We start from the raw sequence: 55079 nt of genomic DNA on the forward strand, positions 1-55079 counted from the left end.
GAGTGGTCCACGTCGACTACAGCACGCAGCAGCGGACTCCGAAGACCAGTGCCGGCTGGCTCGGGCAGGTGGCCCGCGACAACGCCGTACCCCGGCGGTGACTGGCAACGGGCAGCCCGCCTGAGATGATGGGGCCGCGCCAGGGCACAACGAGGAGTGGGACACGTGACGTCATCCAGGACCAAGGCGGAGTCGCCCAAGGTCCATCCCAAGTCCCGGGGCGCGGCCCGGCGGGCGATGCGGCGCGGGCCGACGATCGACGACGTCGCCGAGCTGGCCGGTGTCTCCCGGGGCACCGTCTCCCGGGTGCTGAACGGCGGGCACTACGTCAGCGCCGCGTCGCTGGCGGCCGTCGAGCAGGCGATGGAGCAGACCGGCTACACGGTGAACCAGAGCGCCCGCAGCCTGGTCACCAAGCGGTCCAACGCGATCGGGTTCGTGCTGTCGGAGCCGCAGGAGCGCCTGTTCGAGGACCCGAACTTCAGCGTGCTGCTGCGCTCCTGCACGCAGGCGCTGGCCGAGCAGGACGTGAACCTGGTGCTGATGCTGGAGACCAGCGACGCCGAGCGCAACCGCATCCTGCGCTACGTCCGCGGCGAGCACGTCGACGGCGTGCTGCTGATCTCCACGCACTCCGGCGACCCGCTGCTCACCGAGCTGGCCCGGGCCGGCGTACCGGCTGTGGTGTGTGGCCGGCCGCTGGTGAGTGGGGACGTGCTGCCGTACGTCGCTGCTGACGACCGCGAGGGCGCCCGGCAGATGACGCGGTACCTGGTGGAGCGGGGGCACCAGCGGATCGGGATGATCAGCGCACCGCAGATCGCCGGCGGGCAGGAGCGGCTGCAGGGCTACCAGGACGTGCTCGGGCGGAAGGCGCTGAAGCGGCTGGTGGTGTCGGTGGAGGACTACAGCCACGAGGCCGGCGTACGGGCTATGCATGAGCTGCTGGCGAAGAGCCCTGATGTGGACGCCGTGTTCGCCGCGTCGGACCTGCTGGCGTCGGGTGCGCTGGTCGAGCTGCGGCGTGCGGGGAAGCGCGTCCCGGAGGACGTGGCCGTCGGCGGGTTCGACGACTCGCGGATCGCGCGCGAGTCCGACCCGCCGCTGACCACGATCCGCCAGCCGCTCGAGCTGGTCGCGCACGACCTGGTCGACGTCCTGCTCCGCCAGATCCGCGGCGAAGCCGGCGAGACGCGCATCCTCCCGACCGAGCTCGTGGTCCGCGAGTCCGCCTAGCGGATGAACTGGTCGACGTAGTCGGCGCCGAGCCCGTTCGCAGCGTAGTGGTCGCGGCAGAGCTGGATCTTGGTGAAGGTGTCCTCGTAGCCGGTCTGGTTGCCGTCGTCGTCGACGTAGATCATCGCGCCGGAGATGTTGAAGAACGTGATCATCTCGCCGGTGTCCTCGGGGACGCGCAGGGTGTGGATCTCGCCCGGTGGCTCGTAGACGAACGAGCCGGTCTCGGCGACCCACTCGTGCTCGTCGTACTGCCACTTGCCCTTGATCACGTAGCCGAACACGGCGCTCGGGTGCCGGTGCCGGGAGACGATGCCGGCCCGGGTGACCTTGAGCAGGTTGCACCACTGGCCGGTGATCGTGTTCAGCATCAGCGGGCGGAACCACACGTCCGGCGCCTGCGGCACCCAGAGGCGGTCGTCGTCGGGCACCGCCTGGACGGCGATCTCCAGCGGGACGCTGGGGGAGATGGGGATCTGGGTCATCTGCTCTCCTTCAGGCGGATGGTCAGGTTCAGGCACTCAAATAGCCGCCGTCGACAGGGAGCACGGCCCCGGTGACGAACCCTGCGTCAGGTCCGGTGAGGAACGCGATCGCTCCGGCCACCTCCTCCGGCGTACCCCAGCGAGCCATCGGCGTCCGGCCGAGGATGCGGTCGGAGGCTTCGGGGTCCGCCTGCAGCGCTGCGGTCAGATCAGTGGCGATCCAGCCGGGCGCGACGGCGTTCACGCGAATGCCCTCGGTCGCCCACGCGACTGCGAGCGACCGGGTCAGCTGCACGATCCCGCCCTTGCTCGCGCTGTACGCCGGGACGAGCGGCCCGCCGAAGTAGCTCAGCATCGAGGCGACGTTGACGACGCAGCCCTTCGTACCGGCCAACGCGTCGTGCGCGGCCTCGGCGGCGCGCATCGCGCCGGTGAGGTTGATCGCGAGCACCTCGGCGAACACCTCGGGCCGGTGCTCGTCGCCGCGGCGGATGATCCCGGCGGCGTTGATCAGCACGTCCAGTGCGTCGTACTGCTTGATGAGGTCCTCGAGGTCGGTGGGCGAGCGCAGGTCGAGCGCGCGGAGCTCCGCCACCTGACGAAGCTCCGCCGGAGCCGCTTCCGGATCCAGGCCGGCGGCGACCACTTCCGCCCCATCTCGAGCCAGCCGCAGAGCGGCGGCGGCACCGATGCCGCTGGTTCCGCCGATCACCACCGCACGTCGCGCTGACATGCGTCCGATCCTGTGCGCTCGCAGGCCGCTGGGCCATGGATTCCCGCAGAGCGGATCGGGGTGATCCGGCTTGTTCGGCACAAAGGCGAAGCGGGGAAGCCGGGGGAGGGTCCGGCTTCCCCGCTTCGGGGGGAGGGGTGAGATCAGATTTGGGGGGAGGGCGATCAGTCGAAGCTGTGGTCGATCCGGTGGTGGTAGCGCTGACCGGCCTTGCCGCCGATCACCGCGGCCAGCAGCGTCACGACCAGCACCGCAGCGCCGAAGATCATCCCGCCGGTGGTCAGATCCGCCTCCGCGATCGGGACCGACGGCAGGTCGACCCGCCCGAGCATGTCGTACTGCGAACCGGCCAGCGCGCCGATCCCGGCGACGATCAGCGTGACGATGACGCCGATGCCCCAGACGCCGAAGCCCTGCCGGGCGCCGTCGAAACGAGCCAGCCGGCCGGCGACGTACCCGCCGTTGTAGTACGCGACCGCGAGCACGACGACCAGCAGCGCCCCGGACACGATCCCGATCGTGCCGGCCTGCTCGTCGAGCATCGAGCGGTCGATGGTGACCGCGTAGTCGACCGCCGCCGCGACCGCGCTGACGATGCCGGTCAGCAGCACGATCAGGCCGACCGCGATCAGCCAGCCGAAGAACGCCGAGCCACCCTTGAAACCCCGGTACGCCGGGTCGACCTCGGCAGCCGTGGAGGTCTTCACGTTCGACCGGTGCAGCGGCTTGCGCTCGTCGACCGGTCCTTCCTCGACCACCGGCTGGGTCGCGGTCCGGTCGGGCGTGAACCGCTGCTCGGGCGGACCGACGCGGCTGTCGGTGTCGTCACGGTAGTGCTGGACCATGGCAGTTCTCCTCACAAGGACGGCCCCGTCTCGCACCTCCCGTACCCTCCGTACGCCGGTGCATGCGCTGCGTCCGATTGCCGATCGCGGCTAGACCAGTTCGCGGTCGATCTTGTCGTGGAACCGCCGCCCGGCGCGCCCGCCGAGGATCGCGAAGATCAGCGTGCAGAGCAGCACCGCGCCCGCGGTCGCCAGCGCGCCGTACAGCAGCAGGTCGGAGTCGAGCGTCCCGATCCGCAGCGGCAGGTCGGAGCGGTCGAGGCGGTCGACGGCGTCGTACCAGACGTTCAGCGCGGCGCCGATCCCGGCGATCAGCACGACGACCAGCACGGTGATCAGCCAGACCCCGAAGCCCTGCCGCTTCCCGTCGAACCGCGCGAGCCGGCCGGCGACGTACCCGCCGGTGAAGTAGGCCAGGGTCAGCACGACGAGCACCCCGACCGCGCCGACCAGCGCGACCTCGGTCGGGTGCTCGCGCGCGTCGACCAGCGTGTAGTCGAGGAAGTAGCCGGCCAGACCGCCGAGCCCGGCGACGACCAGGCTCAGGAAGACCGTCATCGCCAACGCGATCAGCCAGCCGAAGAACGCCGCGCCCGCCTTGAACCCCCGGTACGCCGGCCGCTCGGTCTCAGCGGCCTCCGGCTCGGTCTCCGGCTGGTCGGGGACCAGCCGGACGCTCGTCATCGCCCGGTGCGCCGCCGCCCGCGCCTCCTCGTAGCGCTGCGTGCTGGTGTCCGTCAACGGACCGGGGTCTTCGTACGGCTGAACCACGACAATCTCCTCCAGGGGGCGCCTCGTGAGAGGGGCCTACCCCGGAGTGGTCACGCTCATTCCCCCGGTTCGGGAGAATTAACGGGGGCTTTCGGGTCGGCCGGGTAGCGACGCGGAGTGAAGACAAGTGGTCCACCCGGACGCTGCACGGATCGCGTCTGGGACGAACCGATCAGCAGCAGGCAGCGCATGTCGACGGTCGCCGGGTCGAGCTCACCGAGCGTGGTGATCGCGACGGACTCCTCCGCGCCGCCGACGTCGCGGCCGACGACGACCGGCGTACCGGGATCGCGGTGCTCCAGCAGCAGGTCGCGGGTCGCGGCGACCTGCCAGGTGCGCGACTTGGACGCCGGGTTGTAGATCGCGATCGCCAGGTCCGCCGCCGCGGCAGCGGTCAGGCGGGCCGCGATCACGTCCCACGGCTTGAGGCGGTCCGACAGCGACAGCACGCAGTAGTCGTGGCCGAGCGGCGCGCCCGCGCGGCTCGCGACGGCCTGGGCGGCGGTCATGCCGGGCAGGATGTGGACGGCGAGGTCGGCGTACTCGGGTTCGGCCGCGACCTCGGTGACCGCGCTGGCCATCGCGAACACGCCCGGGTCACCGGAGGACACGACCACGACCCGGGAGCCCTTGCGGGCCAGATCGAGGGCGAACGCCGCGCGCTCGGACTCGACCTTGTTGTCGGAGCCGTGCTTGCGCTGCCGCGCGCGGTCGGGCAGGCGGTCGACGTACGGGCCGTAGCCGATCACGTCGTCGGCGTTCGCGAGCGCGGCGCGGACCTCGGGCGTCATCCACTCGGGCCCGGCCGGGCCGAGCCCAACCACCGTCACGGAGCCTTCGACCTGCTTGCGTTCTTCCGGCTCGGTGAAGGTGTTGTTGATCGGGCTCGGCAGCAACGCCAGCGAGAAGTACGGCACCTCACTCGGGTCCACGTCCGCCAGCTTCGCTGTCCGCTGCTGATCGGTCGTCGCCCGCTCGACGTACCAGGCCTCGTCCGCGCGCCCGGCCAGCTCGAACGCCTCCCGCACGTTCCCGAACGTCCGCCCGAGCTTCATCACCGCCGCCGCGTCGGTCTCGCGCAGCTTCTCGGCGAGCACGTCCGGCGGCAGCGTCCCCGGCAGCACGGTCAGGATCTCGTCCCGCTCGCACAACGGCCGGCCCAGTACGGCGGCCGCCCCGCTCACCGACGTCACCCCCGGCACGACCTCGCACTCGTACCGATCGGTCAGCCGCTTGTGCATGTGCATGTAGGACCCGTAGAACAGCGGGTCGCCCTCGGCCAGTACGACGACGTCGCGCCCGGCGTCGAGGTGCGCGGCCAGCCGCTCCGCGGACTCGGTGTAGAAGTCGTCCATCGCGCCCTGGTAGCCGCCCGGGTGGTCGGTCGTCTCCGTGGTCAGCGGGTAGACCAGGTGCTCCTCGACCTGCCCGTCGCGCAGGTACGGCGCCGCGACCGAGCGGGCGATGCTCCGCCCGTGCCGCGCGCTGTGGAACGCGATCACGTCGGCTGCGCCGATCAGCCGCGCCGCCTTCACCGTCACCAGTTCGGGGTCGCCCGGGCCGAGCCCGACACCCCACAGCCGTCCGGTCACTCTTCCTCGCTCGCGATCGCGTTGATGGCGGCGGCGGTGATCGCACTGCCGCCCCGGCGTCCCCGGACGACCAGGTACTCCAGGCCCAGGTCGTTGGCCGCCAGGGCGTCCTTGGACTCGGCCGCGCCGATGAAGCCGACGGGGATGCCGAGGACGGCGGCCGGTTTCGGGGCACCGTCGCGGATCAGCTCGAGCAGCCGGAAGAGCGCTGTCGGAGCGTTGCCCACGGCAACTACCGATCCTTCGAGCCGGTCAACCCAAAGGTCCAGCGCAGCCGCACTCCGCGTAGTCCCTGAACTCTTCGCCAGCTCCACCACCGACGGATCGCTCAGCGTGCAGACCACCTCGTTGTCCTTCGGCAGCCGGCGCCGCGTCACACCTGCTGCGACCATCGCCGCGTCGCAGAAGATCGGCGCGCCTTGCCGGAGTGCTTCTCTGGCGGCCTTGACCACGCCGGTGGACCAGCCGATGTCCTTGACCAGGTCGGTCATCCCGCAGGCGTGAATCATCCGGACCGCGACCTGCGCGACGTCCGGCGGCAGGTCGCCGAGCGCGGCCTCGCTCCGGATCGTCGCGAACGACCGCCGGTAGATCTCGGCGCCGTCGGTCTCGTACTCGTACTGGCTCACCGCATCCTCATCACACTCTGCTCGGCGCTGACGGTCCGTGAACCGTCCACCGAGTACCCGTCGGCCACCGCGAGCACGTCCACGAACTCTCCCGCGGGCTGCCCACACCGCCGCTCACAACCGGACCAGTGCACCTGGCGTCTGCCCTTTCGCATCAGGGGGGTGATGCGCCGGGCGTCAGCTCGTACGTCGGCCAGCGCCTTCGCGCAGCCCGGCTTGCCGGCACAGGCGGTCACCCTGTTCCAGGGGGAGTCGCCGTCGATCACCAGTCCGCTCTGCTGCAGCTTCTCGGCGTCTCCGCCCAGCACGACAACAGACCTCCACGGTGTCGCCCGCAGCTGGTCGGCCTCAGCCAGCACAGCAGCCTGGTCTTGGGCGAGACTGCCCAGTGGGACGCTGGCGACCAGCAGGTCGGACCGGTAGGCCCCGGCCTGCACCGGCCGCCCGGCCGGCAGCAGCCCGCCCGGCGGCTCGTCGGCGACAGCGGGCTCTCCAGCTGGGCTGCTGTAGCCCAGCCGGCTCAGCACCCTCTCCACGCCGTCCGCCAGCTCGCTCAACCGCCACTCGCCGTCCCGCTCCTCCAGGAACGCCTCAGCAGCCCCCAGCAGCACACCGACAGCCTCTGCTCCAGTCAGCCGCACACCGGTGTCCGCCCCAGCCAGCAGCAACGCCAACTGCTCCCCAACCACCCGCACCCCGGCGTCAGCCTCGATCGCCGCCAGATCCCCGCGCCCGTCGTCCAGCGCGAACAGGAACCGCCCCGGCAACCCAGCCAACCGCGGCGACGCACACAGTGCACGATCCAGCTCAGCCACCAGCGGCTGTACGTCGTACGACCCGTCGAGCCCGCTCAGCGGCGACGCAAGGATGTTCCGCACCCGCTCGTGGCTGATCGACGGCAGTAACCCAGCGTCGTACAGCCGATCCGACAGCTCCTCCGGCGCCCGCAGCGCCCGGATCTGCACGTTCCCGCGCGAGGTGAGCTCCAGGTTCCCGTCGCCCAGCTCCCGCGAGGCCTCGGCGAGCACCAGCAACTGCTGCGGCGTCAGCACCCCACCAGGCAGCCGCACCCGAGCCAGCCCACCATCAGCGGCCTGATGCACCGACAGCACACCAGGACACCGGTCCGGCTGACTCCTCCCACCACTGGCCACGCGGTGATGCTACGTCCCGTCGTACGGCTGTGTTCTGCGTCACCGCCTCAGCAGCACCCCGACCATGCCCAGAGCGGTCAGCCCGCCGCACACCATCACCGCCGTCACCGAGGTCCGGTCGACCAGCACCCCACCGAGCAGCGCCCCCGCCGACAGCGTCGCCTGGAACGACGACGTGAACACCACCGTCGCCGCCTCCCGAGCCCGCGGCGCCGCCGCCGCGAACCAGCTCATCGAGCACACCGGCACCGCGCCGTACCCGACACCCCAGACGACGAGCAGCGCGGCTGCGCCCAGCGTCGTCCGCCCGACCACCGGCAGCAGCAGCGTCGCGACCGCTACCAGCCCGGCCGCGCTCAGGAAGGTCTGCCGCAACCAGCGCTGAGTGGTGAGCCCAGCGATCCCGTTCCCGACCAGCCCGGCCACGCCGTACACCAGTAGCAACGTGCTGATCAGCTCCGGCCGTACGCCGGTCACGTCGCGCAGGAACGGCGTCACGTACGTGTAGGTGCCGAAGTGAGCCACCACGATCAGACAGGTCGCCAGCAACCCCACCTGCGTCTGCCGCAGCCGCAGTACCTCCACCAGCACCGCCGGACGCGTCACCTCCTCCGCCGGCAGCGGCGGCACGAACAGGATGAGCGCCACGAGGACCAGCAGGCTCAGCCCGGCCAGCAGCACGAACGGCAGCCGCCACCCGCCGTACTCGCCGAGGAACGTCCCCACCGGCACACCGAGCACCGAGCCAAGTGGCACCGCCGAGAAGATCACCGCGGTCGCCCGCCCGACCTGCTGCTCAGGCACCAGCCGCTCCGCCAACCCCGCGCCGATCGACCAGAACCCACCGATCACCAGCCCGACCAGCACCCGCGCCACGAGCTCCAGCCAGTACGCCGTCGCTGCTGCCGCCAGCAGGTCAGCCCCGGCGAGCACCACCATCAGCACGCCGAGCATCACCCGGCGATCCACCCGGCCGGTCGTCACGGTCACCAGCGGCGCAGCAACGGCGGCGACGAGCCCGGGCGCGGTCATCAGCCAGCCGGTGCGTCCGGGGGAGAGCCCGAAATCCGCGCCGATCGGGGTCAGCAACCCGATCGGGAGGATCTCCGCGGTGACGATCGAGAAGATCCCGAGCGTCACCGCGACGACCCCGAGCCACCGGACCACCGGCGTACGGACGAGCAGCGAAGCAGACATGACACCCAGTCCACCTGGTTGCTGCTGGCAACTCTGGCGGATTCCCGCCGTGCTGGTGGCATCCGGCGGACAGACCTTCGGTCCACTACCGTGGTCGCTCGTGAGCATGTCCAGGAACCCCGACCGGCTGGTGCTCTTCACCGACGCCGTGGTCGCGATCGCCGTCACCCTGCTCGTCCTGCCGCTGGTCGAGGTGGTGACCGAGTCCAGGACCGAGGGCCTGTCGGCCACCGAGGTGATCACCGAGCACGAGGCCCAGTTCTGGACGTTCCTGCTCAGCTTCGTGGTGATCTCCCGCTTCTGGCTGAGCCACCACCGCGTCTTCGAGCACGTCCGCCAGTACACGACCCGCCTGATCCAGCTGAACCTCGCCTGGCTCCTACTGATCGTCCTGCTCCCGTTCCCGACCGAGTTCATCGGCACCTACCCGGCCGGCCGCTTCACCGCCGGCCTCTACATCGGCACCATCCTGATCCTCAGCCTCTGCCAGACCGCCCTGGTCCTCCTGATCCGCCGCCACCCCGACATCGAGGACCCGGACAACCCCCTCACCCGCTCCGAGGTCGTCAACTCGGTCGTCACCGCCGCCCTCTTCGCCGTCGCCTTCCTCCTGGCGGCCCTGATCCCCGGCGTCAACTTCTGGTCCCTGTTCCTGCTCTTCCTCACCCCGCTGATCAGCCGCCCACTGGTCAACCGGAAGCCCTGATGCGCGGGCTCCCGGCTGACCGATCTGACTAGTTCCAGAAGTCGCAGTGGTGCTCGTCGGTCAGGCTGACGCGCTGGATGCCGCCCTGGTCGGTGGGGGCGAGTGAGATGCCCTTGACGTTGCTCTCGTTGACCGGAGCCCAGTGCGGGCGGTTCGGGCCGTTGGGGTTGCCGGTGCGGGCGAAGGCCGTCCAGTAGTCGATCATCTGCTCCGACAGGCGCTGCTGGGTCGGGGTGAGTGGGGCGTCCCAGCCGCCGAGGCTGAACAGGTAGGGGAGCTCCACCGCGTGTGCTGCGCCCTGGCCTGGTTGCGAGATCGGGGAGTGCTTGTCGGCGAACTCGTAGGCGTAGACCGGGACCTTGCGCGCTGCCTGCTGGTCGGTGGCGACCTGGGTGCACGACCAGATCCTGTCGGTCGTCACGGTCGCCCACGCCTCTGCTGCTGACGTGTAGTTCTTCAGCGGGTACTCACGCAGTACGGCGGGGGCCTGCTTCGCGCCGACCATGTCGGTGACCAGCCGCGGGTAGTCGGCGTCCGTCAGGTCGCCGAACGCTGCCAGCCAGGCCGTGGCCTCGTCGTGGTTGTTGCCGGACAGGACTGGTACGCGGTGGAAGAGCCCGGCCTTCATCGCCTTGGCAGGACTGAGTGGCAGCACGGCGCTGCCGCCGTACGCCGGCTGGGTGAACTGCAGCGTGTCCGCGGTGAGTACGGCGGGGTCAGCTGCTCGCAGACAGGCCAGCATCGCCTGGCCGGGCTTGCACTGCAGCTTGTCCTTGCTCTCCGCGGCCCACTCGACACCTGTCTGCCGCACTCGGCTCTCCGGTACCCAGGGGGAGTCCGCCGCCTGGCCGGGGTACTGGCTGTTGTCGGGCCAGTTGAACGCACAGGAGCCGCTCTGCATGACCGCCTTGGCGAACAGCCCGGTTGAAGTCGGTGAGGTGAGCTGGGCGCAGACGCTCATGCCGCCTGCGGATTCGCCTGCCACTGTGACGTTTCTAGGGTCTCCACCGAAGCTGCGGGCGTTCCGCTGCACCCAGCGGAGTGCTGCCTGCTGGTCCTGGATGCCGTACGTGCCGGAGCCGCTGAGGCCCAGGTAGCCGAAGAAGCCGAAGATGCCGAGCCGGTAGTTGACGGTGACCACCACGACGTCGCCGCGGGCGGCCAGCTTGGTGGCGCCGTAGCTGTTGCCGGCGCCGGAGAAGAAGCCGCCGCCGGGGATCCACACGACTACTGCGCGCGGCTTGCTGGACTGCTTGGCCGGGGTGGTGACGTTGAGGTAGAGGCAGTCCTCGTTGGTCGAGCCGCCGGGGACTTCGGGGTTGTCCTGCTGGGGGCAGGCGCTGGAGAGCTGCTTGGCGTCGCGGATGCCTTGCCAGGGCTTGACGGGTTGCGGGGCCTTCCAGCGCAGGGCTCTGACCGGCGGGGCGGCGTACGGGATGCCGTTGAAGACGCGGGTATCGGCGGAGACCGTGCCGCGCAGTAGGCCGGTGTCGGTGCGTACGACGGTCGGGTCAGCTGTGGTGGCAACGGCCGGCGACGTCGTACTGGCGTCCGCCGTACCGGTCGCGAGTGCGGCCGGCACCAGCACGAGGGCCAGCGCCGGCCGCACTCCCTTGCTCTTGCTGAATCGTCTGCTCATGCCCAGCAGCCTCGGCGTTCGCGGGTGGTTCCCGCTTCGGCCGGACGGCCAGGCGCACTACACCTTTGGTCGAACTAGCAGTACAGATTGCCGCCCGGCGACGTGCCGAGCAACGAGGTGAACCGCTGGTACGCGTCGACCCGGCTCTGCACCTGACCCGGGTTGCCGCCGTTGCACTCGATCGATCCGTTGATGCTCCGGATCGTCTCGCCGAACCCGGCGCCGTTCACCATCGCGTTGTGCGGCGTCATCGTGCCCGGACCGGACTGCGTGTTCCAGTACCAGAGTCCGGTCTTCCAGGCGATCGCCGAGTTCTGCTCGACCTGCCAGGGGTTGCCGAGCAGATCGATGCCGAGGGCGTCGCCGGCCGCCTTGTAGTTGAAGTTCCAGCTCAGCTGGATCGGGCCACGTCCGTAGTACGCCGCCTGCCCGGCCGGGCAGCCGTACGGCTGACCCCAGTCGCAGTAGTGCGGGTAGTTCGCCTCGTTGATCTCCTTGATGTAGACCAGTCCACCGGTCTCGTGGTTGACGTTGGCCAGGAAGGCGGCCGCCTCACGTTTCTTGGTGGTGTCGTCGCCGGTGTTGGCGAACCCCGGGTAGGCGCCGAGCGCGGCGACCAGTCCGGAGTAGGTGTAGAAGGGGTTCCGGCTCGGGAACATCTGGTTGAACTGCGCCTCGCTGACCGGGAAGGCCTGGACGCCGTCCGGTGCCTGTTCTCGCGCGTCGGCGGGTGCCGTCAGCACCATCGAGATCGCCGCTCCGAGCGCTACCAGGACCGGCAGCGCGCGCACGAATCGTGGAGTTTTCATGGTGGTACTCCTGTCCTCGACCGTGCCGGGTGGGGGCGGGGCACGGCCCGTTGGGGGCGGTGGGACAGGACCGAAGCTATAGGAAATCTCTCTCCATATCTATGGGTGATCGCCGAGTGACTCTCTGTGGCTACCGGTGGTTGCGCCGGAGCAGGTAGGTGTCCATGATCCAGCCCTTCCGCTCGCGCGCCTCGGCCCGCACCTTCTCGATCTCCCCGGCCACCTCGGACAACTTCCCGGCCACCAGCAACTCGTCCGGCGTCCCCAAGTAGGCACCCCAGTAGATGTCCGCGTCCTGATCCGTGTGCGCCGTGAACGCCGTCTGCGCGTCCAGCATCACCACGACGTCGTCCACCTCGTCGGGCCAGCTCTCCTTCAACCGCCGCCCGGTCGTCACCTGGATCGGCTTCCCCACCTGATTCAGCCCGACCCGATGCTTGGCTGCGAGCGCGGACACACTGCTGATCCCCGGAATCACCTCGACCCCGAACTCCAGCTCCCCCCGCTCCAGGAGGTCGTCGAGAATCGCCAGCGTGCTGTCGTACAGCGAGGGATCGCCCCATACGAGGAACGCCCCCACCTGATCGGGTCCGAGCTCCCGAGCGATCATCCCCGCACAAACATCCGCCCGCCGACGCCGCCAGTCGTCCACCGACTCCACGTACGCCGAACTGCTCCGATCCCGCTCCGGATCCCGCCCCACCACGACCTTCGCCCCCGGCGCGTACCGCTCGAGGATCTCGGTCCGCAGATCGACCAGCTCCTGCTTCACTTCCCCCTTGTCGAGCACGAAGAACACCTCGGCCCGCTCGATCGCCCGAACGCCCTGCACCGTCAGGTACTCCGGATCCCCGGCCCCGATCCCGATCACCAAGATCTCCATGACCGAGCAGCCTAGTTCCCGTTCCTCGCCACCCGGCCGGATCCCCACCCGCCTGCGCTCCGACTCCTCGACCCGCGGGGCCAGGGGGAGACCCTGGCGCACGGCACGGATGCCTGACTGCTAATTTAGAAGTAAGTACGCGACGCGAGGGGGAGACCAGTGCCAACGGCCGAGGAGATGCTCAGCACGCAGTCGGTCGTCACGCTGGGCCGGATCCTGTCCGAGCTGGCACCCGAGCTGACGTTCACCGCGCTCGACGCCGCGCCCGCGCAGCTCCATGACCTGGCGTTCAGCGACCGGGGCCGACTGGTCAGAGACGCCTTGCTGACGGATCTACCGGCAGGTTTCGCACCTGCCGACGAGCTGTTCCGAGCGGCGCTGGCGCGCCCGGACTTCACTGGCTGGATGATCTGGCCGGTCACGGAAGCAGTTGCCGTGCGGGCGACAGATGGTGACTTCGAGCGCGGGCTGGAGTTGCTTGCGCTGCTCACACCTCGGTTGACCGGTGAGTTCGCGCTGCGGACGTTTCTGGCGGCTGACCTGGGGCGCACGCTGGCGGTGGTCAGCACGTGGACGACTCACCCCGACGAGCATGTACGGCGGCTGGCCAGCGAGGGGACGCGGCCGCGGTTGCCGTGGGCCAAGCAGGTTCGGGCGATTCTCGCGGACCCCGTGGTCACTCGCGGCATCCTCGACGCGCTGCGCACCGACGAGTCGCAGTACGTCCGGCGGTCGGTGGCGAATCACCTGAACGATGTCAGCCGGGTGGATCGAGCCCTGGCGGTCGAGATCGCCACCGAATGGCTCGCGAAGCCCGAGGAGACGACACCTCAGCTCGTTCGGCACGCACTGCGCACGCTGATCAAGGCCGGCGACCCCGCGGCGCTCGCGCTGCTCGGGTACGGACCGCCGAAAGCGTTGAGCGTCGACGGGCCGGTGCTCTCCGTCGACGGCGTCGCCATCGGCGACACCCTCGACTTCAGCTTCGACGCGCGCAACGACGGGCCCGACGACGTCCGGCTCGCGATCGACTACGTCGTGCACCACGTGAAGGCGAACGGCACGCTCGCCCCGAAGGTGTTCAAGCTGACCACCCGCACCCTCGCGCCCGGCGAGTCCGTCACGCTCGCCAAGCGGCACTCGTTCAAGCCGATCTCCACCCGCCGGTACTACGCCGGCGAGCACGCGCTGGAGCTCCAGATCAACGGCCGTTCGTTCGGCCGCGCCACCTTCACCCTGAGCACGGAGGCCTGATGACCATCCCGACCCCGCCCGACCCGACCGTCGCCGAGACGGCCAAGCACCTGCCGCACGCGATCACGGCGTACCTGCGTGAGTCGCAGCCGGGCCGCAAGGCGAACTTCCACGACCTGCTGCCCGCGTTCGCCGACGACGCGACCGTGCTCGACGACGGCAACACCTACACCGGCCACGACGAGATCCGGCACTGGCGCGAGACCGCGGCGAGCGAGTTCACCTACACCCAGGAGCTCACCCACGCCGAGAAGCTCGACGACACGCACTGGGTTCTCACCCACCACCTGGAGGGCGACTTCCCCGGCGGCGAGGTCGACCTGATCTACCGCTTCACCCTCGAAGGCGACGTCATCACGTCGCTGGAGATCGCTCCCTGAGGAACGCGAGCAGGGCCTCGGCGGTCTCCGCCGGGGCCTCCTCCGGGAGGTAGTGGTCCGACGGCAGCCCGTTGCTCCGGACATCGGTCGCGTAGTTGCCCCAAGCAGCCAGTACGTCGTACGTGCGCCCGACGAAGCTGTCGCGGCCCCAGAGCGCGAGCACCGGGCAGCCGACCGGCGTCCCGTACGACGTGTCGTCGTGCACCAGGTCGATCGTTGCCGCGGCGCGGTAGTCCTCGCAGCTGGCGTGGATCGCCTCAGGTGACGAGAAGCACCGCACGTACTCCCGCATCGCCGCCGGATCGAACGCGGTTCCGCCGTGGTGACGCGCCTCCATCCGGGCCCGGATCCAGAACTCCGGGTCGCCGCCGATCAGCCGTTCCGGGATCCCGTTCCCGGCGGTCAGGAAGAACCAGTGGTAGTAGCCCTGGGCGAACTCCGCGTCGGCGTGCTCGAAGGTGTAGTGGGTCGGCACGATGTCGAGCACGGCGAGCCGTTCGACGGCATCAGGATGGTCCAGCGCCAGCCGATGCCCGACGCGACCACCACGGTCGTGACCGACCACCGCGAACCGCTCGAAGCCGAGCGACCGCATCACGAGCAGCTGGTCGCGAGCCATCGCCCGCTTGCTGTACGGCGCGTGGTCGGGAGCGCTGACAGGCTTCGCGCTGTCGCCGTACCCGCGCAGGTCGGCCGCGACAACGGTGTGCGAACGAGCGAGCACCGGCGCGACCTGGTGCCAGATCAGGTGCGTCTGCGGATAGCCGTGGAGCAGCAGCACCGGCGGCCCGCTCCCGCCGACCGCGCAGTTGATCTCGATGCCCTCGGCATCGATCCGTCGATAGGAGAACCCGTCGAGCTTCACCGCGTCCCCAGTTGGTCGAGCACAGCCTGGGTGAACGTGGTCGTCGTGGCCGTGCCGCCGAGGTCAGGCGTCCGGACCTCCCGAGCAGCCAGTACGCCGGCGATCGCGCTCTCCACCTCCGCGGCCGCCTCGACGTACCCGAGGTGGTCGAGCATCATCGCCGCCGTCCAGATCGCGCCGATCGGGTTCGCGATCCCGCGCCCGGCGATGTCCGGCGCCGAGCCGTGCACCGGCTCGAACATCGACGGGAACTCCCGGGGCGGGTTCAGGTTCGCGGCCGGCGCGATGCCGATGCCGCCGGCAACGGCCGCGGCGAGGTCGCTGAGGATGTCGCCGAACAGGTTCGAGGCAACGATCACGTCGAAGCGCGCCGGGTCGAGGACGAGTTTGGCGCTGAGGGCATCGATGTGCTCCTGGTCCCAGCGCACCGCCGGGTGCAGCGCGGTGCGCTCGGCAACGATCTCGTCCCAGAACGGCATCGTGTGCACGATCCCGTTCGACTTGGTTGCCGAGGTCAAACGACCGGTACGAGCAGCAGGCGACACCGACCCGAACGCACGCCGGCCCTCAGCCAGCGACAGCCCGTAGTCCACCAGCCGCGTCACCCCCGCCCGCGTGAACACCGCCTGCTGCACCGCCAGCTCGTCGGCGAACCCCCGCCCCATCCGCCCGCCGATCTCGCTGTACTCACCCTCCACGTTCTCCCGAACGACCACCAGATCCACCGCCCCCGCGGCAGCCCCACGCACCGGACTGTCCAACCCCTCGAACACCCGGATCGGCCGCAGATTCACGTACTGCTGGAACTGCCGCCGGATCGGGATCAGCAACCCCCACAGCGACACATGATCCGGTACGCCGGGCGCCCCCACCGCCCCGAGAAAGATCGCGTCGTGCCCCCGGATCAGGTCCAGCCCGTCCGCCGGCATCATCGCGCCCTCGTTCAGGTACCGCTCGCACGACCAGTCGAACTCGTCGTACGAGAAGTCCACCCCGTGCCGCCGCCCCACTGCCTCCAGCACCGCGAGCGCCGCCGGCACCACCTCACGGCCGATACCGTCCCCGGGAATGAGCGCGATCCGCTGAGTCGTCATGCCCCGATCACATCAGCCCCACCCACCCGAGTCCACGCCGCCCTCCCGGTGACGCACAGTAGTTCTCCCGAATCGGGAAGCAGACCCGTACGGCGGCTGTTGACTGTCTGGCAGACGGCAACAAAGAGGAGAGCTTCGATGGACATCGGTCTGCAGATTCCCGACTTCACCTGGCCCAACGGGCCCAGCGCACTCGGCCCGGAGCTCGCGGCGGTCGCCCGGACCGCCGACCAGGCCGGCTTCCGGTACCTGGCGTTGATGGACCACTTCTTCCAGATCGGCGGCGTCGGTCCCGCCGAGAACGACATGCTCGAGGCGTACACCGCGCTCGGGTTCCTGGCCGCGCACACCGAGCGCGCCAAGCTGCTGACGGTCATCACCGGCGTGCACTACCGCCAGCCGGGGCTGCTCGCGAAGGCGGTCACGACGCTAGACGTCCTGTCCGGCGGCCGCGCGATCCTCGGCCTCGGCGCGGGCTGGAACGAGGAGGAGTCCCGCGGGCTCGGCTTCCCCTTCCCGCCGCTGGCCGAGCGGTTCGAGCGACTCGAGGAGACGGTCAAGATCGTCCTCCGGATGTGGTCGGACGACGAGAGCGCGTTCGAGGGCAAGCACTACCAGGCGACCCGGCTGCTGAACTCGCCGCAGGCGCTCAGCAAGCCGCATCCGCCGCTGATGATCGGCGGCGGCGGTGAGCGGAAGACGCTCCGGCTCGTCGCGCAGTACGCCGACGCCTGCAACCTGTTCAACACCCCGGAGCTGGAGCACAAGCTCGACGTACTGCGGAAGCACTGCGAGACGGTCGGCCGCGACTACGACGAGATCACCAAGACCGTGTACCAGGCGCTGGACACCGGCGAGAAGGGCGAGAAGACGCAGCAGCTGATCGACGAACTCGGCAGGTTGCACGGCCTGGGCGTCGACGCCGCCCTCGGGTTCGTCCCGGAGGTGCAGAAGCTCGAGGGCTTGGAGCGCATCGGCGCCGACGTGATCCCAGTGGCCGCGGCCTTCTAACCGGCGATCACCGCCACTCCCATCCGTCCGCCGTCCACGTCCAGCGTGGTCGCGTGGATGAACCGGGCGTCGTCGCTGGCCAGGAACACGGCGGCCTGCGCGATGTCGGTGGGGCGGCCGATGTCACCACCCGGCGTACCGGTCATCATGCCGGCCGCCGGGTGGTCGGTCATCGTGTGCACGACGCCGGGCGAGATCGCGTTCACCCGTACGCCGGACGGCCCGAACTCCGCCGACCAGGCGCGGGTGAGCGTCTCCAGCGCCCCCTTCGAGGCCGCGTACGCCGTACCGCCGCTGACGCCGAGGCGGGCCACCCACGAGCCCAGGTTGACGATCGTGCCGCCGCCGGCGGCGGCCATCGCGGGCGCGATCGCCGCGGTCAGGAAGAACGGCGCCTTCACGTTCACCGCGTAGACGGTGTCGAACGCGGCCTCGTCGATGCTGGTCGTGCCGGTGCCGTCGAGCGCGCCGGCGTTGTTGACCAGGATGTCGATCCGGCCGCCCAGTACGGCGGTCGCCTGCTCCGCCAGCTGCTGGGCCGCGGCGGGCGAGCCGTCGAGGTCGGCGGCGACGAAGTCGGCCTTGCCGCCGGCGGCGCGGATCTCGGCGACGACCGCCTCACCGCGCTCGGCGTTGCGGCCGGTGACGACCACGTGCGCGCCCTCCGCGCCGTACGCGACCGCGATCGCGCGGCCGATGTTGCTGGTGGCCCCGGTGACCAGGGCGGTCTTGTCTGCCAGACGCATGGCAGCTGCTCCTTCGCTAGTGATTGGACTGATGGGTCCAAAGTAGCACGCCGATTGGACCCCTCGGTCCAGACGTCTGAACTGAGCGGTCCAGTACACTCGAAGCATGGAGGAGCGAGTGCTGACCGCGAAGGGCGCCGCGACCCGGCAGCGGATCGTCGACGGGGCCGCGCGGCTGATCCGCGAGCAGGGCGTGGTGAACGTCGGCCTGGACGACATCCGGGCCGCGACGGCGACCAGCAAGAGCCAGCTGTTCCACTACTTCCCCGACGGCAAGTCCGACCTGATGCTCGCGGTCGCGCGGCACGAGGCCGAGCAGGTGATCGCCGAGCAGATGCCGCAGCTCGGCGACCTGACCAGCTGGCGCAAGTGGCAGGCCTGGCGGCGCCGGGTTCTCAAGATGTACGACGAGCAGCGCGAAGGCTGCGCGCTGTCGGCGCTGGTCGGGCAGCTGGGGCTGGGCGACACGACGACCCGGCAGATCGTCGGCGACATGCTGGATCGCTGGCTGCAGTACCTGGTCGACGGCGTCGAAGCACTGCGCGCTTCCGGCGAGATCAGCGAAGCGGTCGATCCGGTCCGCAGCGCCACCGCGATCCTGACCGCGATCAACGGCGGCGCCACGATGCTGGTCGCGACCGACCGGATGAACTACCTGGAGACCGCGCTCACCGCGGCGATCGACGACCTGCGCCGGCCCGTCTAGCTCTTCTGCTCGCGCCACTCCCGCTCGAACGGCAGCCGCCAGGCCCGCGGAGCGATCAGCTGGTGGATCGCGTTCGGCCCCCAGGTGCCCGGCGCGTACGGCTTCACCGGCGGCGGGTCCTCGAGCAGCAGCGTCGAGTTCTCCCAGAGCGACTCGATGCCCTCGGCCGTCGTGAACAGCGTGTGATCGCCGCGCATCGCGTCCAGGATCAACCGCTCGTACGCCTCCAGTACGTCGGCCGCCGACTCGGTCTCCTGGGTCGAGAACTGCATCGACAGCTTCTCCAGCCGCATCCCCGGACCGGGCCGCTTGCCGTAGAACGACAGCGACACCCGCGACGAGTCGGCCAGGTCGAAGGTCAGGTGGTCCGGGCCCTGCGCCCCGACGCCGGAGCCGGCCGGGAACATCGTCTTCGGCGCCTCCTTGAACGCGATCGAGATGATCCGCATCCCCTCGGCCATCTTCTTGCCGGTCCGCAGGTAGAACGGCACGCCGGCCCAGCGCCAGTTGTCGATCCCGACCTTCATCGCGATGAACGTCTCGGTGTCGGAGTCCGGCGCCACCCCGGCCTCGGCGCGGTAGCCGCCGTACTGACCCCGGACGACGTCGGCCGGCTGGATCGGCAGCATCGACCGGAAGACCTTGTTCTTCTCCTCCGAGATGGCCCGCGGCTCCAGCGCCGTCGGCGGCTCCATCGCGACGAACGCGAGCACCTGCAGCACGTGCGTGACGACCATGTCCTTGAACGCGCCGGTCGGCTCGTAGAAGGTGGCCCGCTGGTCGAGCCCGAGCTCCTCGGGGATGTCGATCTGGATGTGGTCGATGAAGTTGCGGTTCCAGATCGGCTCGAACAGCCCGTTGGCGAACCGGAAGGCGAGGATGTTCTGCGCCGCCTCCTTGCCGAGGAAGTGGTCGATCCGGAAGATCTGCGCCTCGTCGAAGGTCTCGTGCACGAAGTCGTTCAGCTCGATCGCGCTGGCCAGGTCGTCACCGAACGGCTTCTCCATCACCACCCGGGCCCGGTCGACCAGGTCGGCGTCGCGCAGCATCTCGATCACCGAGTGCGCGGCCTTCGGCGGCACCGACAGGTAGTGCAGGCGGCAGGTGTCCGGGCCGAGCAGCGTCTCGGCCTCCTTCACCGCGGCGGCCAGCGCCGCCGGCCCGGCCGTGGTCGGCACGTAGCTGAGGCGGGTGGAGAACTGCTCCCACTCCTCCTCGGTGATCTTGTGCGTCCCGAAGGTGTCGATGGCCAGCCGCGCGCGGGCCCGGAACTCGTCGGTGGTCAGCTCCTCGGTCGCCGTCCCGATGATCCGGACGTCGGGCGCGAACCGGTTCTGCTGCAGGTAGGCCAGGCCCGGCAGCAGCTTGCGCTTGGCCAGGTCGCCGGTGGCCCCGAACAGCACGATCACGTGCGGCGCGAGCGGCTCCAGGTCCCGTCGCGACGGTCGCGCACCGGGCGCGGGGTAGGCGATCGTCTGAGTACGGGAGTCGGGCATCGGTCCTCCTACGGATGGCACACCACAAACGGATTCAGTGTAGGCACGCGGACCCTCCCGGCCTCGCAGTTCAGCCGATGTTCAGCAGGCCGTTTGCGTACCGTGTGTCCGGAACGACTTTCCCCGTTCGTCGGTGGGGTGGAGAGGAGTCCGGATGAAGTACTTGCTGATGATCTGTGGCGACGAGACGGCCGAGGAGCACGCGCAGGACGGGTGCGGCGGCTGGTCGGAGGAGATGGAGGAGCGCGGCGTGGTCCGCGGGGGTGCCGGGCTGCGACCGCCGCAGGAGGCGACGACGGTCCGGGTCCGGGACGACCAGCTGCTGCTGACCGACGGGCCGTTCGCGGAGACCAAGGAGCAGATCGGCGGGTTCGTGCTGATCGAGTGCGCGGACCTGGACGAGGCGATCGAGATCGCCGGCAAGCACCCGGCGGCGGCGTACGGGACGATCGAGATCCGCCCGGTGCTGGAGGGGCCGTTCGGGTGAGCGTCGCCGACCAGCTGGACCAGGTGTTCCGGGAGGAGTGGAGCCAGGTGCTGGCGACGCTGATCCGGGTCACCGGTGACTGGGAGGTGGCCGAGGAGTGCGTGCAGGAGGCGTTCGCGGCGGCGCTGCGGACCTGGCCGGAGGACGGCGTACCGGACAAGCCGGGAGCGTGGCTGACGACCACGGCCAGGCGCCGGGCGATCGACTGGATGCGGCGCGAGGCGGTCGGGGCGGCGAAGCTGCGGGAGGTGGCGGTGACCATGGACTGGCCGGAGGAGCCCGAGCACGACCTGCTGCGGCTGATGTTCACCTGCTGCCACCCGGCGCTGGCGATGGAGACGCGAGTAGCGCTGACGCTGCGCACGCTGGCCGGGCTGTCGACGGCGGAGATCGCGCGGGCCTTCCTGGTGGGGGAGGAGGCGATGTCGAAGCGGCTCACCCGCGCCAAGCAGAAGATCAAGCACGCGGGCATCCCGTACCGGGTGCCGCCGGACCACCTGCTGCCGGAGCGGACTCCCGCCGTACTGGCTGTGCTGTACCTGCTCTTCAACGAGGGGTACGGCGCTACCGCGGGAGCTGAGCTCGTACGCCGTGAGCTGGCGACCGAGGCGATCCGGCTGGCGCGGCTGCTGGTCCGGCTGATGCCCGACGAGCCGGAGGCGGGCGGGCTGCTGGCGCTGATGCTGCTGCACAACGCGCGGCGGGACACACGCTCGGCCGGCGGCGTACTGGTGACGCTGGAGGACCAGGACCGCAGCCGCTGGCACCTGGGCGAGATCACCGAGGGCACCGAGTTGCTGGACGCCGTACTGCGTCGCAGGCGTCCTGGGCCCTACCAGATCCAGGCAGCGATCGCCGCCTGCCATGCGGTTGCGCCGACTGCTGCTGACACCGACTGGCCGCAGATCGCTGCGCTCTACGGGCAGCTGAAGCAGACACCTGTCGTGGCACTCAACCGGGTTGTGGCCATCGGGATGGCGGACGGCCCGGCGATCGGCCTGCGGCTGCTGGACGAGCTGGAGGGTCTGGACGGCTACTACCTGCTGGCAGCGACCAGGGCCGACTTCCTGCGTCGGCTGGGCCGCTTCGAGGAGGCTGCCGCGGCCTACCGAGCCGCACTCGCTCTCACCAAGTCAGACGCTGAGCAGGCGTACCTGCAGCGCCGGCTCGACCAGGTGTCCGTTTAGCCGCGCGCCTGTTCGTCGGTAAGGCATGACCGACATCCAGAGCACCATCGCCGCCGAGCGCACCGACCTGGTCGCCGTACTCCGCAATCTCTCCGCTGCCGACTGGGACCGCCCGACCCTGTGCGAGGGCTGGCGGGTCCGCGAACTGGTGGCCCACATCGTCATGCCGTACCGCTACAGCACCCCGCGCTTCCTGCTCGAGATGCTGAAGAGCCGCGGCAACTTCAACCGCCTCGCCAACCGCCAGGCCGCCGACGACGCGGCCGCACTCACCGCCGAGGAACTGACCAAGACCCTCGAGGACAACATCCACCACCAGTGGAAACCCCCGGGCGGCGGCTACGAGGGCGCGCTGTCCCACGACGTCATCCACGGCCTCGACCTCACCGTTGCTCTAGGCATCGACCGCCACGTCCCCCTCGACCGCCTGGCCATCGTCCTGTCGGGAGCCGGCGAGAAGCAGCTCAAGTACTTCGGCGTCGACCTCACCGGCACCAGACTCCAGGCCACCGACCTCGACTGGAGCCTGGGCACCGGGGAGGTGGTCGAGGACACCGCCGAGAACCTGCTCCTGAGGATCAGCGGCCGGACCCCGGCGTGAGCCGGGAACATCCGCCGGGCCGGGCGGGTTGCTCCTGGTGTGCATGGTGAGTACAAGGTCCCGGGTGGCAAGCTCGTGGTGGCCGATCTCGAGGTTCTGGACGACACGGTTCTGAAGGCGCAGATCAGCGGCGACTTCTTTCTCGAACCCGACGACGCGCTGCAGCGGATCAACGACGCGCTGGCCGGTACGCCGGTCGACGCGCCGGCGGCTCAGGTCGCGGCGCGGGTGCGGGCGGTGCTCGGGGACGGCGTCGAGATGCTCGGGTTCTCGCCGGAGGCGGTCGCGGTCGCGGTACGGCGCGCGCTGACCGGCGCGACCGGCTGGCACGACCACGCCTGGGAGTTCGTGCACGACGTACCGCGCGAGCCCGCGCTGCAGATGGCGCTCGACGAGGTGCTCACCGAGCAGGTCGGGTCGGGGGAGCGGCCGCCGACGCTGCGGGTCTGGGAGTGGGCCTCGAACGCGGTCATCATCGGCAGCTTCCAGTCGCTGCGCAACGAGGTCGATCTCGACGGCGCGGCCGAGCACGACGTCACCGTCGTGCGCCGGATCAGCGGCGGCGGCGCGATGTTCGTCGAGCCGGGCAACACGATCACCTACTCGCTCTACGTCCCCGAGTCGCTGGTCTCCGGCCTGTCGTACGTCGAGTCGTACGCGTTCCTCGACGACTGGGTGCTCGGCGCGCTGAACGACCTCGGCATCGCGGCGACGTACCAGCCGATCAACGACATCACCTCGCCGGCCGGCAAGATCGCCGGCGCCGCGCAGAAGCGCTTCGCCGGTGGCGCGGTGCTGCACCACGTCACGATGGCCTACGACATGGACGCCGCGAAGATGGTCCAGGTGCTGCGGATCGGCCGCGAGAAGCTCTCCGACAAGGGCACCAAGAGCGCCGCCAAACGCGTCGACCCGCTGCGCAGCCAGACCGGCCTCGACCGCGCCGACGTGATCGACCGGATGGTCGCGTCCTTCCGCGGCCGCTACGGCCTGGCGCCCGGCGAGATCTCCGCGGCGACCGTCGCCGAGGCCGAGGAGCGGGTGGTCAGCAAGTTCGGCACCGAGGAATGGCTCAGGCAGGTTCCATAGGTACGGCGTACCCGCTGACCCGCACGCGGTTGTCGTCGACGCGTAGCTCCACAGTGATCCGGCTCGGCCGCCCGAGATCGTCTCCCTGACGGAGCTGGATGGTGGCGGGTGGGTGAGCGAGTCCGAGCTCCCGTAGGTAGGCCCCGAACGCGGCAGCCGCAGCGCCGGTCGCCGGGTCCTCGACGACGCCACCCACCGGGAACGGATCGCGCACGTGAAACACCGTGGGCGACTCCCGCCAGACCAGCTGCAGCGTCGTCAGGTCGCGCTCGAGCATGTACGCCCGCAGCCCGTCGAAGTCGTACTCCAGCGCAGCCAACCGCTCCCGCGTCGCCGCCGCGAGCACCAGATGCCGCGCACCCGCGTAGGCGACCCGCGGCGGCAGCGCAGCGTCCAGCTGGTCGCTCTGCCAGCCCAGCAGCTCCAGCACCTCGCTGACATCACCCGCTGCCTCGACGTACGGCTCCACGCTCGTCAGCGTCGCCCGCAGCCCGTCCGGGCCCTCCTCGATCAGCACAGGGACCGTTCCGGCTGGTGTGGCGAACGTCAGCTCACCAGGACCCACCCGCTCAGCCAGGGCGACAGCAGTAGCCACCGTCGCGTGCCCGCAGAACGGCACTTCGGCCTGCGGCGAGAAGTACCTGATCGGGATCGCGCCGTCGGCCGCGCTGCTCATCAGGAAGGCTGTCTCCGAGTACCCGACCTCCGCGGCGACCGCCAGCATCTCCGCATCACTCATCCCAGCAGCGTCGAGCACCACCCCCGCCGGGTTCCCACCCGCAGGATCGGTGCTGAAGGCCGTGTAGTGCAGCAGCGTCATAGCCCCATCCAACCAGCGACAGGCTGCGGTCATCAGGGGGTCACGTTCCGGACATGCGAGACCACACTCTGTTCCGGCCGCCGCAGACCCAGTGCGGTTGCTGAGGGCAACGTATGGATATCCGGGGACCGCTGCTCATGGTCGACGACGCCCGACCGGGAGCTGCCTGGGCTACCTGATCCTGCTCTCGGAGAGGCGGCCGGTGACGTGATCCTCGACCACTACGCGGAGATCCTGAAAACACGAAAGGCCCGGGTGTAGACCCAGGCCTTCGGTGGTGCCTTCTGCGCCCCCGGCAGGATTCGAACCTGCGCACCCGCCTCCGGAGGGCGGTGCTCTATCCCCTGAGCTACGGGGGCTCAGGAACGAGCAGAACAGTAGCAGGAGATCGCCCCAGATCCCGAATCGGGCACCCTCATGTGGGTCACCGGGATGACCCTGAACGGTCCCTGGCTGTTCCGCGCGGCGGGATCTCCCGTGGCGGGCCGGGCGTCATAGTGGTCGTAACGCCAACCCCGGAAAGGAAATCCGACCTCATGGCTTCCACCACTCTGGTCCGTCCGTCCCGCGGTCGCTGGATCGCCGGCGTCTGCGCCGGGCTCGCCCGCCGGTTCGGGACCACGCCGAACACGATGCGCCTGATCTTCGTGATCAGCTGCATCCTGCCCGGCCCGCAGTTCCTGATCTACCTCGTGCTCTGGGTCCTGATGCCCGCCGAGGACTGACCACCTGTCCGGTACGCCGGACGCCCGTGAAACCCTCCTGCCCATGAGAGCAGGCCGCCGGGTGATCGCTGCCGTCGTACTGGCGGCGCTGCCGGTGCTGGCGACCGGCTGCCAGGTCGGCCCGGCTCCGCCCGGCCCGGCCGAGACCCGGGAGGGTCCGCCGCCGTGGGACGCCCCGCGCGACGCGGTGTCGTACATCGACCAGGCCGGGATGGAACGGCTGCCGCTCGACTTCAGCGGCCCGATGCCGTACACGGTCAACCTCGCCCTGACCGTCGCCGGCAGCGCGGTGAAGATCCCGGCCGGGATCGGCGTCGACCGGGTCCGCGCGGAGCAGGCCGCGATCCACACCCACACCGACGACGGCCTGGTCTACGTCGAGGCGAAGACCAAGGCCGAGCGCCCGACGCTGAAGCAGTTCTTCGAGCTCTGGGGCGTCCGGTACGACGGCAAGTGCGTCGGCGACGTCTGCGGCACCGTCAAGGTCGAACTGAACGGCGAGCCCGTCGCGTGGGACACCAAACTGGTCCGGCAGAGCAGGATCCAGGTCACCGCGACACGATGAGTCCACCAGGTGGAACGCACCCTGGCAGGAAAGTGGCAGACTGCCGCCAGTGACCCGTCCACTACGCTTGGCTGACCTCATGCGAACCAGTACGCCCCTCGCTGTCACCGCACTGGCCGCCGCCGCCCTCACCGTCTGCCTGACCTCCTGCAGCGCCGACTCCGGCGCGGCCCCGTCCGGTACGCCGAGCTCGGCGCCGCCCGCCGACGAGCCCAGCACGTCGCCCACCCCCACGTCCCCACCGAAGCCCACCGGCCCCTACGCCAAGAACGGCTTCGACTACGACACCTGCAAAGACGGCACCTGCGAGATCTACGTCCGCACCGGCACCAGAGTCCCGATGAAACAAAGCGTCGCCGGCTTCGGCACCTTGGTCGTCAGCAAAGCCACCGCCAGCGGCGTCGACTTCGCCGGCACCGGGCCGGACACGGCAGGCAGCGTCGGCCAGCAACCGGGCTACCGCGCACGGATCGGCAAGCTAGACGTGGTCACAGTCACCGTCAACCAGCGCCACCCGGCAGGCAACGGCGTCGAAACGCTGGCAATCATGCGCCTCAGCCCAGCCTGAGCGCGGCGCGCCGTCGGGAGAAGGAGCTGCCGCATCCAGCCGTGCGGCAGCTACCGCGCTTCCCCGTTCCATCGGGCGGTGGTGAGGGCGGGCCTCGGCGGCTCGGTCAAGCAAGGAGCTGCCGCATTCAGCCGTGCGGCAGCTACCGCGCTTCCCCGTTCCATCGGGCGGTGGTTGCGGGCGGGCCTCGGCGGCGCGGTCAGGCAAGGAGCCGCCGCGTCCAGCCGTGCGGTAGTCACCGCTTCAACCGTTCCATCCGGCGGTCGGGGTGGGCGGGTCGCTGATGGCAGTTGGTACCTGCTGCCTCGCTCCACTTATGCCCGGACTCACCAGCCCGTCCGCCCCTGGCCATACCGGGGCGGGGAATGGATACCGACAGCGTCTTCGCACCCTAGGCAGGCCGGTCGTGCGGCGACACTCGTTCGAGCCAGCTGGAAAGGCGAACGTGCACCACCCACCAAGCAGCGAAATCTGGCGCGACACGCCGCGACACGCCGTCCGAAGGGCCGGTTCGCGGAGGTTGGAAGGTGGTGGGCGTTCGGCCAGGGCGCAGTGGCGGCCGGCTACTCCTCGTCGAGCCAGGCCCGGACGCTGTTGTCCTGCTCACCCAGCCGCGGCGGCGCGAGGTTGATCGCCTCGCACGCTGGGTCGGCGCAGGGCGTGGCGCTAGCCGCGCTGCATGCTGGGGTGCCGTCCCGTCCCGCGCCGGCCCGGCGTCCCACGCGGCAACCCCACTTGCGGCCCGGCTCGCTGCTTCACGCCCGCCAGCTCACCGCGCGTACCACGCCCAGAGCCGCAGCCCGCTAGCGCGGCGCCCGCCCACGCGACCACCAGCCGCCGACGCCCACCACTGACCAACCTCACGACACGCCGCGCCGAACCCCGCTGCACGCGGCGTGTCGCCGGCTTGGACAGTGGTGGGCGTCGCGTTCACCGACTTGGCGACGCCGACCACCCTGCTGGGTTGGGCGGGAGACGTGGTGGAGGCCCTGCGACCCGGTCAGGCAAGCCCGCGGCCTGCCTACCCTGGCCGCCGGATGGAACGGAGAGGCGCGGTGGCTGCCGTCGCCTTCGGAGGCGTCGGAGTGGCGTGGGCGTCGTGCGGCTGGATGGGTTAGCTCCGTGTCTGACCGCGCCGCCGAGGCTCGCCCAGCTCGGCGGGACAGCGCCCGGCGCCTAATGCGGCAGTCCGGCTCGCAGCGTCCTGGACAAGCTTGACTCCCGACCACTCCTGCCCGAACCCAGCTCAGCGCTCTCCGGCACCAGCGCCCCAGGCCCGTACGAGGAGTGCACCTGCGAACCGCCACCACCGGCCCGCCCACCCCCACCGCCGGACGGAACGGCTAGCCGCCGTGCCTGTCGCACGGCTGGATGCGGCAGCTCCTTTCTGCACACACCGCCGCGGCCCACCCGCCCCGCCACCCGACGGAACGGACACGCGCCGTGCCTGCTTCACAGCTAGATGCAGCGGCTCCCTCCCCCTCTGAACCCGATCGCCGGACACGCCTCGGCTCGCGCTCGGTTCCGGCCTGTGGATGGCGGGGGTGGAGGCGGGGACGCGGGCCATTAGGCTGAGCGGGTGACTCCGGAACAGCTCGCTGAGAAGATCCTGCAGGCCCTGACCGCGCTCGTCGACGACGGCACCATCACTGTCGACGGCGGGTTGCCGGGCGAGCTGAAGGTCGAGCGGCCCAAGAACCCCGAGCACGGGGACTATGCCACGAACGTCGCGATGCAGCTGGGTAAGCGTTCGGGGATGAATCCGCGTGCCTTCGCCGAGCTGCTGGCGGCCAAGCTGGGCGGTGACGACGCGATCACCGCGGTCGAGATCGCCGGCCCGGGGTTCATCAACATCCGGGTGGCGGCCGATGCCCAGGGCAAGATCGCGCAGTCGATCCTGGACGCCGGCTCGGCGTACGGGAGCAGCGACAGCCTGAAGGGTCAGGCGATCAACCTCGAGTTCATCTCCGCGAACCCGACCGGCCCGCTGCACCTGGGGCACACCCGCTGGGCCGCCGTCGGCGACGCGCTGGCGCGGGTGCTGACCAAGGCCGGCGCGGTGGTCACCCGTGAGTTCTACGTGAACGACCGCGGCGCCCAGATGGACAAGTTCGGCGCCTCGCTGCTCGCGGCCGCGACCGGTCAGCCGATCCCCGAGGACGGCTACCACGGCGAGTACATCGGCGAGCTGGCGCAGCGGATCGTCGCCGAGGTCCCCGGCATCCTGGAGGCCACCGACCCGGTCGTCGCGTTCCGTGAGGCCGGGTACGAGCGGCAGCTCAAGGAGCAGCAGGACCAGCTGGAGCACTTCCGCACCAAGTTCGACGTCTGGTACTCCGAGCGCAGCCTGCACGAGCAGGACGGTGTCGGGCACGCGATCGAGAAGCTCCGCGCCCAGGGCCACCTGTACGACGAGGACGGCGCGCTCTGGATGCGCACCACCGACTTCACCGACGACAAGGACCGGGTGCTGATCCGGTCCAACGGCGAGCCGACGTACTTCGCCTCGGACGCGGCGTACTACGTGAACAAGCGCGAGCGCGGGTTCGAGGTCGCGATCTACCTGCTCGGCGCCGACCACCACGGGTACGTGAACCGCCTGAAGGCGATCGCGGCCTGTGCCGGTGACGACCCGGAGCACAACATCGAGATCCTGATCGGCCAGCTGGTGAAGATCCTCAAGAACGGTGAGGAGATGAAGCTGTCGAAGCGGGCCGGCACGATCGTCACGCTCGCCGAGCTGGTCGAGGAGGGCGGCGTCGACCCGCTCCGCTACACGCTCTGCCGCTACCCGGTCGACTCGCCGCTGACGCTGGACATCGAGGAGATGACGCGTCAGGTCAGCGAGAACCCGGTGTACTACGTGCAGTACGCGCACGCCCGGCTGGCCTCGATCCTGCGCAACGCCGACGATCTGGGCGTCAAGCTGGACGAGTTCGACCCGGGTCTGCTCAGCCACGAGCGCGAGGGCGACCTGCTCCGCGCGCTGGCCGAGTTCCCGCGGATCGTCGCGACGGCGGCCGAGCTGCGCGAGCCGCACCGGATCGCCCGCTACCTGGAGGACACCGCGTCCGCCTTCCACAAGTTCTACGACAGCTGCCGGGTGCTCCCGCGCGGTGACGAGGAGGTGGAGCCGGTGCACAAGGCTCGCCTGACCCTGGTCTCGGCGACCAGGACCGTCCTGGCCAACGGGCTGGACCTGCTCGGCGTCAGCGCTCCGGAGCGGATGTGAGGGCGCACGAGGCGGGCACGCTGCACGCCGACATCGGGCACAAGGCGCCGCCGTGGCTGCGGGCGCCCCGCGACGTCAACGACCTGGTCCCGGCGCTCTGGTCCGGTACGGCGAAGAAGTCGGCCGAGGGTTCCCTGGTCGTCGGCGGCGTGGACCTGCGTGACCTGGTCGCCGAGCACGGCAGCCCGGCGTACGTGCTGGACGAGGACGACTTCCGCAGCCGGGCGCGCGCGTTCAGGACCGCGTTCAAGGACATGGACGTGTACTACGCGGGCAAGGCCTTCCTCTGTACGACGGTCGTGCGCTGGGTGATGGAGGAGGGGCTCAACCTCGACATCTGCAGCGGCGGCGAGCTGGCCGTCGCGTTGCGCGCCGGCGCTGACCCGAAGCGGCTGGGTTTCCACGGCAACAACAAGTCGGTGCCGGAGCTGACCCGCGCGCTGGAGGCCGGGGTCGGCCGGATCATCGTCGACTCGCTGTTCGAGATCGACCGGCTGATCGAGCTGGCCGCGGAGCGCGGCGTGGTCGCGCCGGTGATGGTCCGGGTCACCGCGGGCGTCGAGGCGCACACCCACGAGTACATCGCGACCGCGCACGAGGACCAGAAGTTCGGCTTCTCGATCACCTCCGGCGCGGCCTTCGAAGCCGTTGCCAAGGTCAACGAAGCGGCCGAGCTGCGGCTGCTCGGGCTGCACTCGCACATCGGCTCGCAGATCTTCGACACGGCCGGGTTCGAGCTGGCCGCGAAGCGGCTGATCGCCTTGCACGCAAGGGTTTCCGACGAGCTCGGCGTGGACATGCCCGAGCTCGACCTGGGCGGCGGTTTCGGGATCGCCTACACCACCCAGGACGACCCGGCAGACCCGGCGCAGCTGGCCACCGAGATGACCAAGATCGTCGAGCACGAGTGCCGGGCCTACCAGGTCGAGGCGCCGCGGATCTCGATCGAGCCCGGCCGCGCGATCGTCGGCCCGGCCGTCTGCACGGTGTACTCGGTCGGCACGGTCAAGGAGGTCACGCTCGACGCGGGCGCCTCCCGCACCTACGTCTCGGTCGACGGCGGGATGAGCGACAACATCCGCACCGCGCTGTACGACGCCGACTACTCCTGCACGCTCGTCAACCGGTACTCCGACGCCGCCCCGACGCTCGCGCGCGTGGTCGGCAAGCACTGCGAGTCCGGTGACATCGTCGTCAAGGACGAGTTCCTGCCCTCCGACGTCGGCCCCGGCGACCTGGTCGCCGTACCGGGCACCGGCGCGTACTGCCGCTCGATGGCGAGCAACTACAACCACGTTCCGCGGCCACCGGTGATCGCGGTCAAGGACGGTCAGACCCGCGTCGTCGTCCGGCGGGAGACCGAGGACGACCTGCTGCTGCTGGACATGGGAGCCGCCGAATGAGCCTGGACAAGAAGCCCCTGAAGGTCGCGCTGCTGGGCTGCGGCGTGGTCGGCACCGAGGTGGTCCGGATCCTGACCACGCGGGCCGACGACCTGGCCGCCCGGGTCGGCGCGCCGCTGGAGATCGCGGGCATCGCCGTACGGCGGGGTGGCCGCGAGCGCGACATCGCGGTCGACCCGTCGCTGATCACGACCGACGCACAGGCGCTGGTCAGCCGCGGCGACCTCGACCTCGTCATCGAGGTGATCGGGGGGCTGGAGCCGGCCCGCGGGCTGATCCTGACCGCGCTCGAGCACGGCGCCTCGGTCGTCACCGCGAACAAGGCGCTGCTCGCCGAGGACGGCCCGACGCTGTTCGCCGCCGCCGAGAAGTACGAGCGTGACCTGTACTTCGAGGCCGCCGTGGCCGGCGCGATCCCGATCCTGCGGCCGCTGCGCGAGTCGCTGGCCGGTGACGACGTGACCCGGGTGATGGGCATCGTCAACGGCACCACGAACTACATCCTCGACAAGATGGACTCCACCGGCGCCGGGTTCGACGAGGCGCTGACCGAGGCCCAGGAGCTCGGGTACGCCGAGGCCGACCCGACCGCCGACATCGAGGGTTTCGACGCCGCCGCGAAGGCGGCGCTGCTGGCCAGCCTCGCGTTCCACACCCGGGTCTCGATCGCGGACGTGCACCGCGAGGGCATCACCGACGTCTCCGCGACCGACATCGCCTCGGCCCGCGAGATGGGCTGCGTGGTGAAGTCGCTGGCGATCTGCGAGCTGGACGAGGTCACCGACTCGGTCAGCGCCCGGGTCTACCCGGCGATGATCCCGCAGAACCACCCGCTGGCCTCGGTCCGGGACGCGTACAACGCCGTTTTCGTGGAATCCAAAGCGGCCGGCCAGCTGATGTTCTATGGTCGTGGTGCCGGCGGCGCCCCGACGGCCAGTGCTGTCCTCGGGGATCTGGTGTCCGCCGCGCGCAACCGGCTCAAGGGAGTGCCGGGGGTCGGCGAGTCGTCGTACACCCAGCGAGCCGTGCGGCCGATGGGCGACGCGATGACCCGCTACCACGTGTCGCTGGACGTGGCCGACAAGGCCGGTGTGCTGGCGGCGGTGGCCCACGCGTTCTCCGAGCACGGTGTGTCGATCCAGACCGTCCGCCAGGAGGGCCGGGGCGGTGACGCACAGCTCGTCGTGGTCACCCACACCGCCACCGACGCCGCGCTCTCGGCCACCGTGGAGACCCTGCGCGACATGGACATCGTTCGTGAAGTCAGCAGTGTGATGCGGGTCGAAGGGGACTGATTCGGATGGCGCACCAGTGGCGAGGCGTGATCGAGGAATACCGCGACCGGTTGCCGGTCTCGACGGACACTCCGGTGGTCACGCTCGGCGAGGGCGGTACGCCGCTGGTGGCCGCGCAGTGGCTGTCCGAGCAGACCGGTTGCGAGGTCTGGCTCAAGGTCGAGGGCAACAACCCGACCGGCTCGTTCAAGGACCGCGGCATGACGGTCGCGATCTCGCTGGCCGCGCAGGCCGGTGACAAGGCGGTCGTCTGCGCCTCGACGGGCAACACCTCGGCGTCGGCCGCGGCGTACGCCGTCCGGGCCGGGCTGATCCCGCTGGTGCTGATCCCCGCCGGCCGGATCGCGCAGGGCAAGCTGGCGCAGGCGATCGTGCACGGCGCGCAGCTGGTGCAGGTCGACGGCGGCTTCGACGACTGCCTGCGGATCGTCCGCGAGCTCGGCAAGCACTACCCGGTCGCGCTGGTGAACTCGGTGAACCCGGTGCGCCTGGAGGGGCAGAAGACCGCGGCGTTCGAGGTCGTCGACGCGCTCGGTGACGCGCCGGACCTGCACGTGCTCCCGGTCGGGAACGCGGGCAACATCGCGGCGTACTGGAAGGGGTACGGCGAGTACGCCAAGGACAAGGTGTCGTCGCGGCGGCCGCGGATGTGGGGTTTCCAGGCCGAGGGCGCGGCGCCGATCGTGCGCGGCGCGATCGTCGAGAAGCCGGACACGCTGGCGACCGCGATCCGCGTCGGCAACCCGGCGTCGTGGACGCTGGCCGAGAACGCGCGTGACGAGTCGGGCGGTCTGATCGAGGCTGTCACCGACGACCAGATCCTCGCCGCGCAGCGTGAACTGGCTGCGCGCGAAGGTGTCTTCGTCGAGCCGGCGTCGGCTGCCGGTGTCGCCGGGCTGCTGAAGCTGAAGGCGGCCGGTCGAGTGGATGGCGGCCAGACGGTCGTCATCACCGTCACCGGCCACGGGTTGAAGGACATCGACACCGCGCTGTCGTCCGCTCCGCCGGCCGAGGCAGTCGTCACGCCCGCCGACACCGACGCGGTCGCTCGCGTTGCCGGACTGGTCTGAGTTGGAGTCCGTCCGGGTTCGCGTTCCCGCGACCAGTGCGAATCTCGGCCCTGGTTTCGATGCCTTCGGTCTCGCCCTCGGCCTGTACGACGAACTAACTGTTACTCCCGCCGACTCCGGTGTCGTGGTCGAGGTCACCGGCGCCGGTGCGGGGGAAGTCGCGCTCGACGAGTCGCATCTCGTGGTGCGCGCCGTGCGGGCCGGACTGTCGGCGCTGGGTGTTGAGGTGCCCGGGTTCGTGCTGCAGTGCACGAACCGGGTGCCGCACGGGCGCGGGCTCGGATCCTCCTCGGCGGCGATCGTCGGCGGGATCGCCGCGGCGTACGGACTGGCCGGGGTCGAGCTCGAGCGCGAGCACGTCGTCGCGCTGGCCAACGAGCTCGAAGGGCATCCGGACAACGTGGCGGCGGCCGCGTTGGGCGGGTTCACGACGGCCTGGGTCGACGGCGGCGTGGGGAAGGCCGTGCGGACGGATCCGGTCGCCGAACTGCGGGCGACGGTCTACGTGCCCGAGGTCAAGGTGCTCACGAAGCAGGCACGCGGCCTGCTGCCGGACGTCGTACCGCATGCGGACGCCGCGGCGAACGCCGGACGGGCCGCGCTGCTGGTGACGGCGATCACGTCGCAGCCGGGTTTGCTGATGACGGCGACCGAAGATCGCCTCCATCAGGAGTACCGCGAACCGGTGATGCCGGAGACGCTGGCGCTCGTGCACAAGCTGCGGGGGAGCCGTCTGGCCGCCGTCGTGAGCGGAGCCGGTCCTACCGTTCTGGTGCTGGATGCCCTTTCGGGCAAGGAGATCGCGGCCCTGCCGGTCGCGCCGGACGGCTGGACGCGGCACGACCTGGCGATCGATCCAGCCGGCGTACAGGTCTGGTCCGGGGTCGCGGACGGCGACAGTTCGCCGTGGGCGGAATGATCAGGACCGGACACGCGTTGTACCCCACGAGGCAGCAGAAGGACCCTGTGTGGTGCTAGTCTCGACTCACCCGATCCCCTCCAGGTGATCGGTGACTCTCGCCGCTTCCGGGCTGTGTTCCCGGCACCCAGGTGTCCGTGGCGATCTCCCAGTGAATGACCTGCGCCGCCTGCGCCGGAGAATTTCGGGGGACCGGATCCAGCGAGAACCTCTTGTACCCACGATGCCGTCCGCCGGCCGTGGGAGCTGATTCCGGGCGATGAGCCGGTCAGGACATCGTTCATCCGTGTGGGAAGGACCTCACGTGACAGAAACTGTTGAAGCCTCCAACGGCGCCACGGCGCCCGAAGCGAGCGCGAGCACGCGGCGCCGCAAGACCGGAGGCGGCCTCGAAGGCATGCTGCTCCCCGAGCTCAAGCAGCTCGCCGGGACGCTCGGCATCAAGGGCACCGGCGCGCTGCGCAAGGGCCAGCTGATCGAGGCGATCAAGGCCGCTCAGGGCGGTAGCTCGACCGGTGGCGCCAGCCGCGCCCGGTCGACGCAGCCGACCCTGGACGAGGCGGCTGTGGAGCCGGCGGTGGCGCGCAAGAGCGCGCCGGCCGAGGCTCCGGTGCGCGAGGGCGGCAGTCGCCGGGCCCGCGCCGCCGCGGCCGAGACGGCCGCCGAGCAGAACGGAGCGTCCGCTCCGAGTGTGACCGCCGAGGCGAAGAGCGCCGACGCGAAGAACGGCGCCGACCGCGCCGCTGACAGTGCCGACCGCGCGGACCGCGCCGGCCGGGCCGCCGACCGCGCCGCGGCGCAGACCGCCGCCGTACCGGCCGTGGCCGTCGAGAGCGCGCCGGTCGCTGACCGCGCCGCCGCGCAGAACGGGACCGCGCAGACCGGTGGGGACGACCGCGAGGGCCGGTCCGAGGACCGCAACCGCGAGGGTGGCCGGGAGCGCGGGCGCAACCGCGACAACCAGCAGAACCGTGAGGGTCAGCAGGCCCGCGACGGCCAGCAGGCTCGTGAGGGTCAGCGGGACGGTGGCCGTGACGGTCAGCAGAACCGCGACGGTGGCCGCGACCAGCGCAACCGCACCGACGGCCGGGGTGACACCCGCACCGACGGGCGCAACGACAACCGCGACAACCGGGACGGCCGGACCGACAGCCGCAACGACAGCCGCGCCGCCGACGACCAGGACGGCGACGGCCGCCGCCGGCGTCGCCGCGGTCGCGACCGGGACCGCAACCGCGACGACCGCCAGCCCACCGGTGGCCGCGACAACACCCGCAACCGCGGTCGCGGCGAGCGGTTCGACGCCGAGCCGACGATCAGCGAGGACGACGTCCTGGTGCCGGCCGCCGGCATCCTCGACGTACTCGACAACTACGCGTTCGTCCGGACCAGCGGCTACCTGCCGGGCCCGAACGACGTGTACGTCGCGCTGTCGATGGTGAAGCGCTACGGCCTGCGCAAGGGCGACGCGATCACCGGTGCGGTGAAGCAGCCGTCCGACGGTGAGCGCAAGGAGAAGTTCAACCCGCTGGTCCGGATCGACACCGTGAACGGGTCGGACCCGGAGATCGCCAAGCAGCGCCAGGACTTCAACAAGCTGACCCCGCTGTACGCGACCGAGCGGCTCCGGCTGGAGACCGAACCGGGCATCCTGACCACCCGGATCGTCGACATCGTCAGCCCGATCGGCAAGGGCCAGCGCGGCCTGATCGTGTCGCCGCCGAAGGCCGGCAAGACGATGGTGCTGCAGGCGCTGGCCAACGCGATCACCACGAACAACCCCGAAGTGCACCTGATGGTGGTTCTCGTCGACGAGCGCCCCGAAGAGGTCACCGACATGCAGCGCACGGTCAAGGGTGAGGTCATCGCCTCCACCTTCGACCGCCCGGCCGACGACCACACCACGGTCGCGGAGCTGGCGATCGAGCGCGCCAAGCGCCTGGTCGAGCTCGGCCACGACGTGGTCGTGCTGCTCGACTCGATCACCCGGCTCGGTCGCGCGTACAACATCGCGGCCCCGGCCAGCGGCCGGATCCTGTCCGGTGGCGTCGACTCCTCGGCGCTCTACCCGCCGAAGCGGTTCTTCGGCGCGGCCCGCAACATCGAGGACGGCGGTTCGCTGACGATCCTGGCCACGGCCCTGATCGAGACCGGCTCCAAAATGGACGAGGTCATCTTCGAGGAGTTCAAGGGCACCGGCAACATGGAGCTCCGGCTGCGCCGCGAGTTCGCCGACCGCCGGATCTTCCCCGCCATCGACGTCGTCGCCTCCGGCACCCGCCGCGAGGAACTGCTGATGAGCAAGGACGAGACCCAGGTCGTCTGGAAACTCCGCCGGGTCCTGTCGGCCCTGGACGGCCAGGCCGCCCTGGAACTCCTGATCGGCAAGCTCAAGGAGAGCAAGTCGAACATCGAGTTCCTCCTCCAGGTCAACAAGACCACCCCCAGCACCGGCAACGGCCGCACCACCGACGACGGCAACTGAAAGCCGGAATTTTACTTTCAGCGCCGCCGTTTGGCAGACTTGCTGGTTGGTTCCGGTTCACGTGAGCATCCGCTGACGACCCGGGGCACCTGAAACCTAGGAGATTCATGAAGAGCGACATCCACCCGACCTACGTCGACACCACGGTGACCTGCACCTGTGGCGCGACCTTCCAGACGCGGTCGACGGCCGAGTCGGGTTCGATCCACGCCGACGTGTGCTCGCAGTGCCACCCGTTCTACACGGGCAAGCAGAAGATCCTCGACACCGGCGGCCGGGTCGCCCGCTTCGAGAAGCGGTACGCGAAGAAGTAGCTTTTCCACCGCGCGCCGGTCCGCAGATTCCTTTCGAGGGGTCCGCGGACCGGCGCGCGGTTTGTGTTGTGCCCACGATCTGGAAGGAGTGACCGATGTTCGAAGCGGTGCAGACGCTCAAGGCGGAGTACGCCGAGCTGGAGCGGCAGATGTCGGACCCCGAGCTGCACTCCGACCAGGCCAACGCCCGGCGGGTCGGCAAGCGGTACGCCGCGCTGGCGCCGGTCGTCCGCGCGTACGACGAGTGGCTGCAGACCGCCGACGACATCGAGGCGGCCAAGGAGCTGGCGAGCGAGGATCCGGCGTTCGCCGACGAGGCGACCAAGCTGGAGGCCCGCCGCGAGGAGCTGACCGAGAAGCTCCGGATGCTGCTCGTCCCGCGCGACCCGAGCGACGACAAGGACGCGATCCTCGAGATCAAGGCCGGTGAGGGCGGCGACGAGTCGGCGCTGTTCGCCGGCGACCTGCTGAAGATGTACCTCAAGTACGCCGAGCAGCAGAACTGGAAGACCGAGGTGCTGGACTCGGCCGAGTCCGATCTCGGCGGGTACAAGTCGATCACCGTCGCGGTGAAGGCCAAGGGCACTCCCGAGCCGGGCGAGGCGCCGTACGCGAAGCTCAAGTTCGAGGGCGGCGTGCACCGGGTCCAGCGGGTGCCGGTGACCGAGTCGCAGGGCCGGATCCACACCAGCGCGGCCGGTGTCCTGGTGCTGCCGGAGGCCGAGGACGTCGACGTCGAGATCGACCAGAACGACCTGCGGATCGACGTGTTCCGCTCGTCCGGTCCCGGTGGCCAGAGCGTCAACACGACCGACTCGGCGGTGCGGATCACCCACCTGCCGACCGGCATCGTGGTCTCGATGCAGAACGAGAAGTCCCAGCTGCAGAACCGCGAGCAGGCGATGCGCGTACTGCGCTCCCGGCTGCTCGCCGCCGCGCAGGAGGCCGCCGACCAGGAGGCCTCGGACGCGCGCCGTTCGCAGATCCGGACGGTCGACCGCTCCGAGCGGGTCCGCACCTACAACTTCCCGGAGAACCGGTTCTCCGACCACCGCGTCGGCTACAAGGCGCACAACCTCGACCAGGTTCTCGGCGGCGAGCTGGCGCCGGTGATCCAGGCGCTCACCGACGCCGACATGGCCGCCCGGCTGGACGCCGTCGAGACCCACCAGTGAACACTCGCCAGCTGATCGCTGCTGCCACCGAGCGGCTTGCTGAGGCAGGGGTCGCTTCACCCGAGTACGACGCTGCCGAACTGCTCTCCTTCGTCGCTGGCGTCTCCCGGCTCCAGCTGGGCCTGGCTGACCTCCGCGACGACCAGCTCAAGCAGTACGACGTACTGGTCGACCGCCGCGCCCAGCGCGAGCCGCTGCAGCACCTGACCGGTACGGCGGCCTTCCGCTACCGGGAGCTCGCTGTCGGCCCAGGGGTCTTCGTGCCGCGGCCGGAGACCGAGGTGCTGGTCGGCTGGATGCTGGACCGGCTCAAGGACGTCGAGGCGCCGCTGGTCGTCGACCTGTGCAGCGGCTCGGGGGCGATCGCCGGAGCGGTCGCGACCGAGCGCCCGGACAGCACGGTCCACGCCGTCGAGCTGTCGGCGGACGCGGTCGTCTGGGCCCGCCGCAACCTCGCCGGGACCGGCGCCACGCTGCACGAGGGCGACATCGACGGCTGCCTGCCCGAACTGGACGGGCTGGTCGATGCGGTGATCGCCAACCCGCCGTACATCCCGCTGACCGCGTGGGAGTCGGTCACGGCCGAGGTCCGCGACCACGACCCGGCGCTCGCGCTGTGGTCGGGCGACGACGGCCTGGACGAGATCAAGGTGGTTGCGGCCACCGCGGCCCGGCTGCTCAAGCCCGGCGGCTGGTTCGGCTGCGAGCACGCCGACGTCCAGGGCGAGTCGGCCCCGGCGATCTTCGCCGCGACCGGCCAGTTCACCGAGGTCCGCGACCAGCTAGACCTGGCCGGCCGCCACCGCTTCGCGACCGGCCGCCGGGTCTGAGCGCAGCGCGCCGACCATGAAGCCCGGCACGCGACCTCACTCGTAGACCACGAACTCCGGTCGGGGCTTCAGCGCCATCACCTGCGCAGGGGTCATCAGCGGTCCGTGCCGGGTGTCTTCCTCGTAGAAGAGTTTGAAGCCCGCGTGCACCCCCGGCGCCATCGTCGGCGTCAGTTTGCGCCAGGTCGACTCCTTGTCGGTTCGGTGGCCGATCCCGTCGACCGACTTGATCGTCACCACCCCCGGCTGCTGCTTGAACGCCTTCTCGTTGCTCAGGATCCGCGACGAGAGCTGGTGGAAGACGAAGACCTTCTCCGGCAGATCTCTAGCCTTCACCAGGCCCGACAGGTACGTCGCGATCGAGGTCAGCTCGGCGCCCGTCGTCCGGCCGAAGACGCGGCCCGGCACCTGGCCAGGCCCGACCGCCCACTCCGGGTCGAACGACAGCCCGACGTCAGGCTCCTTGAGCCACTTCTCCAGCCGCTTGACCTCGGTCAGCGAGTCCGCACGGCCGGGCTGCACGTCGAGCAGGAGCAGCATCTTGTGCTTGCGCGCGGTGTCCAGGTACGGCTGGATCTTGGCGTCGCTCAGCCGGCTGCGGTACTTGTTGTCCGGTCCGGCGTGCCCGTTGGCGATGACGACGATCAGCTCCATCACCGGCAGCGGCGTGCGCCCTCCGGCGTACGCCGTCGCGAGTTTCTCCAGCTGGGCGGCCTTGGCGTCGATGTTCTTGTCGAGCGGGCCGAGCGCGGGGGAGCCGGGCAGGCCGACGTACCCGACGAGCTGGTGCTTGGGGAAGATCGTGCGGCCGCCGCGCGGCAGGTCGCCTTCGGCGGCGGGTGGAGCGGGTGGCTCACCGGTCGGTGCGGTTCTCGGAGTGGTCGCCGGAGGCTTGCTCGGCGTCGGGCCGGCGTCGGCGGGATCGTCGCTGCAGCCGGTGAGGAGGCCGAGCAGGATCGCCGTCGCGCTCAGGACGGGTAGCTTGCGCACCGGTCAAGGGAACCACGCGAGACCGACAGGACAAGGGCCCGGCGTGTCTGCGGCGCCGAAGTGTCATCATGGCTTCACTTTCTGTGACCTTCGCCGCCTTCGAGGAGCACGCGATGCCCGTCCTGATCGAGCTGGTGCTGGCCGCCGCGCTCACCGTCGGCAGCCCGGTCGCGCCCGACGAGCAGTTCCCCGGCAGGGCTCCCCAAGGCGAGGCGACCCCGCTGAAGGCCGCGGTCGCCGCGGCGACCGTCGCGGCCAACCCGATCGTCTGCGAGGGCGACGGCAAGGCGGGCAAGCGCGTCCAGGTCCTGTACGCGCGGGAGAAGCAGCAGGTGTCGCGACTCGCGCTGTTCCTGCCGTCGTTCCGGGCCTGGTCGCACGAGATCGACGCGTCGTACAACGACAGTGCCGCGCAGACCGGAGCCAGCCGCCACGTCCGCTTCGTCACGGAGACAGCCGGCGGCGCCTGCAGGATCGCCGTACAGGAGGTGGTCCTGCCGACCGGCGGCCTGGACACCTGGGACTCGATGGTCGCCGCGCTGCAGAGCGCCGGGCACAAGGACGCCAACCGCAAGTACCTGGTCTTCGCCGACGCCAAGAAGATCTGCGGCGTCGGCACCCTGTACGGCGACGACCGGCCCGGCCTGGACAACGCCAACAACCGCAACACCGGTTACGCGCGCGTCGACGCGTCAGCGAACTGCTGGGGCTTCAACGCCGCCGCCCACGAGCTCGGCCACACCTTCGGCGCGGTCCAGAGCTCCGCACCGCACTACAACGGCCACTGCAGCGACGAGTGGGACCTGATGTGCTACGGCTCCGGTACGACGGTCGTCTGCCCCGAGAAGGACAGCGACCGTCTCCTGGACTGCAACAAGGACGACTACTTCAACACCGCCCCAGCTCCCGGCAGCTACCTGGCGACCCACTGGAACGTCGCCAACAGCGACTGGCTGATCAAGAGCGCCGTACCGGACGCCCGGCCGGGTCCACGCCACGGCCAGGTCTACGAGTTCGCCAACGAGGCTGGTGCGCTCGGTGTCGCCTCCGCTGACGACCTGGCCTACGTCACGAACCAGCCGGCGACCGGAGCGACCAGCCAGCAGTGGCGCTTCCAGTACGCGACCGGCTGGCAGCTGCAGAACGTCAGCAGCGGCAAGTGCGCCGACAGCGCCTTCAGCGGCACCGCACCGGGCACGCAGGTCCTGCAGTACCCCTGCAAGGGCCAGGACGGCATGCGCTGGACGCTGCACCCGCTGGGCAACGACCTGTACGGCGTACTGAACACGCTCACCGGCCTCGCCATAACTGATGCCGGAGGCAACCAACGCGTCACCCAGCAGCCGTTCACCGGAGCTGCCGACCAGCGCTGGCAGCTCCGCAAGGTCAGCGACTGACCGTCGTCCAGGTGACCGGCAGGTGCTCCGGCGCGTGCATGATCGAGCCCTGCTTCCACTGCAGCTCCGGCTCCGGTACGGCGAGCGCCAGGTCGGGGAAGCGGCGCAGCGCGGACTCCAGGCCGACCCGCATCTCGAGCCGGCCCAGCTGGGCGCCGATGCAGTGGTGCATCCCGTGGCCGAACCCGAGGTGCGGGTTGACCTGCCGGCTGATGTCCAGCGCGTCGGGGTTGTCGAAGACCTTCGGGTCACGGTTGGCCGCGGCGGAGTCGATGAAGACGCACTCACCGGTCTTGACCGTCACCCCACCGAGCTCGACGTCCTCCAGCGCCATCCGCGCCGCGGGGATCACGGTGGCGTCGACGAACGGCGCGTACCGCATCATCTCGTCGACCGCGGCGGCCGTCAGGTCGTAGTCGGCGCGCAGCTTCGCCTGCTGCTCGGGGTGGGTGAGCATCAGGTAGAAGAGGTTCGCGAACTGGCTGGCGGTGGTCTCGTAGCCCGCGACCAGCAGCGCGACGCCGTACCCGATCACCTCCTCGGTCGACAGCAGCCCCTCCTGCTCGGACTGCACGAGCACGGACAGGAAGTCCTCGCCGGTCTTGCCACGGCGCTGCCCGGCCAGCTCGCCGATGTAGGCCCGTAGGTTGCTCCAGGCATCGATCTCGTCCGCGGGATCGATGCCGACGGCCATCGTGGTGTCGGCCCACTGCTGGAACGTCGACCGGTTCTCGAACGGCACGTCGAGCAGCTGACACATCACGCCGATCGACAGCGGCAGCGAGAAGTCGTTCACGATGTCCGCGGGCGGGCCGGTCTCGATCATCCTCGCCAGCAGGTCGTCGACGGTCTCCTGGACGAACGGCTCCAGCGCCGCGATCCGCCGGGCGCTGAACGCCTTCCCGCCGAGCCTGCGCAGCCGGGTGTGGTCCGGCGGGTCCATGCTGAGCAGGTTGCCGGCGTCGGCTTCGCCGTAGTCCACCCACTCCGCCTGCAGCCGGGGCACGTCCTTGGAGCTGAGCAGCTGCGCCCGGCTGAACCGCGGGTCCGACAGCACCGCCCGTACGTCAGCATGCCGGCGCGCCATCCACCCGTCGGGACCGTGCGGCAGCCGGACCCGGACCAGCGGCTCGCCGTCGGCGAGACCGGTCCGGTCCGCGGGGACGTTCAGGCGGTCGTACCGACCACCGTCGAACGGCAGCGCTACGGGTTGCTGGGGGTTGTCCATGGGCCGGCTCCTCGCCATCGCCGTGATCGGGTCGCGTGCTGTCCACCTCGGATCCAGTGAAGGTGGACAGCGCCGCGGCCACACGGCGATGACGAGTTGTCGCCACGGCTCACTGCTGCCGTACGGCGTACCCGTCGATCTCGGCCAGCAGGGCGTCCTTGACCGGCTGCTCGGCGAAGGAGACCTCGACGGCGGTCCGGGCCAGGTCGGCCGCACCGGCCTCGTCGAGCCCGAGCAGCTCGGTGGCGACGCCGTACTCGGTGACCAGGTCGGTGCCGAACATCGGCGGGTCGTCGGAGTTGATCGTGACCACCAGACCGGCCTCGACCATCGCCGGCAGCGGGTGCTCGGCCAGCGTCCGGACCGCCTGGGTGGCCAGGTTCGAGGTCGGACTGACCTCGAGCGGGATCCGGTGCTCGGCCAGGTACGCGACCAGCTCCGGGTCCTGCATCGCCGACGTGCCGTGACCGATCCGCTCGGCCTTCAGGTCGCGGATCGCGTCCCAGATGGTCTGCGGGCCGGTCGTCTCACCGGCGTGTGGGACGCTGTGCAGCCCCGCCGCGCGGGCCTGCTCGAAGTACGGCGCGAACTGCGGCCGCGGCACCCCGATCTCCGGGCCGCCCAGGCCGAACGCGACCAGTCCGTCGGGCCGGACCTTGGTGGCGATCCGCAGCGTCTCCTCGGCGGCCGGCAGGCCCGCCTCGCCGGGGATGTCGAAGATCCAGCGCAGCGTCACGCCGAGCTCTTTCTCGGCCGCCGTCCGGGCGTCCTCGATCGCCTCGCAGAACGCCTCGGCGGCGATCCCGCGGATCACCGACGTGTACGGCGTGACGGTCAGCTCGGAGTAGCGGATGTTCTGCGCCGCCATCTCGCGGGCGATCTCGTAGGTGAGCAGCCGGACGTCGTCCGGGGTGGTGATCAGGTCCACGACGGTCAGGTAGACCTCGATGAACTTCGCGAAATCGGTGAAGGTGAAGTACTCGGCCAGCGCGGCCGGGTCGGCCGGCACCGGCGACCCGGGGTGCCGGGCGGCCAGCTCGGCGACGATCCGCGGCGACGCGGACCCGACGTGGTGGACGTGCAGCTCGGCCTTCGGCAGGCCGGTGAGGAAGTCGCGGGACACAGTCATGGCCGGGATCCTCGCAGGAAAGCAGGCGGACCGGCTGCATTCCTGACAGCCGATTGTCAGCTCCACGCTGCAGCCGGGCCGAGTTCCTGACAGCGGCCTGTCAGCGTTGACCCGATGACGGGGTTTCACCAGGACAGTGGCACGATTCACTGCGTGAGCGAGCGCTTTGACTTCACCGGAGACGAACTGGCGCCGGCCTACCGCGCCGCCGTGGACGCGATCGAGGCCGGTGACCTGGTCGTGCTGCCGACCGACACCGTGTACGGCCTGGCCGCCGACGCCTTCAAGGCCGACGCCGTGCAGCGGCTGCTGGACGCCAAGGGCCGTGGCCGGGACATGCCGCCGCCGGTGCTGATCTCGGTGGTCGAGTCGCTGGACGCGCTCGCGACCGACGTACCGGACGACGGCCGGAAGCTCTGCGAGGAGTTCTGGCCCGGGCCGCTGACCGTGATCTGCCACGCGCAGGGCTCGCTGATGTGGGACCTCGGCGACACCCAGGGCACGGTCGCGCTGCGGGTGCCCGACCACGAGAACACGCGTGAGCTGCTGTCCCGGACCGGGCCGCTCGCGGTCAGCTCGGCCAACCTCAGCGGCCAGGCGGCCGCCCTCGACGTGTACGACGCCGAGGCGCAGCTGGGGGAGTCGGTCGCGGTCTACCTGGACGGCGGCGAGGTGACCGGCGGGCAGCCGTCGACGATCGTCGACCTGACCGGGGACGTGCCGCACGTCGTACGGATCGGTGCGCTGTCGATGGTGGACATCCGCAAGGTCGTCCCGGAGGCGACCACCGATCTGGAGCCCAAGCCGGCCGACGTCCAGGACGAGCCCGCCGGCACTGCGCCGGCCAACGACAAGCCAACCGATCAGCCCACGTCGGCGTCCAACGAGGAGCCGGGCAAGCCGGCCGACTCGAAGGCACCTGATGTGAGGCCTGCGGACTAGTGCGCGCGTACCTGCTCGTCTTCTTCGTGGCGATGGCCACGACCTTTCTGCTGACCGGGCTGGCCCGCAAGATCGCGCTGCGCTACGGCGCGGTCGCGAAGGTCCGGGCGCGTGACGTGCACAAGGTGCCGATCCCGTACTTCGGCGGCGTCTCCATCCTCGGTGGCCTGATCGCCGGGTACCTGGTCGCCTCCAGCATGCCGTTCCTCGGCGACAGCCTGCAGGTCGCGCACGACGCGCGCGCGATCCTGATCGGCGGCATCGTGATCTGCGCGGTCGGCGTGATCGACGACCTGTACGAGCTGGACCCGATCACCAAGCTGGCCGGGATGGTGCTCGCGGTCGGCGTGATGATCGTCCAGGGCATCCAGCTGTACTGGCTGCCGCTGCCCGGTGGCATCTTGTCGCCGCCACCGGCTCAGCTCGCCGTCGTCACCGCCGGCATCCTGCTGGTCTCCTGCAACGCGGTGAACTTCGTCGACGGCCTGGACGGCCTGGCCGCCGGCGTCACGACGATCGGCGCGATCGCGTTCTTCACCTACTCGTACCTGCTGAACGTCGAGCAGAACCTCGACCGGGCCACCACCTCGACCCTGATCACGGTCGCGCTGGCCGGCGCCTGCCTGGGCTTCCTGCCGCACAACTTCTTCCCAGCCAGGGTTTTCATGGGCGACTCCGGCTCGCTGCTGATCGGCCTGATGCTCGCCGCGTCGACGATCAGCCTGACCGGCCAGATGGACCCGAACGCCGTCCCGTACGAGGTCGGCGGCTCGAGCCTGCTCCCCGCGCTGCTCCCGCTGGTCCTGCCGATCGCGGTCCTGGCGATCCCCGCGCTCGACCTGACGATGGCCTACGTACGCCGTACGAAGGCCGGCCGCTCACCCTTCGCCGCCGACAAGCTCCACCTCCACCACCGCCTCATGCAACGCGGCCACAGCCACCGCCGCGCGGTCCTGCTGATGTACCTGTGGACGGCCCTGATCGCCTTCGGCGTGGTCGTCCTGGGCCTGCTGCTGGACTGGTGGACGGTGCTGATCGTGCTGGCCGCGACGGTCACCGCGATCGTCCTGACCACCGGCCTCCCGAGGCGTACCGGCCGCAAGCTCGCGAAGGTTTGACGAACCGGCGGTCAGCACAAGGCGACCGCCGGCCGCGGCTGTCAGCAGGCGACGCCGTAGATCCGGATCCCCTGCCCGAAGAAGGTCGTCGAGTAGGCGTCTTCCTGGGTCTTGTTGCCCCCGATCTCGATCAGCGGGTCACCGATGTACTTCTGCTCGACCCGGTAGCACTGCAGGCTGATGCAGCTGTTCTTCGCGGTCACGTAGCGCAGGCCGCCGGCGTTGCGCCAGGACACCAGGTTCACGCACGCGTTGAGTTTGGTGACCTCGACGGTCCCGCCGGTGGTGTCCGTGACGGCCTGGGCAGAGGTCGTGAAACCCACCGCCAGCAGGGCGCAGGCGGTGAGCGATACGGCGGAGCGCTGCAACATCTTCATGGCTTTCTCCTTGCTCGAACCAGTGATGCTGCATGTCTAGGCCGCTACCCTCAGTGAGAACAGATACAACTAGTGCAACACCCATACAAACGCTTGAATTGCAGCAAGTTGCAAGTGGCCTCGAGCCCGGTGGGGGACCAGACCAGTGGCCGCTGTGGGCTACCGATAGGGTGTGGTCGTACAGCGGCAGTGGACTCGTTTTGCTGACGGTGCAGACTTTGTGCTAGTTTTCACAAGCACCACCGAAGGCAAGCGTCACCCCTGACCCCGCCCACCCGACGACCGCGGGCAAGAATCCCGGTCGCCAGCAGGACGGAACCACCAGATGGCTCCCCATCGAAGCACCGACGAACCCGCCGGCCAGGCCACTCGGCACCCGGCGCTGGCGATGCTGCGCGGCGCTTTGGTCGCCGGCGTGGTGGTCGGCCTGAACGCCGCCGCGGTCGCCGCGGTCGCGGCCGGTCTCAAGGGCCTGCTGGGTGCACTGCTGGGCTTGCTGATCGTGGTTGTCTTCTCCGGCGCGGGACTGCTTGCGCTGCACCTGTCCCGGCGCACGAGCCCGACCGCCCAGCTGGGCATCGCGATGGCCAGCTACACCGGCCGGATCGCGATCTTCGGCGGTCTGCTCGCGCTGGCCCTGAACTCCGAAAGCCTTGCCGAGAACGTCAATCTGACCGCGCTGGGCATCAGCGCGATGGTCGTCGTGATGGGCTGGATGGCCGGCGAGATCTGGGCCTGGTCGCGGCTGCGGGTCCCGATCTACGACCTGGACAAGGAGTCGGTCGCGTGAGCACTGTGCGTAGTGCTCCGGCAAGCCGTTTCCCAACCGTGACAACTTGTGTGTCGCACAGCACTGGTACCGATGTGACCGCGCGTGTCGCCGACTGGTACCTTTCGGGTGCCGATGAGCCAGCAAAGCGATCCGAAGCCGACACCCGACACCTCGGGCGACGGCTGGCGGGTCCTGTCCTACCTGATCGGCGGTGTCCTGGTGTACGGGGGCATCGGCTTCGGGCTGGATCGCTGGCTGGGCACCCAGTTCCTGCTTCCGGTGGGCATCGTCCTCGGAGCCGGACTCACGATTCTGATGTTGCACTTCCGGTACGGGCGCTCCTGAGCTCTACCGGGTCTGACGTTGTTGACCGCCTTGCCCTGAGCCGCCCTGCCCCAAGCCCGATGGCGAACGACTTGAGCACGACGCGAGAGGAGACCCGGTGATTGCCGGCGTTTCGACCGAGTTCATCCCACCCGGTCCACAAAGCTTCGAGACCCCGCCGATCTTCGACGGAGTCGAGTGGTTCACCAAGCCGATCCTGGTCGCCGCGCTGTCGGTGATCGTGATCATCTGGTTCTTCTGGGGTGCGTCCCGCAAGGCGGCGATCGTGCCGAGCAAACTGCAGTTCGCCGGTGAGCTCGGATACAACTTCGTGCGGAACTCGATCGCCCGTGACGCGATCGGCAGCGCCGAGCACATGAAGTACGTGCCGTACCTGTGCGGCCTGTTCTTCTTCATCCTGCTGAACAACGTCGCCGCGACGGTTCCGCTGATCCAGTTCCCGACCTTCAGCCACATCGGCTGGGCGTACGTGGCCGCGATCATGAGCTGGGTCATCTACAACGCGGTCGGCATCAAGAAGAAGGGCCTGGTCGGCTACTTCAAGCACCAGACCATGCCGGCCGGTGTGCCCGCGTGGCTGATGCCGCTGATGATCCCGATCGAGTTCATCTCCAACATCCTGGTCCGGCCGGTCTCGCTCAGCCTGCGGCTGTTCGCGAACATGTTCGCCGGGCACATCCTGCTGCTGGTGTTCGTCCTCGGTGCCGAGTACATGGTCTTCGAGTCCGGCAGCATCGCGCTCGGCGGCGTCGGCATCATCACGGTGCTGATGGGCCTTGCCATCGCGGGTCTGGAGCTGTTCGTGCAGTGCATCCAGGCCTACATCTTCGTCGTGCTGACCGCGCAGTACATCGGCAGCGCGCTTGCCGACGACCACTGATCAGCTCCACCCCACAGTCCCGTACCAACGGAAACCCGGATGTTTCATCCGTACCGAAAGGAAACACAGCAATGAGCGCTCTTGAGATGACCGGTGACATCGCCGTCCTGGGCTACGGCCTTGCTGCGATCGGCCCGGGCGTCGGCGTTGGTCTGATCTTCGCCGCCGTGATCAACGGCACCGCGCGTCAGCCCGAGGCCCAGAGCAAGCTGCAGTCGATCGCGTGGATCGGCTTCGGTGTCACCGAGGTTCTGGCGATCATCGGTATCGCCCTCGCCTTCGTGTTCCAGGGCTGACCAACCCCCTGACTGACAGGACTCAGACATGATGACGTTAGTGCTCCCCCTCAGCGAAGCCGGCTCCGAGCCGAGCCCGCTGATGCCGCACACCGCTGAGATCGTTTTCGGTTTCGTCTTCCTGGTCCTGCTGGCCATCGCCTTCGCCAAGGTGGTCGTCCCCAAGTTCGAGAAGGCGTACGCCGATCGGACCGCGGCGATCGAAGGCGGGATGAACGAGGCCAAGCAGGCCCAGGCCGAAGCGAAGGCGGCGCTCGACAAGTACAACGCGCAGCTGGCCGAGGCTCGCCAGGAGGCTGCGAAGATCCGTGAGGACGCGCGTGAGCAGGGTGCGCAGATCATCGCGGAGATGCGTGAGCAGGCGAACGTCGAGGCCGAGCGGATCGTGACCCACGCCCGGACCCAGATCGACGCCGAGCGCACCCAGGCGGTCGCCTCGCTGCGCAGCGAGGTCGGCACCATGGCGACCTCGCTGGCCGGCCGGATCGTCGGGGAGTCGCTCGAGGACGAGGCGCGTCAGCGCCGTACGGTCGAGCGCTTCCTGGAGGAGCTGGAGTCGAGCGAGTCCGCCCGTCAGGCTGTCGGAACGGACGGCTGATGCGCGGCGCGTCGAAGGAGTCACTCGCCCGGGCCGAGCAGGCCCTGGCGGGTGTCACCGTCTCCGAAGGCCTCGGCGGCGAGCTGTTCTCGGTCGCCAAGGTGCTCGACACCAACGGGTCGCTGCGCCGTGCGCTGACCGACCCGGCGCGCGGCACCGAGAGCCGGACCGGCCTGGTCCGGCAGCTGTTCGGCGGCAAGGTCTCCGACCAGGCGCTGGAGATCCTGACCGCCGCGGTGACCGGTCGCTGGGTGAGCAACCGCGACCTCGGCAACGCGCTCGACGAGCTGAGCGTGCAGGCCGACGTCGCCTACGCCGACGGCGAGCGCAAGCTGGACGAGCTCGAGGACCAGCTGTTCCGCCTCGACCGCGTGGTCGTGGCCGAGCGCGCGCTGGCCGACAAGCTGAGTGACCGCAACATCCCGCTGGCACCGCGGCAGGAGCTGCTCCGCGGTCTGCTGCAGGGCAAGGCCGATGCCGTCACCGTGCGGCTGGCCGAGCGTGCGGTGGACGGCCGGGGCCGCAGCTTCGCGGCCTCGCTGCGCGCGTACCAGGTCGCCGCGGCGGCCCGGCGCAGCGCCAGCATCGCGACCGTGCGTGTCGCCACCGACCTGACGGCGGCCGAGCGGGACCGGCTGGCCGAGCTGCTCGGCCGGCAGTACGGACGCCAGATCCAGCTGAACGTCATCGTCGACCCGAGCGTCGTCGGCGGCGTCCGGGTGGACATCGGTGACGAAGTGATCGACGGAACGATCGCGGCCCGGCTCGACGAGGCGCAACGGCGCATCGCGGGCTGACCCTAACGACATAGCAGGCGCTAAGGGTCGGCAAAGCCTTTAGAGCCACAACAGGCCAGCAAGGTCAAGGAAGCAGGGAAGCAAATGGCGGAGCTCACGATCAGGCCGGAGGAGATCCGGGACGCCCTGGATCGCTTCGTCTCCAGCTACGAGCCGGAGACGGCGACCCGTGAAGAGGTCGGCACCGTTGTCGACGCCGGTGACGGCATCGCGCACGTCGAGGGTCTGCCCTCGGCGATGACGAACGAGCTGCTGGAATTCGAGGACGGCACCCGGGGCATCGCCCTGAACCTGGACGTCCGCGACATCGGTGTCGCCGTGCTCGGCGAGTTCGACGGCATCGAGGAGGGCCAGCAGGTCCGCCGGACCGGCCAGGTCCTGTCGGTCGCCGTCGGTGAGGGCTACCTCGGCCGCGTCGTCGACCCGATGGGCCGTCCGATCGACGGTCTCGGCGAGATCAAGGACCTGGAGGGCACCCGCCCGCTGGAGCTCCAGGCGGCCGGCGTGATGGACCGCCAGGAGGTCCGCGAGCCGCTGCAGACCGGGATCAAGGCGATCGACGGGATGATCCCGATCGGCCGTGGCCAGCGGCAGCTGATCATCGGTGACCGCAAGACGGGCAAGACGGCGATCGCGGTCGACACGATCATCAACCAGAAGGCCAACTGGGAGTCCGGCGACCCGAAGAAGCAGGTCCGCTGCATCTACGTCGCGATCGGCCAGAAGGGCTCGACGATCGCCTCGGTGCGCGGCGCGCTCGAAGAGGCCGGCGCGATGGAGTACACCACCATCGTGGCCTCCCCGGCGTCCGACCCGGCCGGCTTCAAGTACGTCGCGCCGTACACCGGCTCGGCGATCGGCCAGCACTGGATGTACCAGGGCAAGCACGTCCTGATCGTGTTCGACGACCTGAGCAAGCAGGCCGAGGCCTACCGCTCGATGTCGCTGCTGCTGCGTCGCCCGCCGGGCCGTGAGGCGTACCCGGGTGACGTCTTCTACCTGCACAGCCGGCTGCTCGAGCGTTGCGCCAAGCTGAGCGACGCGCTCGGCGCCGGCTCGATGACCGGTCTGCCGATCATCGAGACCAAGGCCAACGACGTCTCGGCGTTCATCCCGACCAACGTCATCTCGATCACCGACGGCCAGATCTTCCTGCAGTCGGACCTGTTCAACGCCAACATCCGCCCCGCCATCGACGTCGGTATCTCGGTGTCCCGGGTCGGCGGCGCCGCGCAGGTCAAGGGCATGAAGAAGGTCTCCGGCTCGCTGAAGCTCGACCTCGCGCAGTTCCGCGCGATGGAGGCCTTCGCGATGTTCGCCTCCGACCTCGACGCCACCTCGCGCCGCCAGCTGGACCGCGGTCAGCGGCTGGTCGAGCTGCTCCGTCAGCCGCAGTACTCGCCGTACCCGGTCGAGGAGCAGACGGTCTCCATCTGGGCCGGTACGACGGGCAAGTTCGACGACGTCCCGGTCGAGGACGTGCTGCGCTTCGAGCGGGAGTTCCTGGACTTCCTGCGCCGTGACTCCAAGGTGCTCGACAGCGTCCGCGAGAGCGGCCAGTTCGACGACGACGCCCAGCAGGCCGTCACCACCGCGCTGGACGACTTCAAGCCGACCTTCCAGACCTCCGGCGGCGAGCTGCTCGTCGGTCGCGAGGAGACGAAGGCCATGGACGAAGAGGACGTCGAGCAGGAGCAGATCGTCCGGCAGAAGCGGGGCTGATCAACCCATGCCAGCCAGTCTGCGGGAGCTTCGCGAGCGCCGGGCCTCGGTCTCGACGATCAAGAAGCTCACCCGCGCGATGGAGCTCATCGCGGCGTCCCGGATCGTCAAGGCGCAGCAACGCGCCCAGGCGGCCGGTCCGTACGCGCGTGAGCTCACCCGTGCCGTGTCGGCGGTGGCGACGTTCTCGAACGTCGACCACCCGCTGACCACCGAGAAGCCGAACCCCAAGCGGGCCGCGGTTCTCCTGATCACCTCCGACCGCGGTCAGGCCGGTGCGTACTCCTCCTCGGTGATCCGCGAGGGGGAGCGGCTGCACCAGCTGCTGCGCGAGGACGGCAAGGAGATCGTGCCGTTCCTGACCGGGCGCAAGGGGATCGCCTACTACACCTTCCGGCAGCGTGAGGTCGCGCAGTCGTGGAGCGGCGAGTCCGACTCGCCGTCGTTCGCCCGGGCCCGGGAAGTCGCCGACGCCCTGATCGAGGCCTTCCTGACCCCGACCGAGGAAGGCGGCGTGGACGAGATCCACATCGTCTTCACCCGGTTCGTGTCGATGCTGACCCAGCGCCCGGACGTGATCCGGCTGCTGCCGCTGGAGGTCGTCGAGGGCGAGGAGGCCCCGGCCGAGGACGACGTACTGCCGCTGTACGAGTTCGAGCCGTCCGCCGAGGACGTCCTGGACGGACTGCTGCCCAAGTACGTCGCCAGCCGGATCCACTACTGCATGCTGCAGGCGGCCGCTTCCGAGCTGGCCAACCGGCAGCGCGCGATGAAGTCCGCGACCGACAACGCGCAGGACCTGATCGAGCGCCTGACGCGTGAGGCCAACCAGGCGCGCCAGGCCCAAATTACCCAAGAAATCAGCGAGATCGTCGGTGGCGCCGGTGCGCTCGCCGATGCCAACGCCGGGAGCGAGTGAGAGAGATGACTGCCACGGTTACCGAGAACAACAACGAGGCGGGCGCCCGCGGCGTCGGTCGCGTCGCCCGGGTGATCGGCCCGGTCGTCGACGTCGAGTTCGCTGCGGACACGATGCCGGACATGTACAACGCGCTCGAGGTGGACATCACCCTGGGTGGCGAGACCACGACGATCACCCTCGAGGTGGCGCTGCACGTCGGCGACAACATCGTCCGGGCGATCTCGATGAAGCCCACCGACGGCCTGGTCCGCGGTGCCGAGGTGCGCGACACCGGTGCGGCGATCTCCGTCCCGGTCGGCGACGTCACCAAGGGCCGGGTGTGGTCCGTGACCGGCAAGTGCCTGAACCAGGACGAGTCCGAGTTCGAGATCGCCGAGCGCTGGCCGATCCACCGCAAGGCCCCGGCCTTCGACCAGCTCGAGTCCAAGACCGAGATGCTGGAGACCGGCATCAAGGTGCTGGACCTGCTCACGCCGTACGTGCAGGGCGGCAAGATCGGCCTGTTCGGCGGTGCGGGCGTCGGCAAGACCGTCATGATCCAGGAGATGATCTACCGGATCGCGCACAACTTCGGTGGCACCTCGGTGTTCGCCGGTGTCGGTGAGCGCACCCGTGAGGGCAACGACCTGATCGGCGAGATGGAGGAGGCCGGCGTCTTCAAGGACACCGCGCTGGTCTTCGGTCAGATGGACGAGCCGCCGGGCACGCGCCTTCGGGTCGCGCTGTCGGCCCTCACGATGGCGGAGTACTTCCGCGACGTGAAGGAGCAGGACGTGCTGCTCTTCATCGACAACATCTTCCGGTTCACCCAGGCCGGTTCCGAGGTCTCCACGCTGCTCGGCCGGATGCCGTCCGCGGTGGGTTACCAGCCGAACCTGGCCGACGAGATGGGCGTGCTGCAGGAGCGGATCACCTCGACGCGTGGTCACTCGATCACCTCGATGCAGGCGATCTACGTGCCCGCCGACGACTACACCGACCCGGCGCCGGCCACCACGTTCGCGCACCTGGACGCGACCACCGAGCTGTCGCGTGACATCGCGTCGCGTGGTCTGTACCCGGCCGTCGACCCGCTGACCTCGACGTCGCGGATCCTCGACCCGCAGTACATCGGCCAGGAGCACTACGACGTGGCCGTCCGGGTGAAGCAGATCCTGCAGAAGAACAAGGAGCTGCAGGACATCATCGCGATCCTCGGTGTCGACGAGCTCTCCGAGGAGGACAAGATCACCGTCGCCCGCGCGCGCCGGATCGAGCAGTTCCTCTCGCAGAACACCTACATGGCCGAGAAGTTCACCAACACCCCGGGTTCGACGGTGCCGCTGAAGGACACCATCGAGTCGTTCAAGAAGATCACCGAGGGCGAGACCGACCACATCGCCGAGCAGGCCTTCTTCAACACCGGGTCGCTGGACGACGTCGAGCGGCGTTGGGCCGAGCTCCAGAAGGAGCTCTGACCGTCTGATGGCCGAGGACACCGGCAAGCACCTCGAGGTCGCGCTGGTCGCGGCCGAGCGGGTGGTCTGGGAGGGGCAGGCGAAGATCGTCATCGCCCGCACCACCGACGGCGACGTCGGCATCCTCCCGGGCCACGCCCCGCTGCTCGGACTGCTGCAGGGCGGTACGGTCCAGGTGCGGACCCTCGACGACGAGTACTTCGTCGCCGCCGCACCGGACGGGTTCATCTCGGTGGCGAACGACCGGGTCTCGATCCTGGCCGAGAACGCCGAGATGGGGCACGACATCGACCTCGAGGAGGCCAAGCGGGCTCTCGAGCAGGCGCAGGCCGCGGGGACCGACAGCGAGGACGAGCAGGAGCAGGTCCGGCTCGCGGAGGCCAGAGTGCGGGCCGCCGAGAAGGTCTCCTGACCCACCCTGTAATAATTGAATACATACAGTTGGCAGTAGGAATGAGGTTGGCATATGAGGACAGTCCTCGATGTGGTCGGGGTCTGTTTTCTCGCTGCCGTACTGCTGGTGGTCGCTTTCGCGTGCCGTCGTCGCTGGTTGTCCAGGGACGGCGGCACGTTCGACTGCAGCCTCCAGCTCGCTGAGAAGGATCACGGCCGCGGCTGGGCCCTCGGCCTGGCCCGCTACGTCGGCGACGACCTGCAGTGGTTCCGGGTCTTCAGCCTGGCCTGGTGGCCCAAGCTCGTCGTGAACCGCCGGCAGCTCCAGGGCGTGACCACCCGCCGCCCGGTCGGCAACGAGCCCCTCGTCACGTACGCCGGCCACGTGATCGTCGACGCCGAGCTGCGCGACCGCACCGTGCACTTCGCGATGACCGAAGAGGCCCTCACCGGCGTACTCGCCTGGATGGAATCGGCCCCGCCGAGCAGTCAGACGTATCACTAGCTGTTGCTGCTGAGGCTTGTCCCGGCCGTCTAGGGTCGGTGTATGACGGGCATCTTGCTGGAGCTGGATCTGAGTCGGGGTGTGGTGGAGACGCCGCCTGCGTCGCCGTTGGCGGCGTTCAGGGCTCGGCATCTGCCGACGGTGCGCGAGCTGGTCGCCGGGTTGCGGAAGGCGGCGTCCGACGAGCAGGTCGTCGGGCTTGTCGCGCACGTGGG

58 protein-coding genes and 1 tRNA gene (2 of these 59 cut by a window edge) are annotated in these 55079 nt (G+C 69.8%); 38 read left to right on the top strand and 21 right to left on the bottom strand.

Annotated elements, in window-relative coordinates; all coding sequences use genetic code 11:
• Positions 1–101, top strand: the end of a protein-coding gene (locus tag ACZ6Z4_RS31535) for a GH1 family beta-glucosidase (RefSeq protein WP_465572582.1). Its footprint begins 1249 nt before the window's first position; only the last 101 of its 1350 coding nucleotides appear in the window; its start codon lies beyond the left edge, outside the window; the stop codon is at positions 99–101.
• A 64-nt stretch (positions 102–165) separates the two neighbouring features.
• Positions 166–1236, top strand: coding sequence for a LacI family DNA-binding transcriptional regulator (locus ACZ6Z4_RS31540; protein ID WP_465572585.1), 1071 nt, complete (start codon positions 166–168; stop codon positions 1234–1236).
• Here the strand turns inward: ACZ6Z4_RS31540 and ACZ6Z4_RS31545 are convergent.
• The 8 genes from ACZ6Z4_RS31545 to ACZ6Z4_RS31580 form a co-directional block, all read right to left on the bottom strand.
• On the bottom strand, positions 1233–1721 hold the full coding sequence (locus ACZ6Z4_RS31545) for a 2,4'-dihydroxyacetophenone dioxygenase family protein (RefSeq protein WP_465572588.1): 489 nt from the start codon (positions 1719–1721) through the stop codon (positions 1233–1235). The two genes, ACZ6Z4_RS31540 and ACZ6Z4_RS31545, sit on opposite strands and share 4 nt — an antisense overlap.
• Positions 1722–1749: 28 nt before the next feature.
• Positions 1750–2454 (bottom strand): SDR family NAD(P)-dependent oxidoreductase, encoded by a 705-nt coding sequence (locus ACZ6Z4_RS31550; protein WP_465572592.1) that lies wholly within the window; start codon positions 2452–2454, stop codon positions 1750–1752.
• A gap of 164 nt (positions 2455–2618) precedes the next feature.
• A complete protein-coding gene (locus ACZ6Z4_RS31555) occupies positions 2619–3299 on the bottom strand; it encodes a hypothetical protein (protein ID WP_465572597.1) in 681 nt (226 codons plus the stop codon).
• Between the two features lie 90 nt (positions 3300–3389).
• Positions 3390–4070, bottom strand: a complete 681-nt coding sequence (locus ACZ6Z4_RS31560) for a hypothetical protein (protein WP_465572600.1) — start codon at positions 4068–4070, stop codon at positions 3390–3392.
• 56 nt (positions 4071–4126) lie between these two features.
• Positions 4127–5662 carry a precorrin-2 C(20)-methyltransferase gene (locus tag ACZ6Z4_RS31565; protein ID WP_465572603.1) on the bottom strand — a complete coding sequence of 512 codons (1536 nt, stop codon included), beginning with the start codon at positions 5660–5662 and terminating at the stop codon, positions 4127–4129.
• Positions 5659–6291, bottom strand: a complete 633-nt coding sequence (locus ACZ6Z4_RS31570) for a precorrin-8X methylmutase (RefSeq protein WP_465572606.1) — start codon at positions 6289–6291, stop codon at positions 5659–5661. The genes ACZ6Z4_RS31565 and ACZ6Z4_RS31570 overlap by 4 nt, the downstream gene beginning before the upstream one ends.
• Positions 6288–7445 (bottom strand): precorrin-3B synthase, encoded by a 1158-nt coding sequence (cobG, locus tag ACZ6Z4_RS31575; protein WP_465572609.1) that lies wholly within the window; start codon positions 7443–7445, stop codon positions 6288–6290. The genes ACZ6Z4_RS31570 and cobG overlap by 4 nt, the downstream gene beginning before the upstream one ends.
• 39 nt (positions 7446–7484) lie before the next feature.
• Positions 7485–8642 (bottom strand): MFS transporter, encoded by a 1158-nt coding sequence (locus ACZ6Z4_RS31580; RefSeq protein WP_465572612.1) that lies wholly within the window; start codon positions 8640–8642, stop codon positions 7485–7487.
• A 106-nt stretch (positions 8643–8748) separates the two neighbouring features.
• Here ACZ6Z4_RS31580 and ACZ6Z4_RS31585 point away from each other — a divergent pair, with 106 nt between their 5' ends.
• Complete coding sequence (locus tag ACZ6Z4_RS31585; protein WP_465573412.1) at positions 8749–9348, top strand: TMEM175 family protein; 600 nt, start codon at positions 8749–8751, stop codon at positions 9346–9348.
• Between the two features lie 28 nt (positions 9349–9376).
• Here the strand turns inward: ACZ6Z4_RS31585 and ACZ6Z4_RS31590 are convergent, their stop codons facing one another.
• The 3 genes from ACZ6Z4_RS31590 to cobF form a co-directional block, all read right to left on the bottom strand.
• Positions 9377–10987, bottom strand: a complete 1611-nt coding sequence (locus ACZ6Z4_RS31590; RefSeq protein ID WP_465572615.1) for a carboxylesterase/lipase family protein — start codon at positions 10985–10987, stop codon at positions 9377–9379.
• Positions 10988–11061: 74 nt separating this feature from the next.
• A complete protein-coding gene (locus ACZ6Z4_RS31595) occupies positions 11062–11796 on the bottom strand; it encodes a chitinase (protein WP_465572620.1) in 735 nt (244 codons plus the stop codon).
• A gap of 130 nt (positions 11797–11926) precedes the next feature.
• Entirely contained in the window at positions 11927–12679 is a 753-nt protein-coding gene (cobF, locus tag ACZ6Z4_RS31600; protein ID WP_465572624.1) for a precorrin-6A synthase (deacetylating), read from the bottom strand.
• A 177-nt stretch (positions 12680–12856) separates the two neighbouring features.
• Here cobF and ACZ6Z4_RS31605 point away from each other — a divergent pair, with 177 nt between their 5' ends.
• The gene (locus ACZ6Z4_RS31605; RefSeq protein WP_465572629.1) at positions 12857–13933 is read left to right on the top strand and encodes a DNA alkylation repair protein; all 1077 of its coding nucleotides are present in this window, start codon (positions 12857–12859) and stop codon (positions 13931–13933) included.
• A complete protein-coding gene (locus tag ACZ6Z4_RS31610) occupies positions 13933–14313 on the top strand; it encodes a nuclear transport factor 2 family protein (RefSeq protein ID WP_465572632.1) in 381 nt (126 codons plus the stop codon). The genes ACZ6Z4_RS31605 and ACZ6Z4_RS31610 overlap by 1 nt, the downstream gene beginning before the upstream one ends.
• On the opposite strand, the gene ACZ6Z4_RS31615 is transcribed toward ACZ6Z4_RS31610, so the two are convergent.
• A complete protein-coding gene (locus tag ACZ6Z4_RS31615) occupies positions 14288–15178 on the bottom strand; it encodes an alpha/beta hydrolase (RefSeq protein ID WP_465572636.1) in 891 nt (296 codons plus the stop codon). The two genes, ACZ6Z4_RS31610 and ACZ6Z4_RS31615, sit on opposite strands and share 26 nt — an antisense overlap.
• Positions 15175–16272 carry a tartrate dehydrogenase gene (locus tag ACZ6Z4_RS31620; RefSeq protein ID WP_465572643.1) on the bottom strand — a complete coding sequence of 366 codons (1098 nt, stop codon included), beginning with the start codon at positions 16270–16272 and terminating at the stop codon, positions 15175–15177. The genes ACZ6Z4_RS31615 and ACZ6Z4_RS31620 overlap by 4 nt, the downstream gene beginning before the upstream one ends.
• A 138-nt stretch (positions 16273–16410) precedes the next feature.
• Here ACZ6Z4_RS31620 and ACZ6Z4_RS31625 point away from each other — a divergent pair, with 138 nt between their 5' ends.
• A complete protein-coding gene (locus ACZ6Z4_RS31625; protein ID WP_465572648.1) occupies positions 16411–17283 on the top strand; it encodes an LLM class F420-dependent oxidoreductase in 873 nt (290 codons plus the stop codon).
• Here ACZ6Z4_RS31625 and ACZ6Z4_RS31630 read toward each other — a convergent pair.
• Positions 17280–18029: an SDR family NAD(P)-dependent oxidoreductase gene (locus ACZ6Z4_RS31630; protein ID WP_363664768.1), complete on the bottom strand. Its 750-nt coding sequence runs from the start codon at positions 18027–18029 to the stop codon at positions 17280–17282. The genes ACZ6Z4_RS31625 and ACZ6Z4_RS31630 overlap by 4 nt on opposite strands.
• Before the next feature lie 106 nt (positions 18030–18135).
• On the opposite strand from ACZ6Z4_RS31630, the gene ACZ6Z4_RS31635 reads away from it, so the two are divergent.
• Positions 18136–18735, top strand: coding sequence for a TetR/AcrR family transcriptional regulator (locus tag ACZ6Z4_RS31635; RefSeq protein WP_465572657.1), 600 nt, complete (start codon positions 18136–18138; stop codon positions 18733–18735).
• Here the strand turns inward: ACZ6Z4_RS31635 and zwf are convergent.
• On the bottom strand, positions 18732–20231 hold the full coding sequence (gene zwf / locus ACZ6Z4_RS31640; protein WP_465572662.1) for a glucose-6-phosphate dehydrogenase: 1500 nt from the start codon (positions 20229–20231) through the stop codon (positions 18732–18734). The two genes, ACZ6Z4_RS31635 and zwf, sit on opposite strands and share 4 nt — an antisense overlap.
• Positions 20232–20385: 154 nt before the next feature.
• Here zwf and ACZ6Z4_RS31645 point away from each other — a divergent pair, with 154 nt between their 5' ends.
• From ACZ6Z4_RS31645 to ACZ6Z4_RS31660, 4 genes are read left to right on the top strand one after another with little or no spacing between them, the layout of a single operon-like run.
• Positions 20386–20718 (top strand): YciI family protein, encoded by a 333-nt coding sequence (locus tag ACZ6Z4_RS31645; RefSeq protein WP_465572667.1) that lies wholly within the window; start codon positions 20386–20388, stop codon positions 20716–20718.
• Positions 20715–21905, top strand: a complete 1191-nt coding sequence (locus tag ACZ6Z4_RS31650; RefSeq protein WP_465572671.1) for an RNA polymerase sigma factor — start codon at positions 20715–20717, stop codon at positions 21903–21905. The genes ACZ6Z4_RS31645 and ACZ6Z4_RS31650 overlap by 4 nt, the downstream gene beginning before the upstream one ends.
• 25 nt (positions 21906–21930) lie before the next feature.
• Complete coding sequence (locus ACZ6Z4_RS31655) at positions 21931–22506, top strand: maleylpyruvate isomerase family mycothiol-dependent enzyme (protein WP_465572675.1); 576 nt, start codon at positions 21931–21933, stop codon at positions 22504–22506.
• Between the two features lie 39 nt (positions 22507–22545).
• Complete coding sequence (locus ACZ6Z4_RS31660; RefSeq protein ID WP_465572678.1) at positions 22546–23595, top strand: lipoate--protein ligase family protein; 1050 nt, start codon at positions 22546–22548, stop codon at positions 23593–23595.
• Here ACZ6Z4_RS31660 and ACZ6Z4_RS31665 read toward each other — a convergent pair.
• Complete coding sequence (locus ACZ6Z4_RS31665) at positions 23579–24415, bottom strand: PhzF family phenazine biosynthesis protein (protein ID WP_465572683.1); 837 nt, start codon at positions 24413–24415, stop codon at positions 23579–23581. The genes ACZ6Z4_RS31660 and ACZ6Z4_RS31665 overlap by 17 nt on opposite strands.
• A gap of 287 nt (positions 24416–24702) precedes the next feature.
• Positions 24703–24774 (bottom strand) — tRNA-Arg (locus ACZ6Z4_RS31670).
• A 177-nt stretch (positions 24775–24951) separates the two neighbouring features.
• Here ACZ6Z4_RS31670 and ACZ6Z4_RS31675 point away from each other — a divergent pair.
• From ACZ6Z4_RS31675 to prmC, 12 genes are all read left to right on the top strand, one after another.
• Entirely contained in the window at positions 24952–25140 is a 189-nt protein-coding gene (locus ACZ6Z4_RS31675) for a PspC domain-containing protein (RefSeq protein ID WP_363664759.1), read from the top strand.
• 43 nt (positions 25141–25183) lie between these two features.
• Positions 25184–25705, top strand: a complete 522-nt coding sequence (locus ACZ6Z4_RS31680) for a hypothetical protein (RefSeq protein ID WP_465572689.1) — start codon at positions 25184–25186, stop codon at positions 25703–25705.
• Positions 25706–25784: 79 nt separating this feature from the next.
• Positions 25785–26273: a hypothetical protein gene (locus ACZ6Z4_RS31685; RefSeq protein ID WP_465572694.1), complete on the top strand. Its 489-nt coding sequence runs from the start codon at positions 25785–25787 to the stop codon at positions 26271–26273.
• Between the two features lie 1579 nt (positions 26274–27852).
• Positions 27853–29505 (top strand): arginine--tRNA ligase, encoded by a 1653-nt coding sequence (gene argS, locus ACZ6Z4_RS31690; protein ID WP_465572698.1) that lies wholly within the window; start codon positions 27853–27855, stop codon positions 29503–29505.
• On the top strand, positions 29502–30908 hold the full coding sequence (gene lysA / locus ACZ6Z4_RS31695; RefSeq protein WP_465572702.1) for a diaminopimelate decarboxylase: 1407 nt from the start codon (positions 29502–29504) through the stop codon (positions 30906–30908). The genes argS and lysA overlap by 4 nt, the downstream gene beginning before the upstream one ends.
• Positions 30905–32203, top strand: a complete 1299-nt coding sequence (locus ACZ6Z4_RS31700; RefSeq protein WP_465572705.1) for a homoserine dehydrogenase — start codon at positions 30905–30907, stop codon at positions 32201–32203. The genes lysA and ACZ6Z4_RS31700 overlap by 4 nt, the downstream gene beginning before the upstream one ends.
• A gap of 5 nt (positions 32204–32208) precedes the next feature.
• The gene (gene thrC, locus ACZ6Z4_RS31705; RefSeq protein WP_465572708.1) at positions 32209–33273 is read left to right on the top strand and encodes a threonine synthase; all 1065 of its coding nucleotides are present in this window, start codon (positions 32209–32211) and stop codon (positions 33271–33273) included.
• Positions 33257–34192, top strand: coding sequence for a homoserine kinase (thrB, locus tag ACZ6Z4_RS31710; RefSeq protein WP_465572710.1), 936 nt, complete (start codon positions 33257–33259; stop codon positions 34190–34192). Before thrC ends, thrB begins: the two co-directional genes overlap by 17 nt.
• A gap of 304 nt (positions 34193–34496) precedes the next feature.
• The gene (gene rho, locus ACZ6Z4_RS31715) at positions 34497–36677 is read left to right on the top strand and encodes a transcription termination factor Rho (protein WP_465572713.1); all 2181 of its coding nucleotides are present in this window, start codon (positions 34497–34499) and stop codon (positions 36675–36677) included.
• 107 nt (positions 36678–36784) lie between these two features.
• Complete coding sequence (gene rpmE, locus ACZ6Z4_RS31720; protein WP_012922632.1) at positions 36785–36991, top strand: 50S ribosomal protein L31; 207 nt, start codon at positions 36785–36787, stop codon at positions 36989–36991.
• Positions 36992–37086: 95 nt separating this feature from the next.
• A complete protein-coding gene (gene prfA, locus ACZ6Z4_RS31725) occupies positions 37087–38166 on the top strand; it encodes a peptide chain release factor 1 (RefSeq protein WP_363664750.1) in 1080 nt (359 codons plus the stop codon).
• Positions 38163–38996, top strand: a complete 834-nt coding sequence (gene prmC / locus ACZ6Z4_RS31730) for a peptide chain release factor N(5)-glutamine methyltransferase (RefSeq protein WP_465572715.1) — start codon at positions 38163–38165, stop codon at positions 38994–38996. The genes prfA and prmC overlap by 4 nt, the downstream gene beginning before the upstream one ends.
• A gap of 36 nt (positions 38997–39032) precedes the next feature.
• Here the strand turns inward: prmC and ACZ6Z4_RS31735 are convergent, their stop codons facing one another.
• On the bottom strand, positions 39033–39986 hold the full coding sequence (locus ACZ6Z4_RS31735) for a hypothetical protein (RefSeq protein ID WP_465572718.1): 954 nt from the start codon (positions 39984–39986) through the stop codon (positions 39033–39035).
• Positions 39987–40054: 68 nt separating this feature from the next.
• Here ACZ6Z4_RS31735 and ACZ6Z4_RS31740 point away from each other — a divergent pair, with 68 nt between their 5' ends.
• Positions 40055–41383 carry an RICIN domain-containing protein gene (locus tag ACZ6Z4_RS31740; protein WP_465572721.1) on the top strand — a complete coding sequence of 443 codons (1329 nt, stop codon included), beginning with the start codon at positions 40055–40057 and terminating at the stop codon, positions 41381–41383.
• On the opposite strand, the gene ACZ6Z4_RS31745 is transcribed toward ACZ6Z4_RS31740, so the two are convergent.
• A complete protein-coding gene (locus ACZ6Z4_RS31745; RefSeq protein WP_465572726.1) occupies positions 41373–42611 on the bottom strand; it encodes a cytochrome P450 in 1239 nt (412 codons plus the stop codon). The two genes, ACZ6Z4_RS31740 and ACZ6Z4_RS31745, sit on opposite strands and share 11 nt — an antisense overlap.
• Positions 42612–42720: 109 nt before the next feature.
• Positions 42721–43740: an adenosine deaminase gene (locus tag ACZ6Z4_RS31750; RefSeq protein ID WP_465572731.1), complete on the bottom strand. Its 1020-nt coding sequence runs from the start codon at positions 43738–43740 to the stop codon at positions 42721–42723.
• 153 nt (positions 43741–43893) lie between these two features.
• Between ACZ6Z4_RS31750 and ACZ6Z4_RS31755 the strand changes: the two genes are divergently transcribed.
• Positions 43894–44682: an L-threonylcarbamoyladenylate synthase gene (locus tag ACZ6Z4_RS31755; protein WP_465572735.1), complete on the top strand. Its 789-nt coding sequence runs from the start codon at positions 43894–43896 to the stop codon at positions 44680–44682.
• Positions 44682–45800, top strand: a complete 1119-nt coding sequence (locus ACZ6Z4_RS31760) for a glycosyltransferase family 4 protein (RefSeq protein ID WP_465572739.1) — start codon at positions 44682–44684, stop codon at positions 45798–45800. Before ACZ6Z4_RS31755 ends, ACZ6Z4_RS31760 begins: the two co-directional genes overlap by 1 nt.
• Before the next feature lie 41 nt (positions 45801–45841).
• Here ACZ6Z4_RS31760 and ACZ6Z4_RS31765 read toward each other — a convergent pair whose 3' ends face one another.
• Positions 45842–46177 (bottom strand): hypothetical protein, encoded by a 336-nt coding sequence (locus ACZ6Z4_RS31765; protein ID WP_465572742.1) that lies wholly within the window; start codon positions 46175–46177, stop codon positions 45842–45844.
• 325 nt (positions 46178–46502) lie between these two features.
• Here ACZ6Z4_RS31765 and ACZ6Z4_RS31770 point away from each other — a divergent pair, with 325 nt between their 5' ends.
• The 12 genes from ACZ6Z4_RS31770 to sppA all read left to right on the top strand — a co-directional run.
• Positions 46503–46967 (top strand): hypothetical protein, encoded by a 465-nt coding sequence (locus tag ACZ6Z4_RS31770; RefSeq protein ID WP_465572746.1) that lies wholly within the window; start codon positions 46503–46505, stop codon positions 46965–46967.
• A gap of 114 nt (positions 46968–47081) precedes the next feature.
• Positions 47082–47294: an AtpZ/AtpI family protein gene (locus ACZ6Z4_RS31775; RefSeq protein WP_077016113.1), complete on the top strand. Its 213-nt coding sequence runs from the start codon at positions 47082–47084 to the stop codon at positions 47292–47294.
• Between the two features lie 97 nt (positions 47295–47391).
• Positions 47392–48174, top strand: coding sequence for a F0F1 ATP synthase subunit A (gene atpB / locus ACZ6Z4_RS31780; RefSeq protein WP_465572751.1), 783 nt, complete (start codon positions 47392–47394; stop codon positions 48172–48174).
• Positions 48175–48245: 71 nt separating this feature from the next.
• Positions 48246–48470, top strand: a complete 225-nt coding sequence (gene atpE, locus ACZ6Z4_RS31785; RefSeq protein ID WP_465572754.1) for an ATP synthase F0 subunit C — start codon at positions 48246–48248, stop codon at positions 48468–48470.
• Positions 48471–48498: 28 nt separating this feature from the next.
• Entirely contained in the window at positions 48499–49068 is a 570-nt protein-coding gene (locus ACZ6Z4_RS31790; protein WP_465572757.1) for a F0F1 ATP synthase subunit B, read from the top strand.
• Positions 49068–49865: a F0F1 ATP synthase subunit delta gene (locus tag ACZ6Z4_RS31795; RefSeq protein WP_465572760.1), complete on the top strand. Its 798-nt coding sequence runs from the start codon at positions 49068–49070 to the stop codon at positions 49863–49865. The genes ACZ6Z4_RS31790 and ACZ6Z4_RS31795 overlap by 1 nt, the downstream gene beginning before the upstream one ends.
• An 84-nt stretch (positions 49866–49949) precedes the next feature.
• Complete coding sequence (gene atpA, locus ACZ6Z4_RS31800; RefSeq protein ID WP_465572766.1) at positions 49950–51587, top strand: F0F1 ATP synthase subunit alpha; 1638 nt, start codon at positions 49950–49952, stop codon at positions 51585–51587.
• A gap of 7 nt (positions 51588–51594) precedes the next feature.
• Positions 51595–52506 carry a F0F1 ATP synthase subunit gamma gene (locus tag ACZ6Z4_RS31805; protein ID WP_465572770.1) on the top strand — a complete coding sequence of 304 codons (912 nt, stop codon included), beginning with the start codon at positions 51595–51597 and terminating at the stop codon, positions 52504–52506.
• A gap of 5 nt (positions 52507–52511) precedes the next feature.
• Positions 52512–53966 (top strand): F0F1 ATP synthase subunit beta, encoded by a 1455-nt coding sequence (gene atpD / locus ACZ6Z4_RS31810; protein ID WP_363664734.1) that lies wholly within the window; start codon positions 52512–52514, stop codon positions 53964–53966.
• Positions 53967–53973: 7 nt separating this feature from the next.
• Complete coding sequence (locus ACZ6Z4_RS31815) at positions 53974–54378, top strand: F0F1 ATP synthase subunit epsilon (RefSeq protein WP_363664733.1); 405 nt, start codon at positions 53974–53976, stop codon at positions 54376–54378.
• Between the two features lie 54 nt (positions 54379–54432).
• Positions 54433–54864 (top strand): DUF2550 domain-containing protein, encoded by a 432-nt coding sequence (locus ACZ6Z4_RS31820; RefSeq protein WP_344179057.1) that lies wholly within the window; start codon positions 54433–54435, stop codon positions 54862–54864.
• A gap of 42 nt (positions 54865–54906) precedes the next feature.
• Positions 54907–55079, top strand: the beginning of a protein-coding gene (gene sppA / locus ACZ6Z4_RS31825) for a signal peptide peptidase SppA (protein WP_465572776.1). The gene runs 1486 nt beyond the window's last position; 173 of the gene's 1659 nt are visible here — the first part of the coding sequence; the start codon lies at positions 54907–54909; its stop codon lies beyond the right edge, outside the window.

The sequence above is a fragment of the Kribbella sp. NPDC104740 genome, assembly GCF_055583505.1.

What these genes read in the sequence shown, in the direction of transcription:
- ACZ6Z4_RS31625 (WP_465572648.1), top strand. Translation starts at nt 16,411, where the DNA reads ATGGACATCGGTCTGCAGATTCCCGACTTCACCTGGCCCAACGGGCCC.
- ACZ6Z4_RS31815 (WP_363664733.1), top strand. Translation starts at nt 53,974, where the DNA reads ATGGCCGAGGACACCGGCAAGCACCTCGAGGTCGCGCTGGTCGCGGCC.
- ACZ6Z4_RS31750 (WP_465572731.1), bottom strand. Translation starts at nt 43,740, where the DNA reads ATGACTGTGTCCCGCGACTTCCTCACCGGCCTGCCGAAGGCCGAGCTG.
- ACZ6Z4_RS31770 (WP_465572746.1), top strand. Translation starts at nt 46,503, where the DNA reads ATGGCTCCCCATCGAAGCACCGACGAACCCGCCGGCCAGGCCACTCGG.
- ACZ6Z4_RS31595 (WP_465572620.1), bottom strand. Translation starts at nt 11,796, where the DNA reads ATGAAAACTCCACGATTCGTGCGCGCGCTGCCGGTCCTGGTAGCGCTC.
- ACZ6Z4_RS31675 (WP_363664759.1), top strand. Translation starts at nt 24,952, where the DNA reads ATGGCTTCCACCACTCTGGTCCGTCCGTCCCGCGGTCGCTGGATCGCC.
- ACZ6Z4_RS31700 (WP_465572705.1), top strand. Translation starts at nt 30,905, where the DNA reads ATGAGCCTGGACAAGAAGCCCCTGAAGGTCGCGCTGCTGGGCTGCGGC.
- ACZ6Z4_RS31665 (WP_465572683.1), bottom strand. Translation starts at nt 24,415, where the DNA reads ATGACGCTGCTGCACTACACGGCCTTCAGCACCGATCCTGCGGGTGGG.
- ACZ6Z4_RS31645 (WP_465572667.1), top strand. Translation starts at nt 20,386, where the DNA reads ATGAAGTACTTGCTGATGATCTGTGGCGACGAGACGGCCGAGGAGCAC.
- ACZ6Z4_RS31740 (WP_465572721.1), top strand. Translation starts at nt 40,055, where the DNA reads ATGGCTTCACTTTCTGTGACCTTCGCCGCCTTCGAGGAGCACGCGATG.
- ACZ6Z4_RS31635 (WP_465572657.1), top strand. Translation starts at nt 18,136, where the DNA reads ATGGAGGAGCGAGTGCTGACCGCGAAGGGCGCCGCGACCCGGCAGCGG.
- atpD (WP_363664734.1), top strand. Translation starts at nt 52,512, where the DNA reads ATGACTGCCACGGTTACCGAGAACAACAACGAGGCGGGCGCCCGCGGC.
- ACZ6Z4_RS31550 (WP_465572592.1), bottom strand. Translation starts at nt 2,454, where the DNA reads ATGTCAGCGCGACGTGCGGTGGTGATCGGCGGAACCAGCGGCATCGGT.
- ACZ6Z4_RS31680 (WP_465572689.1), top strand. Translation starts at nt 25,184, where the DNA reads ATGAGAGCAGGCCGCCGGGTGATCGCTGCCGTCGTACTGGCGGCGCTG.
- rpmE (WP_012922632.1), top strand. Translation starts at nt 36,785, where the DNA reads ATGAAGAGCGACATCCACCCGACCTACGTCGACACCACGGTGACCTGC.
- ACZ6Z4_RS31585 (WP_465573412.1), top strand. Translation starts at nt 8,749, where the DNA reads ATGTCCAGGAACCCCGACCGGCTGGTGCTCTTCACCGACGCCGTGGTC.
- ACZ6Z4_RS31580 (WP_465572612.1), bottom strand. Translation starts at nt 8,642, where the DNA reads ATGTCTGCTTCGCTGCTCGTCCGTACGCCGGTGGTCCGGTGGCTCGGG.
- ACZ6Z4_RS31605 (WP_465572629.1), top strand. Translation starts at nt 12,857, where the DNA reads ATGCTCAGCACGCAGTCGGTCGTCACGCTGGGCCGGATCCTGTCCGAG.
- atpE (WP_465572754.1), top strand. Translation starts at nt 48,246, where the DNA reads ATGAGCGCTCTTGAGATGACCGGTGACATCGCCGTCCTGGGCTACGGC.
- ACZ6Z4_RS31620 (WP_465572643.1), bottom strand. Translation starts at nt 16,272, where the DNA reads ATGACGACTCAGCGGATCGCGCTCATTCCCGGGGACGGTATCGGCCGT.
- ACZ6Z4_RS31630 (WP_363664768.1), bottom strand. Translation starts at nt 18,029, where the DNA reads ATGCGTCTGGCAGACAAGACCGCCCTGGTCACCGGGGCCACCAGCAAC.
- ACZ6Z4_RS31545 (WP_465572588.1), bottom strand. Translation starts at nt 1,721, where the DNA reads ATGACCCAGATCCCCATCTCCCCCAGCGTCCCGCTGGAGATCGCCGTC.
- prfA (WP_363664750.1), top strand. Translation starts at nt 37,087, where the DNA reads ATGTTCGAAGCGGTGCAGACGCTCAAGGCGGAGTACGCCGAGCTGGAG.
- ACZ6Z4_RS31805 (WP_465572770.1), top strand. Translation starts at nt 51,595, where the DNA reads ATGCCAGCCAGTCTGCGGGAGCTTCGCGAGCGCCGGGCCTCGGTCTCG.
- ACZ6Z4_RS31790 (WP_465572757.1), top strand. Translation starts at nt 48,499, where the DNA reads ATGATGACGTTAGTGCTCCCCCTCAGCGAAGCCGGCTCCGAGCCGAGC.
- ACZ6Z4_RS31795 (WP_465572760.1), top strand. Translation starts at nt 49,068, where the DNA reads ATGCGCGGCGCGTCGAAGGAGTCACTCGCCCGGGCCGAGCAGGCCCTG.
- thrC (WP_465572708.1), top strand. Translation starts at nt 32,209, where the DNA reads ATGGCGCACCAGTGGCGAGGCGTGATCGAGGAATACCGCGACCGGTTG.
- ACZ6Z4_RS31610 (WP_465572632.1), top strand. Translation starts at nt 13,933, where the DNA reads ATGACCATCCCGACCCCGCCCGACCCGACCGTCGCCGAGACGGCCAAG.
- ACZ6Z4_RS31555 (WP_465572597.1), bottom strand. Translation starts at nt 3,299, where the DNA reads ATGGTCCAGCACTACCGTGACGACACCGACAGCCGCGTCGGTCCGCCC.
- ACZ6Z4_RS31820 (WP_344179057.1), top strand. Translation starts at nt 54,433, where the DNA reads ATGAGGACAGTCCTCGATGTGGTCGGGGTCTGTTTTCTCGCTGCCGTA.
- ACZ6Z4_RS31655 (WP_465572675.1), top strand. Translation starts at nt 21,931, where the DNA reads ATGACCGACATCCAGAGCACCATCGCCGCCGAGCGCACCGACCTGGTC.
- ACZ6Z4_RS31775 (WP_077016113.1), top strand. Translation starts at nt 47,082, where the DNA reads ATGAGCCAGCAAAGCGATCCGAAGCCGACACCCGACACCTCGGGCGAC.
- ACZ6Z4_RS31685 (WP_465572694.1), top strand. Translation starts at nt 25,785, where the DNA reads ATGCGAACCAGTACGCCCCTCGCTGTCACCGCACTGGCCGCCGCCGCC.
- ACZ6Z4_RS31745 (WP_465572726.1), bottom strand. Translation starts at nt 42,611, where the DNA reads ATGGACAACCCCCAGCAACCCGTAGCGCTGCCGTTCGACGGTGGTCGG.
- ACZ6Z4_RS31765 (WP_465572742.1), bottom strand. Translation starts at nt 46,177, where the DNA reads ATGAAGATGTTGCAGCGCTCCGCCGTATCGCTCACCGCCTGCGCCCTG.
- zwf (WP_465572662.1), bottom strand. Translation starts at nt 20,231, where the DNA reads ATGCCCGACTCCCGTACTCAGACGATCGCCTACCCCGCGCCCGGTGCG.
- atpA (WP_465572766.1), top strand. Translation starts at nt 49,950, where the DNA reads ATGGCGGAGCTCACGATCAGGCCGGAGGAGATCCGGGACGCCCTGGAT.
- ACZ6Z4_RS31590 (WP_465572615.1), bottom strand. Translation starts at nt 10,987, where the DNA reads ATGAGCAGACGATTCAGCAAGAGCAAGGGAGTGCGGCCGGCGCTGGCC.
- cobF (WP_465572624.1), bottom strand. Translation starts at nt 12,679, where the DNA reads ATGGAGATCTTGGTGATCGGGATCGGGGCCGGGGATCCGGAGTACCTG.